Genomic DNA, 57,671 nt, shown 5'->3' with positions numbered 1-57,671 from the left:
ATTTTATTATTTTGAACGCTCGTTAATGTTTCATCCGTCATATTTTCAAAAAATTTATTAATGATTGTTTTATCATCTAATTTTTGTATTTCTATATTTTCATGATGTAACGGGGTATTAAATTCAAACGAACTATTGGTAAGTGACAACGTGTTTGGATAAATTTGTTTCAAATGCATCATAGGATCACTAACATGTGACATGTGTTTTAGCTTAAAATGTAAATAATTGTTTTTATCTTTTATGTCTAATTTTTCTTGGATAGCATCTTCATAGTCTCCTTCAATGACTTCTAATTGCCTTAAAGGTGTTAATGGTTTAAATTTATTTTTTAATTTATGATCTATCACTTCAATTACCCTATAACCTTTAGGTTGTGTAGCTTCTGAAAAAGAATATTGTAATAAAGAACCACTATAATGAATAACATTCGAATTTATACTAAATGGATGATGTAAATGGCCTAACAATACTGCATCAAATTGCTGGAATGAATTTTCTGCAACTGATTCAACAGTGCCAATTGTCAATGCTCTTTCAGATTCGCTGCGAATACCTCCTTGGACTGTGAGATGACCTACCAACATATTCACTTTATTTTCATTTATATTCTGCGTTATAAATTCTATTGATTTATTCACGGCTTGTTGATGCGTTTCAATCGTTTTATCATTAAAAAAATAACTTGTTTCATTCACAGTAGAAAATGGTAATGTATAAAAATCAATATTTCCAATCGAAATAGGATAACACATATCTTCTAATGAGGTTCTAATATAAAGTTGAGATTTTTCAAACCACTTCGAGCCATAATTTAACCGTTCTTTACTGTCGTGATTTCCACTTATAATCACTAAAGGAATGTTCATTTCTAAATTTAACGTATTAATTGTATTTTCTAATAACTGAATTGCTGCTTTGTTCGGATAACTTGTATCGTATAAATCACCTGCTATTACGATTACGTCTGGTTTTTCGTCGTTCATTTTATCTATAAATTGGTTTAATATATGTGATTGGTCTTCCAGTAAAGATTTTCCATTCAAAATCCTACCTAAATGCCAATCAGCTGTATGTATAATTTTCATTCTATCACTCCTAATAGAACATCCGTTCGATTTTATGATATAATACTCCAACTTAATACTCAAGTAATTTCTCAAAATATAAAACAGGCTACTTAAATTCCATGATTTTTAAGGAAATTTAGTAGCCTTTTGTATCAAGCATATTCAATTACACTAGTATTATTACATATTTCGCTTATTTAATTAATGTTTTCTTAACTTTTTTATATTGATATAACATAGCCAACCTCCAAGGTACAATCATACAAAATGCTAGTAAGAAAAACATGCCAGCAATTTCACCTGGATCTATTTTATTACTAATAAATATTTTTATAATCGTTCTAATCAACAATAGCGAAATTAAGATAATAGGAAAAGCTTTAGAACGCTTCATATATATTTCACTACCGTATGTCTCAAAACGAGACGTCCAAATCAATATCGTTGAGAAAAGCACGCCTAATATAATGCATTCTATTATTTCCATACCTGTTAACCTGAAATAAGGAACAACATACATTAATGCACCTGTTGCCATAAAAAACGGCGGTAAAATAATTTTCTTTTCATTTACTGGATATTGTTGCGCCTTCATTCTTACAACGATTACCCCAATACCCATTAAAAAAGCTACAACTATAGAAAAAACTAAATATAACATGCTTACACCTTCTTTATGTTACTGGCTAAATCTCCACCTAAAATAGTATATCATTTTACTATTTAACATTCAGTAATTTTAATATGTTTCATTTGATCTGTATAACATGTTATTTAGCCTTATTTGTAGATTTCAAAATTCAATTATGTATATATCAAATGATTAATGCCAACGTCGGGAGGTATTGATAGAAAATTACTCAAAATAAAATAAGCCTTGTTTCAGACTTATCTTATTCATTGCTATTTAAATAGCACGTGTTGTATCACAAGCTGACAATGCATTTTCTAAAGTATATCTAAGATAATTCATATCATGCATTTGCATCGCATTGTGATATTCTTTGAAAGCTTCATCAGTAGAAAAGTTAATATGCATATTTGCTAGTCGATCTAAAACTTCTTTGTCTTCCATGTCATAAGCACTCTTCACTTATTAATACCTCCCTTATATATACAAATTATAACAAATATGATTTTACAATCAAATATTTACTGAATATTTAAAAAATAAATTACATTCACTATCACTTTAATTATTTTAATGCCCATTTAAAAAACTTAATCCATCTATAAAATTTCGAATCATTATAGTATGGTTTGCAAATAGCAAAATTAAGCACCATCACATTTATATGACCGAACCTAGATTATATTCTCATTTTTTAAATATAATAGGTATTTGTTCAAACCAAAAAAGCTGACGATTTACTAGTAGGTAGTAATCATCAGCCTTCACAAGACGTTATTTCTTCTTCTTGAATGCGTCGTCTTGATTTTTATTCATCATTGTCATCATTTGATTTATTTTCTTTTGAGATGGTTTTTGACCCATCTGCATCATCATCATTCGTAGCATTTCTTCATTAATTGGCGGGTTCTTTTTCAAATAATCCATCATATATTTTCTCGCAAGGAAAAATCCACCGACTAGTCCTAGAATAAGTGCTAACACGATTAATAAAATTGCTAACCAAGTTGCCATTGTTTCACCCACTTTCCTATCCTAATGCATTTTACTAAAATAAGCACTCCTTTTCAAGAGTGACTCAATTCATTTATATTTCCAACCTTATGTATTATATCAATTATAATTTCAGTTTGTAAATATAATCCAATTTTTATTTATAAATAAAAATTGGTATGAGAACAATTGCTCTCATACCAAAATATTAGCTATCTTTTATACAAATGATTAGAACGATTGAATTTGATTTAGGACGTTTTCTTTAGTGAAACCATATTTTTCAACTACTAAATCACCAGGCGCACTTGCACCAAATCCATCAATACCAATAACTTTACCTTCAGTACCTATATATTTATGCCAACCTAATGATGATGCCATTTCTATAGCTACACGTTTTGTAATTGAAGATGGTAATATTGATGCTTTATATTCATCTGATTGTTGATCAAATGCATGCCAGTTAGGCATTGATACAACACGTACACCTTTACCTTGTCCTTCTAAATCTTTAGCAGCTTCAATAGCTAAATTAACTTCTGAACCTGTAGCTAATAGTAAGAACTCTGGATCTTTATCTGATTCAAACACCACATAAGCACCTTTACGTACACCTTCTTCAACAGTTTCTTTAGGTAAATCCATTGTTGTTAGGTTTTGACGCGTTAGCACTAAAGATGTAGGCGTACTTTCTGATTCCATCGCTACTTCCCAAGCTACACGTGTTTCATTACCGTCTGCTGGACGAATAACATTCATGTTTGGAATTGCACGTAAACCAGCTAATTGTTCGATAGGTTCATGTGTAGGACCATCTTCACCAACAGCAATTGAATCATGTGTAAAAATAAACGTTGAATTTAATCCCATGATTGCTGATAAACGAAGTGCTGGTTTTAAATAGTCACTAAAGACGAAGAAAGTCGCTCCATATGGGTGTAAACCACCATGAGCTGCCATACCATTCACTGCAGCACCCATTGCAAATTCACGTACACCAAACCAGATATTTTTACCTTCAGGTGTATCTTTATCAAAATCAACCGCATCTTTAACGTTTGATTTATTTGAACCTGCTAAGTCAGCTGAGCCACCAAAGAATGAAGGCACTGTTTTACTAAGTGCTTGAATGACTTCACCAGAATCTGCACGTGAAGCACCACTATGTCCTGCTTCAAATTCTGGCAATTCATCAGAGTAGTTCGTTGGTAATTCACCACTGATTGCTAACTTAAATGATTCTGCTAATTCTGGATATTTTTCATTGTATGTTTCAACAAGTTTATTCCAGCTTTCTTCTTTTTCATTAGCACGTTTCAACATTGTTTGTTGGAAAATTTCATATACTTCATCAGGTACGTTAAAGCGTTTTTCAGGATCCAAACCATAGTTTTCTAATGCTAATTTTCTTTCTTCTTCACCTAATGGAGCTCCGTGTACACCATGAGAAGCTTGTTTGTTTGGTGCGCCGTAACCTATGATTGTTTTTACTTCGATAATTGTTGGTACATCAGAAGCTTTAGCTTCTTTAATAGCATTATCGATAGCATCTATATCATTACCATCTTTAACTAAAATATGTTCCCAACCATATGATTCAAAGCGTGTTTTAACATCTTCAGAAAATGCTTTGTTTAAATCACCGTCTAAAGAAATATCATTTGAATCATATAACACGATAAGCTTATCTAATTGGTTATGACCAGCTAATGATGCAGCTTCATGCGAAATACCTTCCATTAAATCCCCATCAGAAGCTATCACATAAGTATGGTGGTCTACTACGTTAGCGTCTTCTTTATTAAACTTACCAGCAAGATGTTTTTCAGCCATTGCCATACCTACAGACATAGCAAAACCTTGTCCTAATGGTCCAGTTGTTACTTCAACACCATCTGTATGTCTAAACTCTGGATGACCTGGAGTTTTTGAACCCCATTGTCTAAATTGTTTTAATTCATCCAATTCTAAACTACCTGAAACATGTAATAAACTATAAAGCAACGCAGAACCATGCCCTGCAGATAATACAAAACGATCTCTATCAAAGAAATCTTTTGATTGGGGGTTGAAATTTAAGTGGCGTGTCCATAAAGTATATGCCATTGGAGCAGCTCCCATTGGTAATCCAGGGTGACCTGAGTTTGCTTGCTCAACAGCATCGATACTTAAAGCTCTTATCGTATCTATTGCTAATTGATCTTTTTCTTTATTCATCTAAATGACTTCCTTTCTTATAGCAAGTTTCAGTACTATTATACCTTATTTAGTATTTATTTAACAAAAAATTGATTTAGTTATTATCTTTTTTATCTTTAGAATCTAATATTTTTTTCACCTTTTCAGGTGTTACATCATTGCCCTCGGGATCAATAACTCTTGTACTTTCAATTTGTTTTTTAAAGCTTTTTCGGAAAGAATCTAAATATGCCTTCCTTAATTTCGATTGCTCTTTTGATTCAGATTCAGTTAACCCTTGTTCCTTTTTCTTTTTTGCTAACTCATTTATACGCTTAATATCTACGGCATCATTTTTCGCCATAATAAACCTCCGTAATTCATAATATAGAAAATATAACAAAAAAATAAGCGAAACTAAATAGTTACGCTTATTTTATCATTTTCCTAAGCAAATTCACTTTCACAATAAAAGTGGCTTAATATTTTATTGGGCTTTAGCTAAAAATTGATTAAGTGTCCGTTCGCTTTTTTCATCTGAGTTCATTTGATACTGTTCGTCTTTTGTAGAAACATTTGTCATTTGATGATCTGTCATTTCGTACGTCTGTTCTGATTCCGTATTATAATAAGCAGTCAATATGAATACAGTACATAAAACCATTGTAGCTAACAATACTGCAATATAAGGTTTGATTTGATATATATATAGTTTAAGCATATAAGTCACTCCTAAGAACGTTTGTTTGTAGCTATACTTTATCAGAACATCTGTTCTCTGTCAATATAAAAACGAACAAACGTTTGTAAACGTTAATAATACATGCTATAATAAAAATAAATTAATGTAGGGAGTGCCTATTATGAGAGAATTAACTAAGCGACAAAATGAAATTTTTGAATATATTAAGCAGACTGTTCATTCAAAGGGTTATCCGCCAAGTGTTCGAGAGATTGGTGAAGCTGTTGGTTTAGCATCAAGTTCAACTGTGCACGGACATCTTTCTAGATTAGAAGAAAAGGGTTATATAAAAAGAGATCCAACTAAACCACGTGCAATCGAAATCGTTACCGAACAATTAGGTGAAACTGTAAACATGGAATCCACAATCCACGTGCCAGTCATCGGTAAAGTAACAGCAGGTATACCTATCACTGCTGTCGAAAATGTTGAAGAGTATTTTCCGTTACCTGAGCACTTTACATCTACACATAACAGTGATATTTTCATCTTAAATGTTGTTGGTGATAGCATGATTGAAGCTGGAATATTGGATGGAGATAAAGTTATCGTAAGAAGCCAAACGATTGCTGAAAATGGTGATATTATTGTAGCCATGACAGAAGAGAATGAAGCTACAGTCAAACGTTTTTACAAAGAAAAAACACGTTACCGTTTACAGCCGGAAAACAGTACAATGTCGCCAATCTATTTAGATCAAGTTGCTGTGTTGGGTAAAGTTGTCGGCCTATTTAGAGAAATTTAATTTTATAGATAAAGACACTCTCAATAAATAAGAGGCTACGCTCTAAGCGTAGCCTCTTATTTATTGTCATTTTTTTCTAAAACATCTTTTACTTTTTCTAGTATATCTTCTGTTTGATCTTTTTTATTTGTTGTCATAATACCTCATCCTCACAGAATACAGATACCCTTTTCAACAATGTATAAACACTATCCCGTATAATTTTCAGTCCAATAAGGTTGTTTGTGTTCATTAAAATCAACTCCGACACCTAACGTACTAAATTCATCTTTAAGGATATTTTTTCTATGGCCTAAAGAGTTCATCAATCCTTGATGAGCATATATACTACTTGGTTGACCATAAGCTAAATTCTCGCCAGCTGCATTAAAATCATGGCCATCTTGTTCTAATCTATCAAATGGTGAATCACCAGATTGATTATTATGGTCAAAATAATTATTCTCAGCCATATCAGTGCTGTGTTTACGTGCTGTATCAGAGATAGCCGTCGAATAATCTAACGTATTTAACCCATGTTGTACTCTTTCAGCATTGACCAAATCAAGGTTTTGCAGTTCAAAACCTTTTGCTAAATTACGCGATGGTGTTGCATATTGATTTTGAAGTCTATTCTCCATTTTTTCACTTACTAATAGTAGCGCAGTAAGATTATTGTCATTATGTTTGTCATAAAAAGCAGTTGTGTAAATGTTGTCTTTTTTAAAATTGTCAAATTCATTATCGCGAACGTCTATACTTAAATGACCTTTGCGTTTTGCAGTTATCGGATCACCTAATCGTTCTCTAACTATATTTTTAGGAGTATTGTATTTGATTTTAGATTTTGAAGAAATAACATTTTGATTACTGTATAGTCCGTTCACTTTACCTTTAATATAACTTACCATAATAAAACGCTTATAATTCTCCGAATAGTAAGTATACCATTGCGTACCATATTCATTTGAAGTAACACGTTTTGCCTTACCCAGTTTTGTTTCAACTTCATCCTTTGACATATTCATTTGAATGTTATTCAAAGCAAATTCTTGCTCATCAGGTACTTTTAAAGCATTTTCAGTTTGTGACTGTTCAGAAGAAGACCAACTATCTACTTTTGCTTTAAATTGTTGCTGTAAATTTTCTAAAGGTGTAAATGCTTTGATTGGAGTAATTAAAACAATACAAAGAAATACAATTACATATAATAAAAATCGTTTAATTTTTTACACCCACTAGTTTATTAGTCTCTATCTCCATTAAAGATTGAGTTTCTTACTATAACATAATCCACTTTAGTTAATGAATTTAAATCATTGCCACCTGCATATGAAATAGAACTTTGTAAATCTTGTTGCATTTCAATTAATGTGTCTTTCAATAAACCTTTATGCTCAACAAACATTTTTTTACCTTCAACATTTTTGTGTTCACCTTTTTGGAATTCTGACGCACTACCAAAATATTCTTTATACATTTTTCCATCTAATTCAACGGTTTCACCAGGTGATTCTTCATGTGCAGCAAACAGTGATCCTACCATAACCATTGATGCACCAAAACGAATTGATTTAGCAATATCACCGTGAGTTCTGATTCCTCCATCAGCTATTATTGGTTTTCGTGCAGCTTTACTACAATGGTTCAACGCGGCTAATTGCCAACCACCTGTGCCAAAACCTGTTTTAATTTTTGTAATACAAACACGACCTGGTCCAATACCAACCTTAGTTGCGTCTGCACCAGCATTTTCCAGTTCACGTACGCCTTCCGGAGTACCAACGTTACCAGCGATAACAAATGCTTCAGGTATGTGCTTTTTAATATGTTTAATCATATTAATGACAGCATCTGAATGACCATGAGCGATATCAATTGTTATATATTCAGGAATCACATTATCATGTGCTAATTTTTCAACAAAATCAAATTCACGCTCTTTGATACCAACTGAGATTGAAGCAAATAATCCTTTATCATGCATTTTCTTAACAAATGGTATACGCGCTTCTTCATCAAATCTATGCATAATATAGAAGTAATCATTTTCAGCGAACCATTCTGCTAACGTCTCATTCATTACTGTTTGCATGTTCGCAGGTACCACTGGCAATTTAAATGATTTTGGTCCAAATTTCACAGTAGTATCACATTCTGAACGACTATTTACAATACATTTATTTGGAATAAGCTGTATATCTTCGTAATCAAATATCTTCATAATTAAATAAACCCCTAACATTTATTAATAAAATAGTATTTAAAGGTAAGATTTTCAAATGAAATTCATAACTATAACTAAAAATACTTATACATACGATAGTTATTTCCGAACAATGACATTTAATTTATCTTTACCAATAGTTAATATACATGCTTTTACCTTAAATGTAAATGAACTAAAGTCTGAAATTACCAACTTGATTTTTTTACGCCTGGTATTTGACCTTTATGCGCATGTTCTCTAAATGCAATACGTGACATTTCAAACTTTCTGAGCACCCCTCTTGGACGGCCAGTTACTTTGCATCTGCGTGTCAGTCTTGTCGGTGAAGCATCTCTAGGTAATTTGCGTAATGCTTCATAATCTCCTTGCTCTTTCAATGCTTTTCTCAATTCGTAATATTGTGCTACTAAGCGTTCTCTCTTTTGTTCCTTAGCAATTTTGGATTTTTTAGCCATAATATTCTCTCCTTTTAAATCGTAATAATTACGTTTTGTATAATAACACATTCTATTCATTTATCAAACTAAAATAATTAAATGATTAAAATCCAAATAATAATTATCAATTTAAAATATAATTAACTATACACTTTTCAAAATTAAATCTTATTGAAATTAATAATAGAATATGGTAATATTTTAAAACGTAATGATTCCTGTTAAGAAAGAGGTGTTAACTTTGCGCGTAAATATAACATTAGCTTGTACTGAATGTGGTGATCGTAATTATATTAGCACTAAAAACAAGCGTAATAATCCAGAACGAATTGAACTTAAAAAGTTCTGTCCACGATTAAATAAATACACATTACATCGTGAAACAAAATAATTCTGTGCTTTTATTATCTTTTTAATACGACACTTCAAGCTAATTGTCTGGGATAAAACATCTCGGACTTAGCGTAAACGTCAATTCTATTTCATTACAATAGAATTGACGTTTTTATTATATAGTCATTTTATTAGTTTCAATATTCATTGAAATAATGGTGATTTAAAACTTTAAATACACAAAATTACTATCGCTTATTACAAATTATAATTTATTCACCAATTTTAATAGTTATTTAACAATAAAGTGTTTAATTAACACTTTTAAATAAGTTAAGCGTCTATTAATCATGGTCCCCAAGCCTTATAATGAAATCGTATATTAAAAAATATGGAGGCGTTTTATATGGAAAATCGTCATATTACTGATAATCAAAAAAAGCACATAATCAATTCAATAACGGAGAAAACAAAAGATAAAAGCGTATGTAACTGTGAACATCCAAATATTGAAATATTAGATGGACATTATTTTCTACCATTGTTAACAGCTTCTTTAGGAAATGATCCAACACCTATGATAACTTTATTGTGTAATAATTGTGGGAAAATGCATTTCTATTCACAAAACTTCTTAGGTATAAAAACACGGTAAAGATTTTTAATGACTGTGCCATAAAATTAGGTATCATTCAGTCAAACATTATGTTGTTAGCGTTAATTAAACAATTCTTTAATAGTTTACAATTCTCCAACTTTGTAAGCTATTTTTATAAATGGAACAACTTAAAAACTAAACCATACTTAATACTTCAGCACGAAATATAAAAACGGATGATTTTTTACTTTATATTGTAAAAAATCATCCGTTTAATATCATATTCGCATTACAGATAACTCAAATATTTAGAATAAATGAGCTGCTTTCATATCATTCTATACGCGAATGAAACATGGTTATGCGTGTATAACAAAATACACTTATTAATCTGCAATTTCTAGGTCTACATCATTAATGTCAATGCCTAGTGCTTTCGCAACACCTTTACCATACTCGCTATCCGCTTTATAGCAGTGACGAATATGACGATGTTGTACCTCTAAAGTAGTACCTTGCATTTCATTGGCTGTATTTTCAAAAATACGTTCTTGTTGTTCTTTTGATTGTAATCTGAATAAACGACCTGGTTGTTCGAAGTAGTTATCATCGTCTTCTCTGAAATCATATTCATAAGCTTCTCCTTCAACTTTAAGCCCAGGTTTTTTAAATTCAGGTTGATCTTCAAATGAGCCATCACTATTTGGATAGTAGTGTGTACCGCCACCTTGGTTATTATCAAGAATTCTCATTTGACCATCACGACTGAATGGGCAAATATTTTCAATGCCTACACCTTTAGGTTGGTTAACTGGGATTTGCCAATGGTTCACACCTAATCTATAACGTTGCGCATCACCGTATGAGAATAATCTACCTTGTAACATTCTGTCTGGAGAGAAATCTATACCAGGTACAATATTTGTTGGTGCAAAAGCAGCCTGTTCAACATCTTGGAAATAGTTATCTGGATTACGGTTAAGTTCCCATTCCCCAACTTCAATAAGTGGATAATCGCCTTTATACCAAACTTTAGTTAAATCAAATGGATTATCTTTATGATTTCTAGCTTGTTCTTCTGTCATTACTTGTATATATAATTTCCATTTTGGATAATCTTTATTCTCAATTGCTTCAAATAAATCACGTTGTGATGATTCTCTATCATGAGCAATGATATTAGCAGCTTCATCAGGTTGTAAGTTTTCAATACCTTGTTGTGTTCTGTGATGGAATTTTACCCATACACGTTCACCTTTGTCGTTATACATTGAGTACGTGTGTGAACCAAAGCCGTGCATATGTCTAAAGCCTTTAGGAATACCACGGTCTGACATTAAGATTGTGACTTGGTGCAATGCTTCAGGCAAAGATGTCCAGAAATCCCAGTTGTTTTGTGCGCTTCTCATATTTGTTCTTGGGTCACGTTTTACAGCGTGGTTTAGACTTGCAAATAATTTTGGATCTCTAAAGAAGAATACTGGTGTGTTGTTTCCTACTAAATCCCAGTTTCCTTCATCTGTATAAAATTTCAACGCAAATCCACGGATATCACGTTCAGCATCAGCCGCACCTCTTTCACCTGCTACAGTTGAAAAACGTGCAAACATTTCCGTCTGTTTACCAACTTCAGAAAAAATGCTTGCTGATGTATATTGTGTAATATCATTTGTAACTGTAAATGTACCAAATGCACCTGAACCTTTTGCATGCATACGTCTTTCAGGTATAACTTCTCTATCAAAATGAGCCATTTGCTCTAAAAAGTACCAATCTTGCATTAATAATGGACCTCTAGGGCCTGCTGTCATACTATTTTCTCTATCTGAAACTGGTGCGCCAAATAAGCTCGTCAATTTTTTCTTGTTACTCATAATATTTCCCCCGCTTTTTCTTATTAATAATAATTATTACCTAGTACTTATTTTAATCTATAATATTTGTAAAAGCAACTCACAATACATGTATAAAATAACAATTTTCAAAATATTTGAACATTTTATGGCTTTAAAGTCATAAAAAGCATTGCTCTTAAATCATAAAACCATTAAAATGAAGAATATATTTAAAATTCAATAGACTATAGGAGACTGTATTATGGCACAAAACAATATGAATCGTGGTCTAAATTCAAGACACATTTCTATGATAGCAATTGGCGGTGCAATTGGCACAGGCTTGTTTGTAGCTACTGGAAGTGTAATATCACAAGCTGGACCAGGTGGTGCAATATTAGCTTACTTGATTATTGGTGTAATGTTATATTTCTTAATGTCTTCAATTGGTGAACTTGCTACCTTTTACCCTGTATCTGGTTCTTTTAGTTCTTATTCAACCCGTTTTGTTGATAGTTCCCTAGGCTTCACCATGGGGTGGCTATATTGGGCAATTTGGCTATTAGTTACAAGTGTTGATATTATTATTTCTTCAAGTGTAATTTATTATTGGGATTTCTTCCAATTTTTCAGCCCAGTTACTTGGAGTATTATCTTCCTTGCTATACTTTTCTTACTTAATATTTTTTCTGTAAAAGCTTTTGGTGAAACAGAGTTCTGGTTATCTCTTATCAAAGTTGCAACAATAATTATTTTCATCGTTATTGGTGTATTAACGATTATTGGTATCTTAGGTGGAAAGACATATGGTTTAGGTAACTACGTAACAGGAGAAGCTCCTTTTGTAGGAGGTATCTCTGGCTTCCTTGGTGTTTTACTTGTCGCTGGATTCTCTGTCGGCGGTACTGAAGTCGTAGCCGTAACAGCTGGAGAATCTTCAAATCCAAGTCAATCCATGCCAAAAGCAATTAAACAAGTATTTTGGAGAATATTATTGTTCTATGTTTTATCAATCGCCGTTATTTCAGCAATCATTCCTTACACAGATCCATTGTTATTAAACAAAAGTGAATCTGTCTCACAGAGTCCTTTTACAATCGTTTTTGATCGTGTAGGTATTGCATTTGCTGCATCTGTTATTAATGCTGTTATTTTAACTTCATTATTATCTGCTGCAAATTCAGGTATTTATACTACAAGTAGAATGTTGTTCTCAATGGCTGAAGATAAACAAGCACCTAGATTTTTGAGTAAATTAAATAAAACTACAAAGTTACCTTTGGTATCATTGTTCGTAACTTTTATGATCGTTTTATTAATAATTATAATCGCTCAGTTTAAATCAGATATCGTCTTTTCATTATTAAATATTATTGGTTCTTTAGTCATCGTTGTTTGGGCTTCTAGTATCGTAGCACAAATCCGACTGCGGTCTGCGATAAAAAAACAAAACAAGAACCCTGATGAAGTGCTACCTTATAAAGCTCCCTTTTATCCCTTAGGGCCAATCATAGTTATCATTGCGTTATTATTCTTATTCATCGGAAATTCAATTGGTGCAATTTTAGCAGGCGACATTAGTGTCTTAATTAGAAACCTATCGCCAATGATCATTTTAGCCATCATATATTTTGTCCATAAATTATTGCGACAAACTAAAATTGTTAAACTCGAAGACATTGATTTAAAAGAACATGATTATAATTAATGAACTGCACTGTAAAAGTATTTTAAGATACTTTTTGCAGTGCTTTTTTAATATTAAAAACCCTACAGTTATTTATTACCTACCTATTCTAAAATAAACCTTTATCATGAGATTTTATAATAATTAAAAACATATCATATTTTCAGATAGTCAAAATTAGGGTATAATGAAGTTAATAATTTAATGACTTAGAGGTGGAAATTATGATTGGACAAACAAACCTATTTGACGATATTTTAGAAACTGATGAACGTTTCGTTATTGTTGTACAATCACTTGAAGAAAGACATGATCAACTAATCAAACGCACATTAAGAGAGTACCCAAGTTTAGATCACTCACAAATGGAAAGTCTTTTTAGCCATCTTAAAGAACTATTTTCAGAAGAAGCATTTGAAGATAATCAATCAGCGTTTTCAATTACGGTTTATACCAATTTAAATTATGCAGCAGATAATGTCTATGCGCATGTTAAAAGACATCGAGGTAAAAATGAATGGACACATACTGCAAAATAAGTACTTACTTAAGATGAGTCTGAGATATAAAATTCTTGGACAAATGTGACGTATTTTAGCGAAACGCTTGAGGGAACAGGACAAGCTGAAGACTACAGGTTAGAGCTATCATTCAAAAGGCGAGTCAATAATAGGAAGTATTAAATAAATGAAGCACTCAGATGATATAATTTAATTCATCTGAGTGCTATTTTTAGATTTGTGCCCCACTCTCATCTATATTCAGAATGAGGTTTTTGAATAAGACTATCAATCAAAGACACAATACAACATTTTAATTGAGTAAAGATTTCAGAGTATGTGGGATACCATCATTATCATTTGTTAAAGTAACTTCATCAGCAACAGCTTTGACATCATCATTTGCATTACCCATAGCAACAGCTTTACCAACTACTTTTAACATCGATATATCATTCGAACTATCACCAAAACCAATAACTTGAGATAAGTTTATATCTAATTTTTGACACAACTCAGTAATCGCATTGCCTTTTGATACACCTTGAGCCATAAATTCTAAGAAAAAAGGTTTACTTGTAGTAACATCGATGTTTTCATTAAAATGACCATCTAAATTATTTCTAATACTTGTAATATTTGGAACATAATCAATGCCCATAACTTTAGGTACATCTTGTTGAATATATGCTTTTAAATCATCTACCTGTTTCATTGGCAGGCCTGTGAGTTCTGATTCAATGTTCATATATTCATGTTCACCCTCATAGACGATATAACCATCTTGATAAGTTAAAACAAACAAGCTATGTGCTCTACAAAAATCAACAATACTATCAAAATCAGATTTTGATACAGTGCGACTCACTTCCACTTTTTCATCAGAAACGTTAACCGTTTTTCCACCATTATAACTTATGACATAACTTTTATATTGGTCTAATTTCAAATGTTTTGCTGTAGGCATCATACCATCTGTTGGTCGACCTGAAGCAAGTACAACTTTATAACCTTGCGCTTGGATATTCATTAAATACTTGGCTGTTTCAGCGCTAACTTCGTTATCCGAAGTCATTAATGTATCATCCATATCCATCACTATTAATTTATATCCCATCTTATAATCTCCTTTCAACATCTACAAAACTATATTATAACAAATCAATCAAACTAATATACTACTTCAGATTCAACACCTGTGATATTGACTGTAACGAGTTCTGATCGACAATTCGTAAATTCACGTTTCAATTCTCTTACTAGTTCGCCGCTTCGTTCAGGTGCAATCAGGGTTAATACAGTTGGTCCTGCACCACTAATAACAGTGGCATAAGACTTATATTGTTTTGCAATCTGTTTAATCGTTTGGAATTCTGGGATTAAATGTTGGCGATATGGTTCATGAAAACCGTCTTGTTCCATCATTTTGCCTGCCAATTCATAATTCTGTTGTATTAAAGCACTAATCATCGTATTACTGATTGCACTATTTCTAACAGCGTTTTTATGCGAGAATGTTTCCGGCAAGACATTCCTTGAAAGCGTTGTACTCAATTCATTTGATGGTATTGTAATGATAATATCAGCTTTTGGCGGGTCAATATATGATACATCCGTCACTTTTGTTTCAGGATCATAATATCCTAAGACAAGCCCACCATAAATCGTGGGTGCCACATTATCAGGATGTCCTTCAAATTCAGTTGCCAACTGCAATAATTCATATTTAGAAAGCTCTATATCACCAAAATAATTCGCTATGTATAATCCACCTACGAGTGCAGAAGCAGAGGAACCTAAGCCTCTTGCTAACGGGATTTCACTTCTCATTTCAATAGATAGGGACGGTAAAGTCACATCATATTTATTGGCTACTTGCTGTGCAATTTGATAAATATAGTGTGTTTCATCTGTTGGTAATGATTCAACATTAGGGCCTATATGTTTAAATGACCATCTATTGATATTATTGATACGCACATCAAGATACAAAAATTTATTTAATGCCATTCCAATAGAATCAAACCCGACACCTAAATTAGCAGTAGATGCCGGTATTTTTAACTGTAAGTGTACACTCATACTAAAGTGCTCCTTTAATATATTCTAAAATGCTTTCTCTATCATTTGGTAGTGGCTTAATTGGGTTATCTAATAATGAAATAGCTGTGTCTGGATCTTTTAAGCCATTACCAGTCAATACTGACACTACGCGTTTTCCCTTAGGTAACTTACCAGCACGATGCAACTTAATCAAACCAGCAATGGAGGCATTACTTGCAGGTTCACTAAATATACCTTCTTTTTGAGCCATCAATTGGTATGCTTCTAAAATTTCTTCGTCTGATACACTATCAATGAGGCCTTGTGATTCTTTTAGGGCATGATTAGCTTTATCCCAACTTGCTGGGTTACCAATTCTAATTGCAGTAGCTACCGTATCTGGATTCTTCACTACTTTATTTTGAACGATTGGTGATGCACCTTCAGCTTGGAACCCGTATAAATGAGGAAGTTGTGTATCATTTACGTCATGATACTCTTTAAATCCTTTCCAATATGCTGAAATATTACCAGCATTTCCAACCGGAATCGATAATATATCTGGTGCTTGACCATTCAGCTGTTGAATTACTTCAAAAGCGCTTGTTTTTTGACCTTCAATACGATAAGGATTAACAGAGTTCACAAGCGCGATTTCACCATTTTTAGCCACTTCTTGTACAATTTCAAGCGCTTCATCAAAATTGCCTTCTATAGAAACAATTTCTGCACCGTACATAACTGCTTGTGACAATTTACCTAAAGCTATTTTCCCTTCTGGAATAACGACAATCGCTTTTAAGCCTGCTCTCGCAGCATACGCTGCTGCAGAGGCTGACGTATTGCCAGTTGAAGCACAAATCACAATTTTCTTGCCTTCTTCTTTAGCTTTTGCCATTGCCATTACCATGCCTCTATCTTTGAATGAACCTGTTGGATTTGCACCTTCATACTTAACATGTAATTCAATACCAAGCATTTCAGACATATTCTCGCAATATATCAAAGGCGTATGACCTTCATTTAAACTTACTTTTGGTGTATTAGCTGTCACTGGTAAATATGCTTTAAATTCTTCTACAAGTCCTTGCCAATTTTTCATAAACATTAAACTCCTTCAACTGGATATATTTTCTGTACTACATAGCCTGATTGTTGAATCGTTGCTATCGGTGATTCATCAATACCTATAATAACCACACCTGCAGTATGTGCATCACGTTCAGCCACTACTAATGATTTATGAACAGGTAATTCGCCTTTTAACAAGGTTTCAACTTGTTTTACATCTTCCCCATCTGTTTGGACTACAACATAATAACTTTCCTTACCTTTAATAACAATCGTATCTTCTTCTTCATTCATCATTTCTTTGGTTTCTTCAGTTTTTAATTCAAAATGCGGGGGTAACGTATGTAAATTAGTATCAAAATTAAATGTTACATTTAATAAATCACTGACAACAGCACTTCCTGTTGCTAAACTACCCGCACCTTTACCATAAAACATTGTTTCTCCAACAGCATCACCAATAACATAAATCGCGTTAAATTCATCTTCAACAGACGCTAACTGATGGCTTTTATCAATCAAAGTTGGTGCAACAGATGCATTGACCTGAGCATTTTCATATGTACCTTTACCTATCAATTTTATCTTATAGCCAAATTTATCAGCTACTTTAATATCTGGTAGCGTAACATCGCTAATGCCATATCTATCAACTTCATCTAAATTAATTACTTGGTTAAACGATAAATACGAGGTAATGACGACTTTTCGTGCTGCATCAACACCTTCAACATCATCAGTTGGATCCGCTTCTGCAAACCCTAAACGTTGTGCTTCTGCCAAAGCTTCTTCAAATGATGTCTCTTCTTGAGTCATCTTACTTAAAATAAAGTTAGATGTACCATTTAAAATCCCCATAAACTTACTTATATTATTAGCATTTAAACCATTGTTTATCGCATTTACAATAGGAATACCGCCTGCAACACTAGCTTCATATTTTAAAGCAACGTCATTTTCTTGCGCTAAATGTTCTAACTCTCGTAAGTTTTCAGCCAACAAATCTTTATTTGCTGTAATCACATGTTTTTGCTCACTCAATGCGCGTTTTAACCATTCTACTGTAGGTTCAACGCCTCCGAGCACTTCGACGATGATATCTATTGAGTCATCATTAAATATATCTTCTATATCTTCTGTTAAGTTATATTTTGATGTGTTAATAGGCCGTTTTCTAGACTTGTCACGTACTAATATATGTCTAATATTAATATCTTTATTCATCGTTTCTCTAATTTGTTCTCTATTTTCTTCTATTATTTTTACTACACCAGAACCTACTGTTCCTAAACCAAGTAGTGCTACATTTAATTCTTTCATGTTTTCATTCCTCCGTTTGTTTATCTAAAAAATACAATTGTACAGTTGAAAAATACTTGAATATGGTATAGTATAAATTCATTCATTATTTTTGTAAAGTCTACGTATATTTAAAACGTATATATATATTATCACTCCTGTGATAAAAACTAAACTAAATTTTCTGATTTTTTAGAAAGGTTGTATAACATTATGAAAGTAACTAAATTCGGAGGAAGCTCTGTTTCCAATGCAGAGCAAATTAAAAAAGTATTAGATATTGTTAATTCAGATGAAGCTCGTAAAATTGTAGTTGTTTCAGCTCCAGGAAAGCGCGATAAAGATGATGTAAAAACCACTGATTTATTAATTCGACTTTACGAAAAAGTAATAGAACGATTGGACTACACTTCTAAAAAAGAGGAAATTATTCAACGCTACAAGGATATTATTAATGAACTCAACATGAGCGACACACTTTTAAAAACAATTGATGAGACTTTAGAAAATTACATAGCAACATTGAGGAAAAAACCATCAAGACTACTTGATGCTCTACTTTCATGTGGCGAGGATTTTAATGCTCAAATTATTGCAGAATATAATAACAGCCAAGGCATTCCAACGCGCTACATTTCACCTGGAGAAGCTGGTATTACCGTTACAGATTTACCTCAAAATGCACAAATCTTAAATCAATCATATGAAGCACTGTATAAATTACGGTCATTTGAAGAAAAGTTAATCATTCCAGGATTTTTTGGTATTTCAAGACAAAATTACGTGGTCACATTTCCTCGTGGTGGTTCAGATATAACCGGAGCCATAGTAGCAAGAGGTGTCAGAGCAGATTTATATGAAAACTTTACAGATGTTTCAGGCATTTTTAGAGCCAATCCTTCTATTGTTAAAAACCCTGAAGTCATAAATGAAATTACCTATCGTGAAATGCGTGAGTTGTCTTATGCTGGTTTTGGTGTATTCCATGATGAAGCGTTGCAACCATTACACAAAGATAGAATTCCTGTCGTTATAAAAAATACAAATAGACCTAATGATATAGGCACTTATATTAGACATGATAGAGAAATTGATTCAAATAGTGTTGTAAGTGGTATTAGCTGTGACAAAGATTTCACAGTATTAAATATTAAAAAATACCTTATGAATAGACAAGTTGGTTTTACACGTAAAATATTAGCTGTACTAGAAGACTATAATATTTCATTTGATCATATGCCATCAGGTATAGATAACATTAGTATCATCATGCGCTCTAAAGAGATACAAAACAAAGAGGAACAAGTACTTAATGATATACGTAAAAATTGTGATGTAGATGAGTTAAGCATTGAACATGATTTGGCAATTTTAATGGTAGTTGGTGAAGGCATGCATAGAATCGTTGGCACAGCTAGCACAATTACGCATGCACTTGCAGAATCAAACATCAACTTAAAAATGATGAACCAAGGCGCCTCAGAAATTTCTATGATGTTTGGTATCGATGTGACAGATGCAGAGAAAGCGGTCAATGCAACTTATGAATATTGTTACACTAAAAATTGTTTGAATACTTAAATAATAATTCAAAACTTTATGTCTATAAAAAAATCCTTCAAATCGTATAGACTCATTTGAAAGTTAATGAATACTATTGAATGATTTGAAGGGTTTTTAAATTGCTTTTTTTTCAGATATAAGTGCTTGGTTAATACGTTCATCTCCGACTACTAAGCGTAAAATAACAAATTGATAATAACTTAATGAATCAATTACGCTTCTATAATTCGGTAATTGATGATAATCAATCGGATCTAATAATTCATACATTAACACAATTTCAGGTTTAATATAATCTACATCCCATTTGATAGAATGAAAATAAATATGCTTTTCAGGTAATCGAATATTGTGATTCCATCTAAACATCCATTCATCATTTTCTACGTCATAAACGATGATTGTCATGATTAACTCATCATTTATATAAATATTTGCGTGAGTAACATCTGCAAATTTTAACTTTGAAAAATCAGTAGTAGTATTTGTACCGTCATGTAACACAATCGTATTATCTTTAGGTATAAACTTTAAAACTTCACCTAGATATTTTCTTTCGACACTAATATCAACCTTATCGTCTAAATTAAACTCATCATGAAGAAAGAGTTGTTTTGCGACTTCACCATTATATTTAAACAGTTCAGGTACATTTTCAGTTAAATTTTTTACAACTTCTTTAATATTTTTATTATTACTAACTGCCAAATCTGTACCTCCTATCAAAAGTAAGCGTTTCCATTAATAATTATTATATTATTTGTTGTCGTATTTTTCAATGTGAAAAGCACAAAAATGTGAACTTAAACACATTTTTATTTAAAACTTGCCAATATAGCTATAGTCTTGTCGATTTTGTTGGTTCAAAATGCTCGGTCTGTTAACAATAAATAATGCTTCTGAACTATGGTATAAAGCCAACTGAATTTCAGCAATTTCTGGCAATGTTTGGTACAGCGCCTTATCTACCATGTAAGGTGCAGTTGCAAAATAATAACGAATGCGATATCTCGCAAATGTTTGGATCACTTCCGAACCAGTAATAATATGTAGTGCATTGTCTACTTTTCCATTCGGCATTATGATATTAAAATCAGTGTATCTTGCGACATATTTAATGATATCTGTTGAAAAAGTAATCACTGAAATTTTAAGATTAGCATCATATAATTCGTCAAGAATTTGATAATTAACTGGATGATTATCGAATGCAATAACATCTTCATTATTTATATTTTCTATTATGTAGTTGATATATTTTTTCATAGTCGTCAATTCAATGTCCTCCAAACAGACTTTTCAATACTTAGTTTCATTGATAATATATGTATTACCCGATTTAGCACTTATTTAATAGGCATATATGTTTTTTAATTCATTAATTTCTATAATAAATCAAATCGCTCTATTATATATTAAGTAGGAATTGCTTATAATTAAAAAATATGATTATACTAATATTGAACTTATTAGTTAGTTGTATTTGTACTAATATAAATAAAAGAGTAAAATATAGTTTATTAAAAATATTTAGATTAGGATGATACCAATGTTTTTCCCGATTATTTTAGCAATAATTATTGTAATACTATTATTAGTTATTATTATTGAAAGAAGAGTGATGAATCATAAGCTTGAGACTGAATCATACGCAAAAGATCAGTTAATAAATAAAATTAGTATCATCACGCGTGAAAACACATATTTAAAAAATCAAATGCTTGAAAAAGATGTTAATAATGATACACATCATCATGGATTAAGAAAAGCAAAACAGGATTTAAACGACATATTAAATCAATATCGAAGTGAAGGTTCAATTTCATTTTTTGATATTATCACAACTGGAAATTTAGCAGTGAAACATCCTTTGTTTGAATATGCTAGAGCTTTCGATTACATCGTCATTACTGAAAAAGGATTATTTAATATCAATGTGAAAAACTGGAAGCAAAAAACATTTTATCATTTCACGGTTGACCCAACAAATGACACACAAAATAATGGAAGCGATACAGTAAATCAAACGGTTGGACGTTATATTGCAAACCAATTCCACAGTCAATTTCAATCAACACGACCAACAACATACACATTTGTAGAAAGAATTAGAAATAATTCTATTATTTATGACTTTTATAACTATGATCCATATGAACAGTCTTCAAAAAATGCCAAAGCATTGGAAGATAGAATTGCAGACCAATTAAACCACAGAATTCAAAATATTGGTTTAGTTTATTTTACAGATGGCAGCGTCAATTTAATTGATGGACCTACAGAAAGACAAGATTTTGTAGAAACAGTTTCATCCAAATCTTCACTAAAAGAAGTCATTGGTGAGACGATTGTAAATGCTCAAGAATCATTAACTGAGGCACAATACAATGAATTGCTTGCACATTTTCACTAATTAAAAGGTATTTAAAAAGCTGCAATAGAGATTTTGTTACGTGACGACATATCTGAAAGTGATTTAAATGAAAGAATACAAACTTACATTAAGTAAAGTTGAACACAGACAAACAAGCACGGTTAAAATCATAAAGATTTAAATATAAAAGAGAGCTAATCCATTAGGGTAGCTCTCTTTTTTGAGTATGGTTATTTATGTACCAGCCTCATTTGCGTTTAAGCCATTTGAAATTTTTAACTCCAAATATTTTCTTTATTGCTTTTAGCCATCTGTTCTGCTTTTTCGAATAAGTCTCTATATTTTCCATTTGGTGAAAAATACTTTTCTCTTGCCAATCCTTTTTTCACTAACAATTCATTGAACATGGTTTCTTTATCTAACCATACATATGCTAATGTGCGCCCATAGCGATCTTCTTTTTCTTTATCATATTCTAAAAAGACATCTTTATCGGTTAAATGTTCTTTTGAAAAATCAGATGCTTCCTTACCATATGGTTGTACAGGTGTATTTGGTTTAACAGTCTCTGGCGTGTCTACACCTATCAACCTTACTTTAATTTGTTCATGCTGACTATTGTTTGCTACTAGTGTGTCTCCATCAACCACACGCGCTACATGTACTTTCTCAGTTTGTTTTGGTCCAGTATGATTGTTATTGGAATCATTGGATGAAAAAGGACCAGTACCATTAATAAACTGAAATGCCAGTACACCTAGTACAACTATACTTATAATTAATGTCGTAATTTTCTTTGTTGATTTCATTGTTGCACCCACTTTTTTGAATATACCAAATTATCATATAGAAAATTAAAGTTTACGTCAAGATGCTCATTCCAAAGAAAAATTACGCTTTTACAACAAATGAAACTATAATAGTTCTTTATTTTAACTCACTTAACAAATCGTGCTATAATACTAAGATGATAGGAGTGAACAACTTGAGTATATTTAAGGAGAACATGATTACAGTTATTGCGATTGTTATAGCAATCATAGTGGGATTAATATTACAGTACCAATATCAATTCCCACCTCTTGTATCTGCAGTTGTCGCAATATTTTTAGGCCTTTTTATTGGATTTATTGTCTTTCTCATTCAAGTGATTGTAACTAAAAACAAGAAAAAATAGTACCTTCTGCCGAGTGTTTAAATCGGCAGTTTTTTATTTAAGTTAACATAATATTGTTATTGTTATTTTTATATATAGTAAAAAATAAGTTTTGCTTTAGAAGTTATATTTATAAAATCGCTCGGTTTAATGTCTTTTCTAATAACGTCCATGCTTCGTAATCTTTTTCATTTGAAAGGATTGGTCTAAACCCATAATTTAGATACATATTAACTGCTTGATAACTAGTGGTTTGAGAAGTTAAAAACGCTTGGTTATGATATTGAGATAGGCGATTCATTGCTTCAGATAATAAAGGTTTAGACAATTGCTTACCTTGATACTCTGGGAGTATCGCCACCCAATGAATGCGTCCGCAAATTTTACTATCTCTTGTTAAATTTCCATACCATGCTGTTGTAGTACCTATGACTTCACCTTTAGGATTTTCAAGAAACAAACATCTTTGTTCCATTTCATGCATATTTTGTCCGAATTCAGTGTTAAAATGTGTCAATGCTTGATCTGTAGTATCAAATTCATTTACTTTCATTTCTAAATTTGCCCATTTTACTTCTTCTCCTATTTTAAAATTTCGAATTTTATATCCAACAGGCAATTCATACTGTGGAATACTTTCTAAATTTTCTCTTATCATCTGTACTTTTAAATATTTCATACCTTAATCCCCTCACTCACAAGCCATTTATCATCAGAAAAAGGTTGAGACATGATGTTCGTCTCAACCTCAATTAGTATAATTTTCAATTCACTGAACCTTACTTGCATTATAACTTATAACGCTTGTATTTACTCTACTTCTTTTATAAATGTTAATATAGCATGAAACTCTTCTTCATTTGCTGAGAAAGCACGCTCTTCCACTTCACGAACGGTTGAATTGAGTAATTGATAATCCGCTACTTCTTCATCTTTTAAATATGCATTTATGCTACTTTCTAATTCTTTTAAGGAACTCGCTTTTAATGTACTTAGTTTTACTTCTTGCATGTAACTACAACCCCTTTTAATTATTTTTAATCATTTTAATAAGATTAAAAGTTATTTTTACTTAAAAAAACTATAAATATGATATGTTTTTTCAAAACCCCTAATCTTATTTTCAAAAATTATATCACTTCATACATATTTTACATAGTTTTTTTATTCTTTAATAGTTCAAACAATGCTTATCGTCCTCAATTTCCATCCAAAAAGCTTTAATTAATACAAATAGGTGCTTAAAAAAGCAATCCAAATCACTTATGAGTAAGTGACTCGGATTGCTTGTATACCTAGTGTTTGCCCCTTTTGCTTAGCACCTAGTATTGTTTTAAATATTGCTCTCTTTCCCATTCAGAAACTTGAGTTCTATAATAATCCCATTCAATAGATTTAGAATTTATAAATTGATTATAAATGTGATTACCCAAAGCCTCTTTAATAGAATCATTATCTTTCATTGCTTTAATAGCAGTATATAATGTTGATGGTAAATCTTGAATACCAACGGCTTCACGTTCTTCACGATTCATTTCATATATATTTTGATTTACTGGCTCAGGTACTTCTAATTTATTTTCAATACCATCTAAGCCCGCTTGTAAAATAGCCGCTAATGCTAAGTAAGGATTGGCTGCTGGATCTACTGAACGAACTTCTACACGTGTTGATAAACCACGTGAAGTTGGTACACGAATTAATGGCGAACGGTTTTTACCACTCCAAGCAATATAGCATGGTGCTTCATAACCTGGAACTAAACGTTTATAAGAATTAACCAATGGATTACATACACCAGTTAAACCTCGTGCATTTTTTAGAATACCTGCGATAAAATGATATGCATCTTTAGTCATTTCCATATCGCCTTCAGGATCGTAAAAGGCATTTTCTTTACCCTTGAAGAGTGACATATTGAAGTGCATGCCGCTTCCGTTCACACCAAATAATGGTTTAGGCATAAATGTTGCATGAAGATTGTGTTGACGTGCAATTGTTTTAACAACTAATTTAAATGTTTGGATATTATCACACGCAGTGATAGCATCTGCATATTTAAAATCAATTTCATGTTGTCCTGGTGCCACTTCATGGTGACTTGCTTCAATATCAAAGCCCATGTCCTCTAATTCTAAAACAATATCACGACGACAATTTTCACCTAAATCTGTAGGCGCAAGGTCGAAGTAACCACCATTATCATTTAATTCTAATGTTGGTTCACCTTTTTCATCTAATTTAAACAAGAAGAATTCAGGTTCTGGTCCTAAATTAAGTTCACTAAACCCTAAATCTTGCATGTTTTTTAATACACGTTTCAAGTTTGCACGTGGGTCACCTTCAAACGGTGTGCCGTCTGTTTTATAAACATCGCAGATAAGACGAGCCACTTTGCCTTGACCTGCTGTCCATGGGAAAATAACCCATGTATCTAAATCTGGACATAAATACATATCTGATTCTTCAATACGGACGAAGCCTTCGATTGAAGATCCATCAAACATCATTTCATTGTCTAAAACTTTTTCTAATTGGCTTACTGGTACTTCCACGTTTTTAATAACACCTAAAATATCAGTGAATTGCAAACGTAGGTATCTGACATTTTCTTCCTTAGCGAACTTGTGTATGTCTTCCTTGGTAAATGTACGTTTTGCCATTATAAATGTCCCCCATTAATTTTATTTGATAAATCGAGATAAGTCACCACGATTTATCGGAATCGCTTCTCGTTGTGGTTTCTGTGTAGCATCAACAATCATTTGTTTTCTCGTTTCTTGTTCATCATCAGAAAGGTGATCTTGTTCGTCATTTAAAATCTGTTTAATACCTTTTAAATTAAAGCCTTTTTCTATCAATCTTTTTATCTCTAAAAGGCGTTCCAAATCGTTTAACGAAAAAAGTCGTTTATTTCCTTCTGACCTATGTGGTTTAATCAGTTCATGTGTCTCATAATAGCGAACTTGTCTAGCAGTTAGTTCACTTAATTTCGTAACAACACTCATAGAGAAGACCGGCATGCTTCGTCGTATCGTATCTTTTGACTCCAATCCAATCACCTCTATTTTTGAACTTGTATTTAATTTAGCATAATTCTTAAAGCAATTCAAAAATATGTTAGGTTTTCTAACATATACTTCAAACCATTGATTTAATTAACTTTATAATGCACTTCCTACATTTAATCGCAGAATTTTCCGAAATTTTTTCTATAATTAGAAATAGCCACATATGCATTTTAATTTGCTATTTGACATAGCTATAAATACAATGTGGCCTCTCTTTAAATTTATTAAAATATTTTTTCAACAGCTCTTGTTACAGCTAATTTAACGTGTTCATACGTTAAGCCACCTTGAACATAAGCCTCATACGGTGGTCTTATAGGACCATCTGCTGATAATTCAATTGAAGAACCTTGAACAAACGTACCCGCAGCCATAATGACATCATCTTCATAACCCGGCATATAAGATGGTTCAGGACTAAAATGTGCGTTAATCGGTGAAGCTGCTTGAATACTTTGGCAAAATTGAATCATCTGTTCCTTCGTATCAAAAGTGACCGTTTGAATTAAATCCGTTCTAGGCACATCAAATCTTGGTGAGGTGTGCATATTCATTTGTTCTAGTAACAAACTCGTAAATAATGCACCCTTCAAACTTTGGCTCACAACATGTGGCGCTAAGAAAAATCCTTGATACATTTCTTGTAACGAATATAGTGAGGCACCAGCTTCTTTACCAATTCCTGGCGCAGTTAAACGGTATCCACATCTTTCCACCAATGTTTCATTTCCAACGATATAACCACCGATTTTAGCTAGCCCTCCACCAGGGTTTTTAATTAAGGAACCAGCCATTAAATCAGCGCCGCACTCTATAGGTTCTCGTTCTTCTACAAATTCACCATAGCAATTATCTACAAATATTATGATTTCAGGATATTGCGCTTTTATTTGTTGAATTGCACTTTCTATTTTTGTTAAATCTATGGATGGTCGTTGATCATAACCTTTCGAACGCTGAATAGCGATGACCTTAGTTTGTGGTGATATTTTAGTTAATACCTTATCAATATCGATTTCACCGTGCTTTAAGTCTACTTTATTATATATTACTCCGTGTTCTTTTAAACTTTCTATACCATTACCATTAATACCTATCACTTCTAATAATGTATCGTAAGGATTACCTGTAATATACATTAATTCATCCCCATATTTCAAAGTACTTTGTAAAGCAATTGTAATCGCATGCGTACCAGAAATAATCTGAGGGCGCACTAATGCGTCTTCCGCCTTAAATGCATGTGCATATACAGCTTCTAAATGATCTCGACCTATATCATCATATCCATAACCCGTTGTGCCAAGTAAGTCACTTTCGGATACTTTAACAGCGTGGAACGCGTCCATCACTTTTTCTTGATTGATATAAGCAATCTCTTCTATATTTTTAAAATAAGGTTCTAGTTTCGCTTCTGTATCTGCTATTAATTGTTTCATATTTTTCATCGTAATTCTTCTTCCTATTCTTTTTTAAACCCTTTTACAGTATATGTTGCATCTTTCTCATTAAATATGATTTCTGTGACGAGTGTATGTTGTTTCAAGAAATATAATCTATCAGCATCAGCACTTGAGACATTTTCTTCATAAAAAGTTAAAGCTGATTTAACTTGCTCTATAAGTAATTGTTTCACTTTGTCTTCATCTTCTTCATTTTTACTTGAAACAAAAACTGATGGTAAATGAGTTGTTGGCATAGTTCCTTCGTGTAAATCTTTTTTATTAAAAATAATAGCTTGAGGAATATGCCCCATATCTAAGTCACCTATGATTTGGTTTACTGTATCATACTGAACTCGATATTCAGGATGACTAGCATCCACAACATGTAATAGTAAATCTGCGCCTTTCGCCTCTTCTAAAGTGGATTTAAACGCAGCAATGAGTGTAGTTGGTAGTTTTTGAATAAAACCAACCGTATCAGATATGATTAGGTTAAATCCATCATTGATTTGAATTTGTCTTGTTTTAGGATCTAGCGTAGCAAAAAGCAAGTTTTTCTCATAAGTAGCTTCATTCGCCAATGCATTAAACCAAGATGATTTACCAGCGTTTGTATATCCAATAAGTGCTACTTGAAACACATTATTTTGTTCACGTTTGTTGCGATATCGCTCTCGATGTTCAACCACCGTTTCTAATTGATGTTTGATTTCATTCATACGTGTTCTAATATGACGACGATCCATTTCTAACTTAGTTTCACCTGGACCTCTCGTTCCGATGCCACCACCTAATCTTGATAAACTGCGCCCATGACCTTGAAGTCTAGGTAATAAATAATCTAATTGCGCTAATTCTACCTGAAGCTTACCTTCTTTACTTCTTGCTCGAAGTGCAAATATCTCTAAAATCAGTTGTGTTCTGTCGATAATTTTAACGTTCAGATTACCATTTAATGTTTTTGACTGGGCTGTAGTCAATTCATCATTAGCAACAAGTACATCTATATCATTCATTTCTATATAAGCTTTTATGTCCTCTAATTTACCTTTTCCAACGTAATATTTATTATCAAAATGTTGTCTGTTCTGGGTAAATTCAGCTTGTACATTTAATTGGCATGTTTCAGACAATGAAGCTAATTCTTCCATTGTTGATTCAAAATCAAACACTTCATCGGTTTGAGCTTGTACGCCAACTAAAATCGCTGTCTCTAATTCTTTTTTAGTCGTATGTGTTTGTTGGCTCATAACATGCACCTCTTTCAAAGTTTTCTTTGCTATTTTATCATAGTGTTTATATAAAGACTATCTTCTCAAATTATGTTAAATTAATAATAAGAGGTGACATGATATGACTATATACGATATAGAAGTTCAAAAACCAAATGGCGAAACTTACAAGTTAGAAGAATATAAAAATAAAGTATTACTAATTGTCAATACTGCAAGTGAGTGTGGCTTTACACCACAATTTGAAGGACTACAACACTTATACGACAACTATAAAGATCAAGGATTTGTTGTGCTAGGTTTTCCATGTAACCAATTTGGGGGTCAAGAACCAGGTACGGGTGAAGAAGCTACTCAAAACTGTAAAATTAACTATGGCGTTTCTTTCCCAATGCACGAAAAAATTGATGTCAAAGGCGAAAATCAACACCCTTTATATCAATTTCTGACAGAACAACAAAATGGATTTTTCAATGAAAAAATCAAATGGAACTTCACCAAATTTTTAATCGATAGAGAAGGTAATGTAACTAATCGATATGCGCCACAGAAAAAACCGAGCCAAATTGAAGCTGATATTGAAGCGTTATTATAAATAAATTACTGATTTAAAGAAGAAAGCTACACTNNNAGTGTAGCTTTCTTCTTTAAAAGTATGCAAAAATAAATTGTTTTTTTAATGTTATACTTCTTCTACTGCATCATCAAGTGTGAATGTACTGATAGCATGTTTATAAATAAGATGTTGCTTTCCTTGTGTTAATAAACAAACCAAATTGTCATCATAATCTTCGATAATACCTTTCATTTGAAAACCATTCACTAAAAATACGATAACTTTCGTTTGATCAGCCTTAAATTGTCCTAGGAATTTATCTTGGATGTTTTCTGTTGTATTCATGTTATGTTCTCCTTTTCTTTATTTGGACTGAAACTTCATCTAACATCAATGAAAGTGACATTATCTCTCTATCTAACCATACTACGTCGAGCTTGTTTTTGAACCAAGTCATTTGTCTTTTAGCATAATTTCTAGAATGCTTTTTCAATTTATTTGTTGCTTCGGCTAGACTAGCCTCATTTTTAATTACAGGTAACATCTCTTTATATCCGATAGCTTGCATACTTTGACAAGTCTCAAAACCATCTTCAACGAGTTGTTTCACTTCATTTAGTAATCCGCGTTCCAACATTATATCTACACGTTTATTAATTCTTTGATATAAAGTTTCGCGTGACATTTCTATCCCTATTAATAATGTATCATAATTTTCTGTATATTGTTGATTTTTCTTGCGTGAACTTAAAAGTTTTTTTGTTTTTAAATAATATTCAATCGCTCTACGTACCCTTTTACGATTATTTGGGTGAATAGTATCAGCTGAATCTTTATCTATCGAAGCTAAATAATCATGCAATACTTCATTTGATAATGAATCTAATTCATTTAGCGTATGGTCTACTTTAATTTGTTGTGCTTCAGATATCGTTTCATCTTCGAAAGCATAATTATAAATTAATGATTGGATATACAAACCTGTACCGCCTACGATGATAGGCATATGACCTCTAGCCGTAATTTCATCTATTAAATTTTGCGCTCTATTTTTAAAATCATACGCAGAAAATGTTTCATCAGGTTCAAGAATATCTATCATATGATGTGGAATATCCGCCATCTCTTCTCTATTTATTTTTGCTGTTCCAATATCCATATGTTTATAGACTTGCATAGAATCTCCGCTAATAATTTCACCATTAAATCTTTTAGCCAATTCGATGCTTAATTCTGTTTTACCAACAGCTGTTGGACCAACTAATGCAATTATAAAAGGTTTATCGCTCTGCACTTATATCAACTCTCTTTATGCTTTATCTACTCTGTTATATTTTTTTAAAATTTGTCTTTCTATCCAATCATACATATGTTGCCACGTAGTCGTAGCATCTTTTTCAAATAATACTTCATGTCTTTTATTTTTGTATAAATGTACTGTAATATGATGAATTTTACCCTTTTTATATAGTTTTCCTAAATGTCTAATCCCTTTTCCATAATTGCCTATCGCATCATCTTTTCCAGAAATTAGTAAAATAGGAAGATCTGACTTCATTTTTTTTATGTTTTTTAATTTGCTTGTCTGTAACATATACTTTACTGTTTCAAAAATCAGTTGATTTGAGACTAAAAATCCAGTAAAAGGGTCTTTTTCAAATTTTTCAACTTCTTGGTCATCGCTGGATAACCAATCATTTTTCGATTTGTTGTTTTCTATATTTTTATTGAAAGTTTTATACATTATTTGGTTTAACCATTTCAAACGACGTCTTTTACCAGTTATTAAAGTGATAAGTTTTAAAATTATTTGTACGCATTTCCCTAAAAACTTAGGGTATTGCATTGTTCCTGATAGAATCATGCCTTGTGCAACATCGGGATATTTTTGGGTGAAAATTCTAGCAATAATAGAACCCATTGAATGCCCCAATATAATATATGGCGTATGCACAGTATCTGAATACAACGTCTGTGCAATTTCAAAAGTATCATCTGCCACTTGCTCCATACTATCAATGTGACCACGTTCATATGATGCTATATCTTTACCATGCCCTCTATGGTTGTGTCGTAGTACATCATATCCTTGTTGGTTTAATGAATCAATAAGTGCATCATATCGATCCATATGTTCTGCCATGCCATGAAGTAAGTGTATAACACCAATCGTGTCTTTTTTCGCCTTATTCAATTTCACTTCTAAAGTCGTTCCATCTGCAACAGTGATTTTAAACTCATTTCCACTCATGTTTTACCCCCAAATCACGTTTCATTTCATTCATCATACATTATACAATATACCTTCAAAATACACTGTTTTCAAATACAATGCTATTCGGCTCATCACTTGTTACAGCGCTATTATTGATAAAATTAAATGCAAAACTTCATTAAAAATATAAAAACCCCTCCAAAGTCTACATTTTTTAATGTCTACTTTGAAGGGAAAGAACTAATGTTCAAAATTTAAATCTACTAACTCATTATTGGATAAAGATCAAATGTTAGATTCGGACAATATTTAATTTATTCTTTAACTGCAGGTTGATTATTACCTGTTTGTGCTTCATCAATTGCAGTTTGAAGTTCTTTTGTAAACAAGTCTTTTTGAATATCTGTGTAACCTAGTAATTCAGTCATTACATCAATAACTTGCTCTTTATAATTGAGAACGTCATCTATTTTGAAATAAAGTTTACCAGTACGACGAATAAAGAAATCTGTTGGACGATGAACCATTTCGTTTTGAATAGAATAAATCAATTCTGTATAAATATCTAATGGTAAACCAGATTCTTGATATTGTGCTGTTTGAGCAATTTTGAATAATTCTTCTACATTTGAACCATATTTCGTTGCAAAATGACGTGCTGTCGCATCATCTATTTGATAAGCTTTAGCATCTTCAACTTTTTTATCAATAAATTTATCAAAGTTTGCACTACCACCAACATCTCCACCAGAAATTGGTAAGTGTTTTGTAGCACATTTATCAAATTTCAAACCGTATTCTGATTTTAAGCGTTTAGATAAAAGGTCTACAATTTCTAATGCCATATGACGATAACCAGTTAATTTACCACCAGCAATTGTAAGTAGGCCTGATTTACCTTCCCAAACTTCATCTTTACGAGAAATTTCTGATGGGTCTTTACCTTCTTCTAAAATTAATGGTCTTACGCCAGCCCATGATGACTCAATATCTTCATCAGCTACATTTACATCTGGGAACATATAGTTGATCGCATCAATTAAGTAATCTCTGTCTTCTTGTGTAGCTAATGGTGATGTTTTATCGTTATCGTAAAATGTATCTGTTGTACCTACATATGCTTTACCTTCACGAGGGATCGCAAAAATCATACGTCCATCTTTTTCAGTATCAAAGTATACTGCTTGTCCTAATGGGAATTTTGATTGATCAATAACAATATGAACACCTTTTGTTAAACGTAATTGTTTGTTATTACGTGCATAATCACCACTACGTACTTCATCTACCCATGGGCCACTTGCATTGATTACTTTTTTAGCCTTAATTGGATAAGTCTCACCAGAAATTTGGTCTTCTGCATGAATACCGTTGACCTTTTCATTTGAATCATATGTGAAATGTACTGATTTCGTATGATTGATTACTGTGGCACCTTTTTCAGCTGCACGTTTCATGACTTCAATTGTTAAACGCGCATCATCTGTACGATATTCAACATAAGATCCGCCACCTTTTAATCCTGATTTTTTAACAAGTGGCTCTTTCGCTAACGTTTCTTTAGCATTTAACATTGTTTTACGTTCTGATTTTTTAACGCCTGCTAGTCTATCATACATTGCTAAGCCAATAGATGTAGTAAATTTACCCATAGAGCCACCTTTATGCATTGGCAATAGCATACGTTCAGGTGTCGTTACGTGAGGCCCATTTTCATATACAATTGCACGTTCACGTCCAGTTTCTGCTACAACGCCAACTTGCAATTGTTTCAAGTAACGCAACCCACCATGCACTAATTTTGTTGAACGTGAACTTGTACCTTGTGCAAAGTCTTGCATTTCTACTAACGCGACTTTCATACCTCTTTGTGTTGCATCTAATGCAATACCTGCACCAGTAATACCTCCACCGATAATGACAACATCAAAAGTATCATTTTTTAAATCTTGCTTAATCTGTTCTCTTTTCAAAGTTGATAAACTCATAAAATCTAGCGCCTCCTAGTAGTAATAAAAAAAGAGAGACCTATCCCATACATATATAATTGTACGAACAGTGTCTCTCAATTCTCATCTCGATAATATTAACTTACCCTTATTATAGCATAAGAAACTTAGATAAGTCTAATTCTTTTATTCTTCGTCTAACTTAAAGACTTGAGTGGCCTCTACAGCTTTTTTCCAGCCTTTGTATAATTTATTTCTTTCTTTTTCTTCCATATCTGGATTAAATTCTTTTTCAAGTTTCCAACGGTTAGCAATTTCATCTTTACTATCCCAGAAACCTACAGCTAAACCAGCTAAATAAGCGGCACCTAAAGCTGTTGTTTCGTTAATTTCTGGACGTTCCACACTCACGTTTAATAGGTCTGATTGGAATTGCATAATAAAATTATTTTTAACAGCACCACCGTCGACACGTAGGTTATTTACTGTAATATCAGAATCTTTTTCCATTGCTTCAAGCACATCACGTGTTTGATAACACAATGATTCTAATGTAGCACGAATAAAGTGTTCTTTTTCAGTACCACGCGTTAAACCAAAGATTGCTCCACGTGCATCAGCATCCCAATATGGTGTTCCTAAACCTACGAATGCTGGCACAACATAAACACCTTCCGTAGATTCTACACGTTCCGCGTAATTTTCTGATTGTGGTGCAGAATTAATCATTCTCAATCCATCTCTCAACCATTGAATAGCTGATCCTGAAACAAAGATAGAACCTTCAAGTGCATAATTAACTTTTCCGTCTAGTCCATAGGCAATTGTTGTTAATAATCCACTTTCAGATGCTACAGCTTCTTCACCAGTGTTCATCAGCATAAAGCCACCTGTACCGTAAGTGTTTTTTACATCTCCACGTTCAAAGCATGCTTGACCAAATAATGCTGCCTGTTGGTCACCTGCAATACCAGCAATTGGAATTTCTTGTCCGAAGAAATGATAATCAATGGTATTTGCATAAACTTCACTAGATTCTTTAACCTCAGGTAACATAGTATTTGGAATTTCTAATATATCCAATAATTCTTGGTCCCATTCTAAATCATGGATATTATAAATCAACGTACGGCTTGCATTCGTATAATCTGTAATATGAGCTTTACCACCAGATAATTTCCACACTAGCCAAGAATCAATAGTACCGAATAATAAATCTCCATTATCAGCTTTCTCTCTAGCACCTTCCACATTATCTAGAATCCATTTAACTTTTGTTCCAGCAAAATATGGATCTAGTAAAAGACCTGTTTTTTCTCTAAATTTATCTTCTAAACCTTGTTCTTTTAATTCTTGACAAATGCCTTGAGTTTGACGAGATTGCCAAACAATCGCATGATACACTGGTCTTGATGTTTTCTTATCCCATACTACCGTAGTTTCACGTTGGTTTGTAATACCAATACCAGCTATTTGATCTGCACCGATGTTTTCTTCATTTAAAACTTCCGCCATAACAGCTAAAACGGACGTCCAAATTTCATTGGCATCATGTTCTACCCAGCCTGATTTTGGAAAATATTGTTTGAATTCACGCTGTGCAACTCCTTTAATTTTTCCATCTTGATCAAATAGAATTGCTCTCGAACTCGTAGTGCCTTGGTCGATTGACAAAATATATTTTTCCATAATGATTAGCTCCCTCTTCAAATGTTCGTAATACGAATTACATATGTAATTCACATTGATATATATATTTCTCTGTACCCAATTTTTATTAGTTCACTCAACTAATAATTTTATATTAATACAATGACAATAATATCTAGTTATATTTTAACGTAAATACACTTAAATTAAACGTAATTAATATATAGTTTCTATACCTTTAGCATTTTTCGCTTTATTTAACGTTACGCCTAAAATAAGTGTGATAATTAATAATACGATAGCAACTACCGACATTGTATCAAATGCACCTTTGTAAAATAATCTGTAAATCACTGCACCAATCATACCACCAGTTACAGGCCCTAACACAGGTACAATTGCATATGACCAATTAGAATCACCTTTACCTGCGATTGGTAAAATCGCATGTGCAATACGTGGACCTAAATCACGAGCTGGGTTAATTGCATAACCTGTTGGCCCACCTAGACTTAATCCAATTGCAACGATTAAACTACCGACAATTAATGGATTTAAACCATCAGCAATTTTGTTCATACCAATGAATAAAAGCCCCATTGTTAAAATACCTGTACCAATAATTTCACTCATGAAGTTTGCAAAATAGTTTTTAATGGCAGGTGCTGTAGAAAATACAGCTAATTTTGTGCCTTGGTCTTCTGTGGCTTTCCATTGTACTAAATACATTAACCAAACTAATGCACCACCAACGATACCACCTAGAATTTGACAGATAATATAGCCTGGCACCATAGCCCAACTAATGGCACCATCCATGGCAAATGCTAAAGTAACTGCAGGATTTAAATGTGCACCTGAAATATTACCTACCGCGTACACTCCCATAGTAACTGCTAATCCCCAACCTGTAGCAATAACAATCCAATCTGCGCCATTCCCATTACTTCTTTTTAAGTTGACGTTTGCAACAACGCCTCCCCCAAATAGTATAAGTATTGCTGTTCCCAAAAATTCAGCAAAATATTCACTCATAAAGACTCCTCCTAAAATAAGACAGGGAGACCCCTACAATTATATCCAGTTGTGAACCACCGGTTTAATTACTGTAGAAATCTCCCATCTCTGTTCTAAATATTAACTTGTGTACATCTTACACCGTTGTTGTAAGCGTTGTCAAATACTTTGTAAAAAAGTTGTCACAACTCAAGTTGATATCACACTATTTTCATCAATACTAAATTGACTAGTCAATGGGTCAATTTGTGCCGTTAACCCATAAGGAATCGCATGTTTGGGCTCGTTATGACCAAATGATAAATTATAAAAAACTACCATTTTAGGATTATTGCTTTTTTTAATTATTTTTAATATCTCTCTTTTATAATTTTCATAATATACATTATTAAATGGCTTGCCAAAAATCATACCATTCAGGTGATTTAAAATCCCTTGCTTCAGCAATTCCTCTAAATATTTAGCAAACATATCAGGTGTAGGTGTGTCTTCTGAGGTTTCTAAAAATAATATTGCACCATTAAATGCTTCAATTTCAGGAAATATTGATGTATGCATTAAATCAACAAAAGTTTCTAGATTTCCACCTAAAAGGTGTCCGCTCACTTTTTTATTTCCATTTAATATTTCGTATTCTTTTTGTTCTATTTTAGCTCTACATGTATATTTGTTTTGTTTATTCCATTTTAATCCATATGGTCTCATATAAAATGCTGGTTCTATTTTTCCTATTTTATTTGTATTAAACCAACACTTGTTAATATTCTCTACTGTATATGTATCCATTGCTATATTTTCTGCAAAGTCAGTAAGTAATGCCTGACCATAAAAACTAACTATTCCCATTTTATAAAACATCAAATGTACTGTTGTTGTATCTGAATAACCACTGAATATTTTAGGGTTGTTTGCAATTGCTTGGAAATCTACATAAGGTAAAATACGTATCGCATCTTCTCCGCCAATACAACTAATAATAGCTTTAACTTCTTGATCTTTTACTGCTTCATTTAAATCTTTAGCTCTACATTCTGGATGATTGTGAATAAACGCTACACCTTTTAAGGCATTTGGCATTACTTTGACTTTTAAGCCAAATTCATTTTCCAAACGTTGAATGCCTTGTCGAGTTCGCCATAACATATTACTTTCACCTGCTAAACCAGAAGAAAGAGACACAATTGCTACTGTGTCTCCTACTTTCAATTGCTTTGGTTTTATCATTGTCGTCATCCCCTTATACTCGTTCACAACGATTGATTACAAATAAATGAATCAATAATATGGAAATAGTTAAATTTTTATCATTTTAGTGACAATACATGATTCGATTACCATAGTGATCGGTCACTAGTTGTAATATATTTTGCACCATTTGAAACTGCAACATCTACTTCTTCTTTGCTATTTATGAGCCCACCTGCAATTACTGCAGTATTCGTTTCTTCGTTAATGATACGTATTGCTTTAGTAGCAATACCAGGTAAAACTTCCACAAAATCTGGTTCTACACGCTTAATCAATTCGATACTTCTAGATAGTGCATGACTATCTAATACAAACACTCTGAACACGGTTGTAGTATTTAATGATTTTGCTTTATTAATTACTTTTGTCTTAGTTGAAACGATGCCTTTAGGATGATAATTTTGAATGATATATTCACAAGCAAATTCATCATGGCTCATACCTTTGATTAAATCGATATGCATGTATGTTTCAATCTTATTCTTGTTTAATAGACCCATAATACTTTTAACATGTCCGATATGCGCATCTAACATGACACATGCCTTGTAATCGGTCATCGTTAATTTTTCTAAATCTTTCATTGAGCGAACTGCAGGCAAAATATGCGGTTTCAACATGAATTCCTCCTTAGACAATACGTTTAAATAGGCGTTCTAATTCATAATTTGAGAAATTAATAATAATGGGTCTACCGTGTGGACAGGTAAATGGGTCTTCAGTGTCTCTCAATTGATTAACTAAATCTGCCATCTCGTTATTTTTTAGATAGTGGTTAGCCTTGATTGATTTTTTACAGCTCATCATAATCGCAGCTTCTTCACGAATTTTTCTCACGTCAACTTTTTTATGTTCTAATACATATTCGATCATATCCTTGATGATTTCTTCAGCTTCTTCTTTAGGAAACCATACTGGATAGCTATCTACAATGTAATCATGTCCACCAAATGGTTCTAAATGCACGCCTACTTTATCTAATTCATCTTTATATTGATTAATTATCATTAATTCATCTTTTGAAAAATGGAAAGTTAATGGAATCAATAAATTTTGACTTTCATTTACAACATCACCAATTTTTTCTCTGAAATATTCATACTTTATTCTTTCTTGAGCTGCGTGTTGATCAATCATAAACATACCATTTTCATTTTGAGCGATGATGTAAGTGCCATGCACTTGTCCAACAATTTCCATATAAGGTATTCTACGTGTTGGCGAAGCACTCACGCGCCCTTTAATATCTTCTTCACCATTGTCTTGTAAAATGTTATCCGCGGTTGATACTTCGTTATCAGTAGAATCACTACTTGTCGTTTCTAAATCATAAAGCAAATCATTTTGTATTTTCTTATAATCATCATAATCATTTTGTGACTCCTGAATGCCGCTTCGTTCATTATCCGGTTGATTTATATAGGATGTTGAATTGTCTGCACTTGCGTTATTTGCATTATTCACGTTTGGTTCACTTGATTGCTCAACATTTTGCTCAAGGTTATTTTGTTGTTGCCGTTTTTCGAAGTCCATTTTCTGTTGCTCAAATTGGTCTAATACCTTGTTTTTCTTCGTCATTTTATCCATATCATTTTGAGGAATTAAAATACGATCTTTAAATGCTTCACGAATTTTTGTCACAATTAATTCAAAAAGCTGGTCTTCTTTTGATAACCTTACCTCTAGTTTAGTTGGGTGCACATTAACATCTACCAATATCGGATCCATTTCAATGTTGATATAGCATATTGGATAACGACCGACCATTAATAAAGTATGATAGCCCTCTAAAATTGCTTTATTTAATAAGAAGTTTTTAATATATCTGCCATTAATAAAGATAGAAATATAATGCTTATTACTTCTAGAATGTTCTGGCTTTGCAAAATAAGCATCTAAATGATAATCACTTGTATCACCCGTTACATGAACTAGATCTTTTGCAATTTTCATACCATAAATTTCTGCCATGACTTCATTTGTTCTACCTGATCCATTTGTTTTTAATATTGTTTTACCATCAGAAACTAGTGAAATACGAATATCAGGATGACTCATAGCCATACGGTTCACGATATCTGTAATCTTTCCAAGTTCTGTATAGAGACTTTTAATATATTTTAAACGTGCTGGCGTATTATAAAACAATGACTCTACCAAAATATCTGTGCCTCTTTTTGCTTTAGCTGGTTTTCGATTTAAAACTTCCCCATTTTCCACATAAATTTCTTGGCCTTCTTGATTATCTGTACATGTTTTCAATGTCACCTTAGAAACTGAAGAAATACTAGCTAAAGCCTCACCGCGAAATCCTAATGTGCGAATATGGAACAAATCATCATCTGCATCTAATTTACTTGTTGCATGGCGATGGAATACTAAGTCTAAATCATCGATTTCTATACCAGTACCATTGTCAACCACACGTATAGAAGCGACTCCTGATTGTTCAACCTCTATGTTTATTTCTGTCGCTTGAGCATCAATTGCATTTTCCAATAATTCTTTCACAACCGATCCAGGTCTTTCTACTACTTCACCGGCTGCTATTTTATTTGCTAAAGATGTCTGTAATTCTTTTATTTTACCCATTGAATGACCTCACCTCTATTTTAACTGTTTTTGTAATTCACTAAGTTTTACTAGAGCTTCTATCGGTGTCATATTCGATAAATTTAATTGCTTAATTTCAGTCTCTACTTCACTTTGTTCCGCAGGATAATCAAACAAATCAAAAGCTGCTTGTTCAAATTGGTGGCTACTTTGTGCTTGCTTGTCATCGTTATAGCTGTGCTCGTTTTCAGATACAAATGATTTTTCTATCGGCGGTGCTTCCACGCCCGATTTAACAACGTTCATTTGTTCATTTGTCGCTTGTCCATGATTATTATTTTGTTCAAATGCATCTAGAATCACTTGTGCACGTGATATAACTGCTTCTGGTAAATGTGCTAACTTCGCAACTTGGATACCATAACTATCATCGACAGCCCCGTCTTTAACTTTGTGTAAGAAGATAAGCTCACCTTTGTATTCATTTGCTGCAACATGAACATTTTTCAACGAAGGCAACGACTGATCTAATGTTGTTAACTCGTGATAATGTGTAGAGAATAATGTCTTAGCATGAGAAGTATGTGCCACGAATTCAATCATTGCTTGTGCCAATGCTAATCCATCATAAGTAGAGGTTCCCCTACCTATTTCATCAAAAATAATTAAACTATTTTCTGTAGCGTTAGCGAGTGCTTTTTGTGCTTCCAACATCTCAACCATAAATGTACTTTTACCAGAAACTAAATCATCTGCAGCTCCAATTCTTGTAAATATTTGATCAAAAACTGGTAATACAGCTGTTTCACACGGCACATAAGCACCCATTTGTGCCATAATGCTTATGATTGCAACTTGTCTCATATAAGTAGATTTCCCAGACATATTAGGTCCAGTGATTAAATAGATAAACGTATCTTGATCTAAATTACAATCATTTGGCACATAGTCGTTGTGATCCATAACGCGTTCTACAACAGGATGTCTCGAATTTGTTAATTTAAGTGTTTTGTCTTCGCTAAATGCAGGTCTTGCATAATTATATTTTTGTGCTATCTCGGCAAAACTTTGCAAACAATCCAATTCAGAAATAACTTTTGCTTGTTTTTGTAAGCGTTCTGTATATGTCTTTATTTGTTCACGTAATTCAACGAATAATTGATATTCTAATTCAATCGCTTTATCTTCAGCGCCTAATATAATGTCTTCTTTTTCTTTTAATTCATCCGTAATAAACCGTTCTGCATTTGATAAGGTTTGTTTACGATGATAACCATATGCAGAAGGGTCAAAACCTTGCAAGTTGGCTCTTGTAATTTCAATAAAGTATCCAAACACTTTGTTAAAGCTAATCTTCAGTGATTTAATACCAGTGCGTTGACGCTCCTTAGTCTGAAGTTCAGCCAACCAAGATTTACCATTCTTCGATGCTTCTAAATATTCATCTAGCTCCTGATTAAACCCTTTTTTGAATAATCCACCTTCTTTAACAGATATTGGCGGTTCTTCTTTCAAACTATTTTCTAATAATGCTAACAGTTCATCTAAAGGTTCAAGAGCTTTAAATTGCTCAGTAGTTTCTGTATCTAAACGATCTAATAATTGCTTAATATTGGGTATTTCAGAAATTGAATGTTTGAGTTGAATTAGATCTCTAGCATTTACATTACCATAACTCACTCGACCAACTAAGCGCTCGATATCATATACTTGATTAAGATGTTCTCTCAATGTATCTCTCTCTATAAAAAAGTCTATAAATTGCTCAACTGTATCTAGACGTGATTCAATTTGATTTTTGTGGATTAACGGTCTATCAATCCATTGTTTTAATCTTCTTGCACCCATAGGGGTCTTAGTTTCATCCATCAACCATAGCAATGTCCCTTTTTTACTTTTCAGACGAATACTTTCTGTCAATTCTAAATTTCTTTTTGCATAAAAGTCCATTTTCATAAAATCTACTGCTTCATATTTAACAACAGTTTCTATATGAGATAGATCTCGTTTTTGCGTATGAAAAATATAATCAAGTAATAACTGAGTCGCATTGTATAAAGATTGTTCGTTACTAGTATTTACTGCATAATGTGCATCTGATATTTCATTCAATACTGTAATCGTTTCAGTTGTTAAACTTATTTGACGTTTTAGTTCTTCATCAATATGCTCATTTACCACGATTTCATTTGGATTAATGGTTGTTATTTCATTTATTAATGTAGCTTGATCGTTAAAGGAAGTTACTTTTAGTTCTCCCGTAGACACATCACAATAGCTTAATGCATAACAGTCATTTATTTGTACAAAGCTCAAAATATAATTATTTTGTTTTTCATCTACGCCACCTTGATCCATAACCGTACCTGGCGTAACGATTCTAACAACTTCACGTTTCACCATTCCTTTTGTCTGTCTAGGATCTTCCATTTGCTCACAAATAGCTACTTTATATCCATTATTAATTAATGTTTCAATATAGCCATCTGCTGAGTGGTAAGGTACCCCACACATAGGAATAGGATTTTCTTTTTTAGCATCACGCTTTGTTAATGTAATCTCTAGAACTCTAGAAGCTTCTTTCGCATCTTCAAAAAACATTTCATAAAAGTCGCCTAATCTAAAAAATAATAAACAATCTTGATATTGTGATTTTATTTTTAAATATTGTTGCATCATTGGCGTTTGGTTAGTCATTTAATCTTTCACAATCCTTCTATTAGTTTCTTACTGTTATTTACAATACATTAAATAAACTATTATTTATGTATGTTATATCATTAAATCAGATGGTTGCTCACTTGTTTAACTGATTGCTATTTTTACTTTATAACTAGTTTCTATTCTTATATTATTTCGTACTTTTAAACCATATTTCGATATTTTTATTGTCCATTTAACTCTTAAATTTTAACATAACTTTAGTTTTTACGCTTATGCTTACAAATTAGGATTGATGTAAAATGTTGTCGTTTAACTACTTGATGAATGATATTTATAAAATAAAAAAGATTAAGCTTCATTTGCACATACAATTAGTTAATTACAAATCCACATTATAATTAAATCATTGATATGTTAAAAGCAATGAAACTTAACCTTTTCATATTTATAAGAATCGTTTTAAGATGCCTTTTCTTTTCATAACCATTAAAATAACATAACTAATCATTGCACCAATCACACTTGAAGCAATAAAAGCAATCATTAAAGGCTTGACAGCAAAGTTAGCAAAACCTAATACCCAGGCTAATGGTATACACATAATACTACCAATGATGCCTGTACCTATAACTTCACCGATTGCTGCCATAAAAATATGCTTGCGATAAAAGTAAAAACCACTTGCTAATAATACACCTACCATACTTCCAGGAAATGCAAAGAAACTACCGGTACCAAACACCATTCTTAACAGCGAAGAAATAAACGCTTGTGCCAGACCAAACCAAGGTCCCACAAATACCGCACATATCACATTGATTAAATGTTGTATAGGCGCCGCTTTGATAGGCCCAAGTGGTATAACAACAATGCTACTTAACACTACATTTATTGCAATCAATATCGCAGTCAGTGTTAATTTTCTTGTTTTCATATTGCTCATTTCCTTTCTACATATGGATTATGCATTAATCTTTATCTTGTTAAATTTCATTTAAACGGTTTGACATCGTACTAATCATCATTTGCAATAAGTCATTTGCCTCCGCTTGTGATTCTCTAAATTCTTCAACAATAGGTATAATATTGAGGTTTTGCTCGATATCTTGAATTTTATCTTCAGACTGACGCAGTGCCTGCTGTTTACCATAATTTTGTAAATTAACAGACTGTTTCTGCGTTTTTTTCAAGTCTTTCATACGCGTTTCAATATTTTTATTTTGATGAATTTGCTGTTCAATCGCTTGATATTCTTTAACAGTGTCTAATGATTGAATACGTTGACTGAGTTTATCTGCCTCTGCCAATATTTCATCTTTTTCATACATTATTGTGTCACCACTGCTTTTTTACTAACGCCTAAAAACGTACCATTCAATGAAAACTGTTTAGCTTCATCAACTTTTACATCAACAATCTTTCCAATCATTTCTTTAGGTGCTTTAAAATTAACTAGTTTATTTTTATTCGTATAACCTGCAAGTACTGTATCATCTTTCTTACTAGCACCTTCACAAAGAACTTGTACTGTTTGGCCTTCATATTGTGCCATAGCTTGTTCAGAATAATAGGCTACTTTTTTATTTAACTGTTGTAATCTTGACTTTTTTTCCTCTAATGGTACATTATCTTTCATTTTAGCTGCTGGCGTGCCATCTCTTTGAGAATAAATATACGTATATGCATGTTCAAATGCTACTTCATCATATAAAGTCAATGTTTCTTCAAATTGTTCTGCTGTTTCATTTGGATAGCCTACGATAATATCTGTTGTTAAAGCAACATCAGGTATTTTTGACTTAATACGATTGACTAAATCTAGATAGCTTTCTCTCGTATATTTACGTCCCATAATTTTAAGAACAGCATTATTTCCTGATTGTACGGGCAAATGCACATGTGGAACGATGTTTCCACCGTTAGCAATCACTTCTATCATACGATCGGTGAAATCCCATGGGTGACTCGTAGTGAAACGTACTCTAGGAATATCTATTTTCGAAATATCTTCTAGCAAGTCGCCAAGTCCATATTCTAATCCATCAATATCTTTACCATATGAATTAACATTTTGACCTAATAGTGTAACTTCTTGATATCCTTGACGAGCTAAATCTCTAACTTCGTCTATAATATCTTGTGGTCTTCTACTTCGCTCTTTACCTCGTGTAAATGGCACAATACAGTATGTACAGAATTTGTCACAACCATACATGATATTAACCCATGCTTTTATATTACCTTTTCTGACTTTAGGTAAATTTTCAATTACATCGCCTTCTTTAGACCAAACTTCTACCACCATTGCTTTTGAGAGATAAGCTTCTTCGAGTATTTCAGGCAGTCTGTGTATATTATGCGTACCAAAAATCATATCCACATTTTGATATGATTTTAATATTTTATTCACGACTGATTCTTCTTGAGACATACAACCGCAAACACCAATAACTGTTTCAGGTTTTTCTTTTTTCAAGTGTTTTAAATTGCCAATCTCGCTAAACACTTTATTCTCTGCATTTTCACGAATTGCACAAGTGTTAATTAAAATAACATCCGCTTCATCGATTTCTTCTGTTGGCTGATAACCTAAAGCACTTAAAATACCTGCCATTACTTCTGTATCATGTGCATTCATTTGGCAACCATATGTTTTTATTAAAAATGTTTTACCTTTACCCATACCACGATATTTTTCATCGATTTGAAAATCACGGTTATAATGTACTTCTTCTTTACCACGTTTACGTGCTTCTTTTAAACTTGGTGGTTGGTATACATGCTCAAAATACTTACTATAATCTTTTGTCTTCTTATCGCGCTCGGCCAAAACATCTATAGAAGTTTGCTTTCTTTGTTCTTCATTCACGCTAACAAAACCCTTTCTATATCATAAAAACTATGAACAAACGCATTAAAATAGATCTTATCTCGCTGTTTTACAATCGAGTCGTTCAAAGTTCTATAACTTTATCTATAATCATTATTTCATTATATTAAATTTAGCAATAAAGTGCAAAAGTCATCTACAATAATGAATGTTGATTTCAAAAGTACATTTTACAATAAAAACCATCTTGATTAAATATACTTTGTCCAATAACAAACATTTTTAATAAAATAATGATACAAAAATAAGGCACTTACGTATCATTTAATAACATTTATTAAATAAACGATGTACCTTATAGTTATGACTTTAATTTCAATTTTACACTATCATAATGCAATACCTTACAAGAAAACTACTTAGATTTCATCATATTTTCCAGTTAATGTTTCAATCGTTATACCTTCTGGAACATGATAAAATTTCACTTGACTGATAGTACTTGGTATTTCTAGTTCTACCATTCGCTCATTTAACTTTTGGATTAATATTAAACATTCATTCATCTCACCTTGTACAGTTGTTTCTAAAGGTCCAACGCGATATTCCAAACCAGAATCATCGATCACTTGAATTGCTTCATCTACGTAAGGTATAACATCTTCACCATTAGCAGTTTTAGGAATAATTTGTACACTCATTAAAGTATCATTCATACTTGTTCAACCCCTTAAATTTTACTTACCTTCAGTTTACCAAAACATTAACTTAAGGTATAGAAATCGAAAGCTTTGTTTATTTATTGATAGGTTTCGTTTATAAGTGACATCATCATATTTTTAGCAACGTTACCACCATTTGAAGCCGCATCGATTAATTGGCTAGGAAAATTGTCCTTAGTCTCTCCAGTTACATATAATCCATTAATATTTGTTTCTCCATATGGTGATGATTTGATTTTGCCCTGTTCATCACGTTCTAACAATATATTATTTAGAAAATTGAATTCGGTATCCCACCCCATTTGTGTAAATGCACCTTCTATTTTTATGACATTACCATCTTCTAATTCGACTCCTTTTAATTGTCCCTGCTCTCCTAATAGTTTTTTGATCGTTGTTGAACAGACCTCAATATGATGTTGTTCTAAAAATTTAATTGCCTCTGGCTCTAACGTTTCAATACCATTAGTAAATACAGTGATTTTTTTCGAAAAATTTCTCAATAATTTAACAATGTGTATTACATCTTTATCAGAGTAAAATACGCCTAATTGAGTATGTTTCATTTCAAAGCCATCACACCAAGGACAATAAAATACCGTTTTACCGTAAAAGGATTCAATATTATTTATTTTAGGTAAATGTTCTCTAACACCTGTAGCAACAAGTATTTGCTTGGCTGTATAGGATTTTGATGCTGTTGATACTTTAAATCCGGATTCAATTTGTATAATATCTACGACCCTTGCATTCACTATGGATACATCTTTGTATTTGGAGACATCTTCTATAGCTTGTTGTTTAAATTTTTGTGGCGAAATACCATCTTGCGTTAAATAACCATGTGATAATTGAGTAACTTTATTTCGTGGTTTATCTTCATCAATGACTAATGTATGCATCATTCCTCTACCAAAATTCAATGCAGCGCTCATACCTGCTGGGCCACCGCCTATGACAATTACTTCATATTCCATCATTCCACTCCTTTTAATTACACGTCTATTAAAGACTTTTAATATCTATAATAGTTTTAAAAAAGTGTATAGAAATAGTTTATGCTTTGCTATTTCTATACTATAAAATTATTTAACTACAGGTTTTAGCAGACTCGATAGTTTCTTTTGCTTCAAAGTTGTTACCAAAGTTGTTTCAACATCTTCCATTATAGCTTTGATAGGACAGCCTTCATCATGATTAAAAGTGTCTTCTAATAAACTTTGCTCCCCATCTATCGTAACAATGACTTCATAGATAGATACTGAATCCCATCCATTCTTTAATTGATATCCGCCTTTAGCACCACTACTAGCAGAAATGATATTACGCTTAACTAAACGTGTCATTACTTTTGATAAATAAGTTGTAGAAACACCTAAAACTGATGCTAAGTCTTGTACAGGAATCTTTTTTTGATCACCTTGATTATTAATCATAAATAACAGTGCATGTAAAGCATAATCAGTCGCTTTTGAAAATTTCATAAATTTATCATCTTCCTATTATAGATATAATAAATCTATAATAACTTATTTGCTTTTCTTTTTCAATATTACACTAAATTTTTAGTAGCATTAATAATTGCATCTGCAAAATCATACATAAACTGAGCCCAGTTACTACTGTTCTCTCTACTTTTTTTATTATAACGTTCATTTTCAAACAATTTCTTTCTTATTCCTGAGGTTAACTCGAGTTGGACACCTTTCTCAGTTTTACAGCAATTTACAATATTGTCATCATGCGCACCAGACATATGTGACGGGGCTTGTCTGACAATTATCCCTAATTTTTCAAATTCTGCCGTCATCTCATCCATTAATTGCTCATCCTTACCACCCATATAAACAATTTCATCTTCACCTTTACAACCATGTATCGCGATGGCATATTGATTATTTGCAATCATTTTCATTAATTTAGGTTCATCATAATGTCTGGACGTCACATGTAATTCTGCATTACCTTTTGTTCTAATTGCTTTAAACGTAAAGTAGTCAAAACCACCTTTTTCAGCTGTTAATTCCGCCAATTCGGTAGTAGCAGGTTCTATTGCTCCGCCATGAATTGCAGTTATGATAACATTGCTATTTCGGTCAATTGAATTAATAATCCAATCCGTATTTTCCTCCGTTAGCTGCATTAATTCCGTCATAGATTTAAATCGATCAGCCATTGATTATCCCCCTCTATTTTATATGTACACTTTTTGTATACCACATTTTAGCGTCCATTATTTTAAATCACTGTTAAGTTTTTGATAATTTATTAACTCAATATTTACAGTTAACTATTGCTGATTATTGATTGCTTTAATCATTGCTTTTGAAAACGCTTCTAAATAGGTTGACCAGTTCGAACGATTTTCTCGGTCATTTAAATTAAATTTTTTATTAACAAAACAATGCTTCCTAAAGTTAACAGTCAATTCTAACTGTACCCCCATACCTTTTTGACCACAATTCACAAAGTTATCCTGTTGTTTACCAGAAATATGAGAAGGTGCATCCTTTGTAACGATTCCTGTTTCATTTAACGTTTGTTTTATCTGCGTAATTAGTGCTTTATCTCTACCACCGATATACACTTCATTTTTCTTACCCATGCAACCATGTATAGATATAACTTGAGCATGTTCAGTCACAATCTTTTGTAATTTTGGCTCATCAAAATGAATTGAAGTTACATGAAGTTCATTGTTTTTATTTTTTCTTACACCTTTAAAACTATAAAAACTATAATTACCTGTTTCACTTAAATGTTGTGCAACTTCAGTAGTTCCTCTTTCTATAGCACCGCCATGGACAGCAGTAATAAGTACTGGTGAATCTCTTTCACACGTTTGAATTTCCCAATCTTTATCTTCATTTGTGTAAGTTAATAATTCCGTCATTGTTTCAAAGTAATCAACCATATCTCTCTAACCTTCCATTTTTCGTATATAAATATAAAACTAGCTGATTCACAAATATAAAACAATGATTTTTTCTATGAAAATCATCTTTTGTGATCAGCTAGTTATTTTACGCTATTGATTCTTATTTAAGTAGATAAACGCTTATACAAACTGCTTTGTTAAGTCTTTAAATTGTTGTTCATCAAGGTGAATATCTTTTTTGGCTAATGCTGTACCTTCTATTTCTTCAATTTGAGATTCATAAGAAGGTGTTTCCGTGTCTTGATATACAATGCCTTTAAGTAATGAATTATACTCTAAAACCTTTTGAGTAGCTTTTTGTTTGTCGGTCGCATCAAAATCTTCAATTTCATCAATACTTGTAAGATTTTCTTTAAACCAATCATAAGTGTTGACTTTATTATATGTTACACATGGAGAGAATACGTTAACAAATGAAAAACCGTCATGGTTAATTGCATCTTCCAACATTTTAGTTAATCCTTTAATATCACTAGAAAAACCTTGTGCAACAAATGTAGCACCTGAAGACAACGCAAGTTCTAATGGCGCAACATTTTTTTCAATATTACCTTTAGGCGTAGATTTAGTCACAAACCCTTGTGCTGATGAAGGTGATGTTTGTCCTTTAGTTAAACCATAGATTTGGTTATCCATCACTATATATGTCATGTTCATATTTCTACGCAACGCATGGATCGTATGTCCCATACCAATCGCATACCCATCACCATCACCACCAGAGGCAATTACGGTCAAGTCTTTATTAGCCATTTTCACGCCTTGTGCTAATGGTAATGAACGACCATGGATCCCATGTACACCGTATGAATTAACATAACCTGATAAGCGGCCTGAACACCCGATACCTGTTATAATTGCAACTTCTTCAGGTTCTAGCCCAACATTTGCAGCTGCTTTTTGAATAGCTGCTTGAACAGAGAAATCTCCACAACCTGGGCACCAATTGGGCTTCACATTATTTCTAAAATCTTTAAATGTTGCCACTTATACCAACTCCTTTAAATTTTTGGCAATTTCTAATCCTTTGGCTTCTATTTCATTTGGTAAGAATGGCGTACCATCATATTTCGTTTGATTAATTAATTTATCTCCAACGTTCACATTCATTTTTAATATATTAGAAAGTTGTCCTTGATAGTTATGTTCCACAACGACAACTTTTGAAGCTTTATCAACCGCTTCTTGTATCGTTTTGCTTGGGAAAGGATGTAGTTGTCTGATTTGTAAATGATTAACCTTCAATCCTTGTTGCTCTAACCTTTCTTTACCTTCTTGAATCGCACCTTTAGTAGAGATGAAACCTAAATAAAGTATGTCTGCTTCATCATGGACTGCATTATTTTCTACAGGTTGATTGATCAATAGATGTTCTGTTTTTCGCATCCGTTTATCCATTTGCTGTTGTCTGTTATCAGCTGCTTCACTTGTCTTACCTTCTTCATTATGTTCCACACCTGTGACATGGTGGATGCCCCCTTTAACTCCAGGGATTGGTCTTGGAGAGACCCCACTTTCAGTCAACGCATATCGTTTGAAGTATGTTTTATCATCTTCATCTCTTTCTATATCTGATTGAATCGTTTCTCCTCGGTTTATTTCAATTTTATTATAATCTAATGATTCTACAGTTTGTTTACCTAATGACAATTGTAAATCACTTAAAATAATGACCGGGCATTGATACATTTCAGCAAGATTGAAAGCTTCTATCGTAAGGTAAAATGCATCTTCAGCATCTGTTGGTGCTACAACTATTTTAGGTATATCGCCATGCGTTCCGTAGATCATTTGCATAAGGTCTGATTGTTCTTGCTTGGTAGGCAATCCAGTGGACGGACCGCCGCGTTGTGTATTGATTACAACAAATGGCGTTTCCGTCATACCAGAAAGGCCAATTGCTTCCATCATGAGTGAAAGACCAGGACCAGCGCTCGCTGTAAATGCACGTACACCAGCATAGTTAGAGCCTATTGCCATATTTGCCGCAGCGATTTCATCTTCAGTTTGTACAACAGTACCCCCAACTTTGGGTAAATTTTCAATCATATATTCCATGATTTCAGATGCTGGTGTAATAGGGTAAGCTGCCATAAATCGAGAACCAGCTGACAACGCACCTAGACCTATCGCATCATTACCAATCATATATAGATGTGGTGTGCCTTCTGTTTTTTCTAAAACAAAATCACCATCAATATGACTTAATTGTTCGTTCATTAAACGGTAACCTTCATTCAATGCTTCAATATTCATTTCTACAACTTTATCACCTTTTTTAGTAAACATATTGGTGATAAGTGTCTCAAAATCTGAAATGTCTAAGTTCATTACTGCACATGTCGCTCCAACCGCGACCATATTTTTCATTAAAGTAGTGCCTAATTCTTTCGCAGTTGCAGTAAAAGGTAGCGCAACCAATTGTGCGTCACAATGTTCAGGTTTTTCTGGTTTAGCTTTACTATCAGCAATAATCACACTGTCTTTACGCATCTCATGGTGGTTCACTTCAATTGTTTCTTGATCAAATGCGATTAATATATCTAAATCATCACTAATTGCATGTACTGGTGATGTTGATACTCTAATTTTATTATTTGTATGACCGCCTTTGATTCTACTTGAAAAATGACGATACCCATATAAGTAGTATCCTTTACGGTTCATAGCAGTGGCAAAGATTTCACCTGTTGATTCGATACCTTCCCCTTGTTGTCCGCCCACTTTCCATGATACTTGAGATTTCATATCATCTAGCCTCCTAGTGGTTATAATAATTCATATTTCATCATACCAAAACAAACCACGCTTTTACTATGAAAAGAGCGGTTTATTTTAAAATTCATACTAATGGACGATTATTTAAAAGGATGGTCATCATTGATAAGAATACGTTCGATACGTTTTGTTTTACCATCTTTATTTAAATCTATAATCACACCTGATAATACACTACGACCTTCGTCAGGAACAACATGTCTTTGTGGTAAGCTTGTGATAAAACGCGTAATCACCTCTTCACGATTAATACCAAGAATACCATCATAGTATCCTGTCATACCTACATCTGTTATATATCCTGTGCCTCCAGGTAATATTCTTTCATCTGAAGTTTGGATATGTGTATGTGTGCCGACAACAGCACTAACTCTATTATCTAAATACCATCCCATTGCATTTTTTTCTGAAGTCGTCTCAGCATGAAAGTCAACAAAGATATAATCTGTTTCTTTTTTTGCTTCAGTTACTAACGCATCAGCTTTTTTAAACGGATCATCAATATCTTGCATAAATGCTCGTCCCTGTAAATTAATGATAGCCAATTTGATTTCGTTAATTTGAATGTAGCGCATACCAACACCAGGTGCTTCATCTGGAAAATTGGCCGGGCGAACCATACGATTGGCATTTTCTATAAAATCATAAATTTGTCGTTGACCATATGTATGATTACCCATTGTCATAAAATCAACACCTTCTCTTAATAAAGATTTGTATATTTTTTCAGTCAAACCTTTACCATGTGCTGCGTTTTCTGCATTTACGATTGTAACCGTAGGTTTATAAGTTTGTTTTAGCTTAGGCAAATAGTTTGAAATAGCTTCTCTACCTATTTTACCAACAATATCCCCAATAAATAAAATTCTCATTTACGTGTCATCCTCTCTTACTGTTAGTTTAATTGAAATTAGCGATGATGAAAAGGCTCTTTAATAAATATTCATAAACATTACTTTGTTTTAAATTTATGATTGGTGGTAATATTTATATTATAGTTATGTATCATTTCAAAAAAATAGGAGTTGTATGTAAGATATGTCAATTAATATTGATCCACAGCATTTTGCTGATTTAGTTGTTTCTGCAAACCCTTCAAATAGTGACAATCCGGAGGAGATTGCTAAAGATAGCTTGGAGTTATATATCAATGCTTATAGACTTGCTGAAAGATATGCCAATATCTCCACGAATTGTTATGACACTGCCGAAGTAATTAAAGAATTAAGTAAAGTAGATTTAGAATTAAAATAACTTAACGTAATTCACAGTAATAAAAGAGACTGAAGTATAGTGTTTAGTTTCAAAACAAAGGAGTCTGGGGAACATTATTGTTCATCCTAGACTCCTTTGTTTTTTTCCAGATTTCTAACCTAGTCTTTTGAATTAAAGCATGTACGAGTGTGATTGTGCTGTAATATGGTTTACATAATCCGATCTTGCAATAGCTCTCACAAATAAATCATTCTATCCAATCCAAGTGTCAGCTGTTACGAGTGAAATATGTTAAATCGAAAAAGGGTGAAGTTAACCACAATGTATTTTTACTTTAACTATACTTCTTAATAATATCGGTTTTACAAACTAAAAATAACTGCTAGTAAAATTTTACATCTCTACTAGCAGTTATTCCGTAACTTAATTAAGTTCTTATTTATTATTTTGCGTATTCAATTGCTCTAGTCTCACGAACAACTGTCACTTTTATATGGCCAGGATATTGAAGTTCATCTTCAATCTGACTCTTAATATCTCTTGCTAAGCGGTGTGACTTTAAGTCGTCGATAGTTTCTGGTGATACGATAACTCGAATTTCTCTACCAGCTTGGATTGCAAATGCTTTTTCAACACCATCATAACTTTCTGAGAGTGTTTCTAGTCTTTCTAACCTTCTAATATAATTTTCTAGGGTCTCTTTACGAGCACCTGGTCTTGCAGCTGATAGTGCATCTGCTGCTGCAACTAATATAGAAATAATAGAAGTTGGTTCTACATCACCGTGATGTGAATGTATAGCATTTAATACTGTTTCACTTTCAGCGTATTTTTTAGCTAATTCTACACCAATTTCAACGTGACTGCCTTCAACTTCATGGTCGATAGCTTTACCAACATCATGAAGTAGTCCAGCACGTTTGGCTAATGTAACATCTTCTCCTAATTCAGCCGCTAACATGCCGCTTAAATGGGCAACCTCTATAGAATGTTTTAACACATTTTGACCATAGCTAGTACGATATTGTAAACGACCTAGAATTTTAACTAAATCTGGATGCATATTATGCACATTAATTTCAAATGTTGCTTGTTCACCAGCATCTCTTATAATATCGTCAACTTCTTTTCGAGCTTTTTCAACCATATCTTCAATTCTTCCAGGATGGATACGTCCATCTGAAACAAGATTTACTAATGCAGTTCTTGCAATTTCGCGTCTAATTGGGTCAAAACCTGATAGAATAACTGCTTCTGGTGTATCATCTATAATTAAATCAATACCAGTTAACGTTTCTAACGTTCTTATATTTCTACCTTCTCTACCAATAATTCGACCTTTCATTTCGTCATTTGGTAAATTAACAACTGATACTGTAGATTCTGAAGTATGCTCTGCAGCTAACCGTTGTACAGTAGTTGCTAATAATTCTTTTGCATTTTTATCGACTGCTTCTTTTGCTTCTTTCTCTTTTTCCTTAACAAGTATTGCAATATCATGTGACAATTCTTCCTCGACTCTTTGAAGTTGTTCGTTAGCAGCTTCTTCTTGAGTGAGACCAGAGATGCGTTCTAATTCTTGTTCATGCTTATTTATTAATGACTGAACACTACTCTCTTTTGCATCTACTTGTTGTTGTCGTTCTTCAAGTTTAGACTCTTTTTGCTCTAAAATCTCATCCTTTTTATCTAAAAGATCAGATTTTCGCTCTAAGTTTTCTTCTTTTTGAAGAAGTCGTGCTTCTTGCCTTTGAAGATCACCGCGTCTTTCACGAAGTTCATTTTCACTTTGCTCTTTTAAGATTTGATTCTCTTCTTTAGCTTCAAGGAGCTTTTCCTTCTTAATATTCTCTGCTTCTTTATTACCATGTTCGATAATATCTTCTGCAGTTTGTCTTGCTTGTAATTGCTTTTGATGCAATATATTTCGGGCAATAATATACCCTACAACAACTCCGAGAATAATACCTAGCAAAATGAGTAGGAGGTTTAATAAATTCACACAAACACCCCCTTTTTCTAGGATTTTGCTCTGTATATCAAATTCAATATGATTATATGAAGTTATATAAGAATCATACAATGTAATTGTACGGTTTCAAACTAAGAAGTGTCAAGGTGTGCAACTACATTAATTAAATATTTGAATAGCTTCTTTTACATTAAAATAGTTACAGTTACTGCTATTGCTTATTTCTTGTTGTTTTTTCATCATAAAAAATTTTTATTTAATAATTTTGAACCTATATGCAATCACAAAAAAATAAGTATGTATTTATAAATACATACTTATTTTATAAGGAAAACTATTATATTTTAATTTAAATTATAAGTTACTCATCTTTTTCATCAAAAAGTGTAGCTGGTGCATCTTCTTCCTCTTTTTCATCTACGTCACCATCAAAAATACCAAGTTTTTCTCGCAATTTCTGATCGATTTCTTGTTTAACTTTTGGATTTTCTTTTAAATATAATTTAACGTTTTCTTTACCTTGTCCCATACGCTCACCATTATATGAATACCAAGCACCCGATTTATTAACGATTTCATTTTCTACACCAAGGTCTATGAGCTCTCCTTCTTTAGAGATACCTTTTCCGTACATCATATCAACTTCAGCCACTCTAAATGGAGGTGCTACTTTGTTTTTTACCACTTTGATTTTTGTTCTGTTACCAACAATTTCTTGACCTTGTTTCAACTGTTCAGCACGACGAACTTCTAAACGTACAGAACTATAGAATTTTAATGCACGTCCACCTGGTGTCGTTTCAGGATTACCAAACATAACGCCAACTTTTTCACGAATTTGGTTTATAAATACAGCAGTTGTATTTGATTTAGAAATAGCACCAGACAATTTACGTAATGCTTGTGACATTAAACGTGCTTGTAAACCGACATGTGTATCGCCCATTTCGCCTTCAATTTCAGCCTTCGGTGTTAACGCAGCTACTGAGTCGACAACGACGATATCAACCGCACCACTTCTAACAAATGCTTCAGCGATTTCTAAACCTTGCTCACCATGATCTGGTTGAGATAAGTATAAGTTTTGAATATCAACACCTAATGCTTCTGCATAAACAGGGTCTAAAGCATGTTCAGCATCAATAAATGCAGCGATACCACCATTTTTTTGTACCTCGGCTATGGCATGTAATGCAACTGTTGTTTTACCAGAACTTTCTGGCCCATATATTTCTATGATTCTACCTTTAGGGTAACCACCAACTCCTAATGCGTTATCTAGTGTTACCGAACCACTTGATACACTAGAAACTTTACGTGCTTCATTATCACCAAGTTTCATTACTGCACCTTTACCAAATGATTTTTCCATATTTTTAATTACTGTATCTAAAGCTTTTTGACGATCATTATCCAAAACACTGGACCTCCTAAATGAGATTTATCTCTGAAAAATATCTTAACCATACTATACATTGATTTAAAGTATTCTGCAAGCATTTTGCGAATATTTGTTCGCTATCAATAGAACGATTCTTCACAAAAAGGGAACGTACGTACTAATCATTGTTTGTTTTGAATTATTAATTTTTTTCTCTAAAGTAGTTTAATAATCTAATCAATGAATAGTTTTGTGATCTTTTTTTTATTAAATTTCTATTCTTCGTCATTTTAAATGATTTAATGGTTAGGTATTCGTTTTCTAAAATACCTAAGTATACCGTACCATTTTCATGTAATAATGAAATACCAATTTCAGCATTATACAAATCTTTGACGATACGGCATGAAATTAGTAATTGATGCTCCATCTCCTCTTTAGAATTTATAAACTGTTGGTGATGGGGTAACATACCAAATAGCTTATTTGAATAATCATGATCTTTCATTCTAGAATATAATTCGCCATCTGTTACACCATCATAGATTGCAAATGATTGTTTCATATGTGCTAAAAAGGATGATTCGATGGAATTATCATCTGACCCGTAGTAATATTTACCTATACGTGACAGGATTTCTTTTTTTACTGGTGCTATTAGTGCTTCACACTCTTGTTTAGAGTTACCATTCGCCGTCAGTCTTATATTAACTTCATGCGTACCAGCTAATGGTGCAATAGTAGGATTTGTTTGATTATCTATCAAAT

Annotated in this window: 58 protein-coding genes (2 of these 58 cut by a window edge); 10 read left to right on the top strand and 48 right to left on the bottom strand. The window is 32.6% G+C overall.

Annotated elements, in window-relative coordinates; genetic code table 11:
- The 7 genes from sbcD to sosA form a co-directional block, all read right to left on the bottom strand.
- Positions 1–1,088 carry the 5' portion of an exonuclease subunit SbcD gene (gene sbcD / locus KA883_RS09525; RefSeq protein ID WP_046208560.1) on the bottom strand. Its footprint begins 46 nt before the window's first position, so the window shows 1,088 of its 1,134 coding nt (coding positions 1–1,088); it begins with the start codon at positions 1,086–1,088; its stop codon lies beyond the left edge, outside the window.
- A 175-nt stretch (positions 1,089–1,263) separates the two neighbouring features.
- A complete protein-coding gene (locus tag KA883_RS09520; RefSeq protein WP_046208561.1) occupies positions 1,264–1,731 on the bottom strand; it encodes a CcdC family protein in 468 nt (155 codons plus the stop codon).
- Between the two features lie 246 nt (positions 1,732–1,977).
- Positions 1,978–2,163, bottom strand: a complete 186-nt coding sequence (locus tag KA883_RS09515; protein ID WP_046208562.1) for a hypothetical protein — start codon at positions 2,161–2,163, stop codon at positions 1,978–1,980.
- A gap of 312 nt (positions 2,164–2,475) precedes the next feature.
- Positions 2,476–2,715: a YneF family protein gene (locus tag KA883_RS09510; protein WP_019467986.1), complete on the bottom strand. Its 240-nt coding sequence runs from the start codon at positions 2,713–2,715 to the stop codon at positions 2,476–2,478.
- A gap of 210 nt (positions 2,716–2,925) precedes the next feature.
- A complete protein-coding gene (gene tkt, locus KA883_RS09505; protein ID WP_210139961.1) occupies positions 2,926–4,914 on the bottom strand; it encodes a transketolase in 1,989 nt (662 codons plus the stop codon).
- Between the two features lie 76 nt (positions 4,915–4,990).
- Entirely contained in the window at positions 4,991–5,239 is a 249-nt protein-coding gene (locus KA883_RS09500; protein ID WP_046208564.1) for a DUF896 domain-containing protein, read from the bottom strand.
- 123 nt (positions 5,240–5,362) lie between these two features.
- Positions 5,363–5,596 (bottom strand): DNA damage-induced cell division inhibitor SosA, encoded by a 234-nt coding sequence (sosA, locus tag KA883_RS09495; RefSeq protein ID WP_046208565.1) that lies wholly within the window; start codon positions 5,594–5,596, stop codon positions 5,363–5,365.
- Between the two features lie 142 nt (positions 5,597–5,738).
- Here sosA and lexA point away from each other — a divergent pair, with 142 nt between their 5' ends.
- Positions 5,739–6,362: a transcriptional repressor LexA gene (gene lexA, locus KA883_RS09490; RefSeq protein WP_046208566.1), complete on the top strand. Its 624-nt coding sequence runs from the start codon at positions 5,739–5,741 to the stop codon at positions 6,360–6,362.
- Between the two features lie 188 nt (positions 6,363–6,550).
- Here the strand turns inward: lexA and KA883_RS09485 are convergent, their stop codons facing one another.
- The 3 genes from KA883_RS09485 to rpsN all read right to left on the bottom strand — a co-directional run bounded on the left by KA883_RS09485 (position 6,551) and on the right by rpsN (position 9,026).
- Positions 6,551–7,567 carry a CAP domain-containing protein gene (locus KA883_RS09485; protein ID WP_046208567.1) on the bottom strand — a complete coding sequence of 339 codons (1,017 nt, stop codon included), beginning with the start codon at positions 7,565–7,567 and terminating at the stop codon, positions 6,551–6,553.
- 20 nt (positions 7,568–7,587) lie between these two features.
- Positions 7,588–8,565 (bottom strand): GMP reductase, encoded by a 978-nt coding sequence (guaC, locus tag KA883_RS09480; RefSeq protein ID WP_046208568.1) that lies wholly within the window; start codon positions 8,563–8,565, stop codon positions 7,588–7,590.
- 191 nt (positions 8,566–8,756) lie between these two features.
- Positions 8,757–9,026 carry a 30S ribosomal protein S14 gene (gene rpsN / locus KA883_RS09475; protein WP_046208569.1) on the bottom strand — a complete coding sequence of 90 codons (270 nt, stop codon included), beginning with the start codon at positions 9,024–9,026 and terminating at the stop codon, positions 8,757–8,759.
- A gap of 223 nt (positions 9,027–9,249) precedes the next feature.
- Between rpsN and rpmG the strand changes: the two genes are divergently transcribed.
- Both rpmG and KA883_RS09465 read left to right on the top strand, forming a co-directional pair.
- Entirely contained in the window at positions 9,250–9,399 is a 150-nt protein-coding gene (gene rpmG / locus KA883_RS09470) for a 50S ribosomal protein L33 (RefSeq protein ID WP_017724369.1), read from the top strand.
- Positions 9,400–9,747: 348 nt separating this feature from the next.
- The gene (locus KA883_RS09465; RefSeq protein WP_046208570.1) at positions 9,748–9,996 is read left to right on the top strand and encodes a hypothetical protein; all 249 of its coding nucleotides are present in this window, start codon (positions 9,748–9,750) and stop codon (positions 9,994–9,996) included.
- A gap of 329 nt (positions 9,997–10,325) precedes the next feature.
- On the opposite strand, the gene KA883_RS09460 is transcribed toward KA883_RS09465, so the two are convergent.
- Positions 10,326–11,813: a catalase gene (locus KA883_RS09460; protein ID WP_046208571.1), complete on the bottom strand. Its 1,488-nt coding sequence runs from the start codon at positions 11,811–11,813 to the stop codon at positions 10,326–10,328.
- A gap of 223 nt (positions 11,814–12,036) precedes the next feature.
- Between KA883_RS09460 and KA883_RS09455 the strand changes: the two genes are divergently transcribed.
- Entirely contained in the window at positions 12,037–13,482 is a 1,446-nt protein-coding gene (locus KA883_RS09455; RefSeq protein WP_046208572.1) for an amino acid permease, read from the top strand.
- Between the two features lie 203 nt (positions 13,483–13,685).
- Positions 13,686–14,000, top strand: a complete 315-nt coding sequence (locus KA883_RS09450) for a hypothetical protein (protein WP_046208573.1) — start codon at positions 13,686–13,688, stop codon at positions 13,998–14,000.
- Between the two features lie 274 nt (positions 14,001–14,274).
- Here KA883_RS09450 and KA883_RS09445 read toward each other — a convergent pair whose 3' ends face one another.
- Genes KA883_RS09445 through KA883_RS09430 form a run of 4 tightly spaced genes read right to left on the bottom strand, consistent with a single transcriptional unit; the run spans position 14,275 to position 18,395 of the window.
- On the bottom strand, positions 14,275–15,078 hold the full coding sequence (locus KA883_RS09445; protein ID WP_064209007.1) for a Cof-type HAD-IIB family hydrolase: 804 nt from the start codon (positions 15,076–15,078) through the stop codon (positions 14,275–14,277).
- 53 nt (positions 15,079–15,131) lie between these two features.
- On the bottom strand, positions 15,132–16,043 hold the full coding sequence (gene thrB, locus KA883_RS09440) for a homoserine kinase (RefSeq protein ID WP_046208575.1): 912 nt from the start codon (positions 16,041–16,043) through the stop codon (positions 15,132–15,134).
- Position 16,044: 1 nt separating this feature from the next.
- Positions 16,045–17,106, bottom strand: a complete 1,062-nt coding sequence (gene thrC, locus KA883_RS09435) for a threonine synthase (protein ID WP_046208576.1) — start codon at positions 17,104–17,106, stop codon at positions 16,045–16,047.
- Between the two features lie 5 nt (positions 17,107–17,111).
- Positions 17,112–18,395, bottom strand: a complete 1,284-nt coding sequence (locus KA883_RS09430) for a homoserine dehydrogenase (RefSeq protein ID WP_046208577.1) — start codon at positions 18,393–18,395, stop codon at positions 17,112–17,114.
- A 192-nt stretch (positions 18,396–18,587) separates the two neighbouring features.
- On the opposite strand from KA883_RS09430, the gene KA883_RS09425 reads away from it, so the two are divergent.
- Positions 18,588–19,955: an aspartate kinase gene (locus tag KA883_RS09425; RefSeq protein WP_046208578.1), complete on the top strand. Its 1,368-nt coding sequence runs from the start codon at positions 18,588–18,590 to the stop codon at positions 19,953–19,955.
- A gap of 96 nt (positions 19,956–20,051) precedes the next feature.
- Here KA883_RS09425 and KA883_RS09420 read toward each other — a convergent pair whose 3' ends face one another.
- Positions 20,052–20,645 carry a hypothetical protein gene (locus tag KA883_RS09420; RefSeq protein ID WP_046208579.1) on the bottom strand — a complete coding sequence of 198 codons (594 nt, stop codon included), beginning with the start codon at positions 20,643–20,645 and terminating at the stop codon, positions 20,052–20,054.
- A 111-nt stretch (positions 20,646–20,756) separates the two neighbouring features.
- Positions 20,757–21,203 carry a DeoR/GlpR family DNA-binding transcription regulator gene (locus KA883_RS09415; protein WP_226857773.1) on the bottom strand — a complete coding sequence of 149 codons (447 nt, stop codon included), beginning with the start codon at positions 21,201–21,203 and terminating at the stop codon, positions 20,757–20,759.
- A 283-nt stretch (positions 21,204–21,486) separates the two neighbouring features.
- On the opposite strand from KA883_RS09415, the gene KA883_RS09410 reads away from it, so the two are divergent.
- Positions 21,487–22,350 carry an NERD domain-containing protein gene (locus KA883_RS09410; RefSeq protein ID WP_046208581.1) on the top strand — a complete coding sequence of 288 codons (864 nt, stop codon included), beginning with the start codon at positions 21,487–21,489 and terminating at the stop codon, positions 22,348–22,350.
- A gap of 236 nt (positions 22,351–22,586) precedes the next feature.
- On the opposite strand, the gene nucI is transcribed toward KA883_RS09410, so the two are convergent.
- Positions 22,587–23,120, bottom strand: coding sequence for a thermonuclease NucI (nucI, locus tag KA883_RS09405; protein ID WP_046208582.1), 534 nt, complete (start codon positions 23,118–23,120; stop codon positions 22,587–22,589).
- Positions 23,121–23,296: 176 nt separating this feature from the next.
- Between nucI and KA883_RS09400 the strand changes: the two genes are divergently transcribed.
- The gene (locus KA883_RS09400; RefSeq protein WP_046208583.1) at positions 23,297–23,488 is read left to right on the top strand and encodes a hypothetical protein; all 192 of its coding nucleotides are present in this window, start codon (positions 23,297–23,299) and stop codon (positions 23,486–23,488) included.
- Positions 23,489–23,597: 109 nt separating this feature from the next.
- Here the strand turns inward: KA883_RS09400 and KA883_RS09395 are convergent, their stop codons facing one another.
- The 6 genes from KA883_RS09395 to hflX form a co-directional block, all read right to left on the bottom strand.
- Complete coding sequence (locus tag KA883_RS09395) at positions 23,598–24,146, bottom strand: GNAT family N-acetyltransferase (RefSeq protein ID WP_046208584.1); 549 nt, start codon at positions 24,144–24,146, stop codon at positions 23,598–23,600.
- Positions 24,147–24,277: 131 nt separating this feature from the next.
- Positions 24,278–24,478 (bottom strand): hypothetical protein, encoded by a 201-nt coding sequence (locus tag KA883_RS09390; RefSeq protein ID WP_046208585.1) that lies wholly within the window; start codon positions 24,476–24,478, stop codon positions 24,278–24,280.
- Positions 24,479–24,789: 311 nt separating this feature from the next.
- Complete coding sequence (glnA, locus tag KA883_RS09385) at positions 24,790–26,130, bottom strand: type I glutamate--ammonia ligase (protein WP_046208586.1); 1,341 nt, start codon at positions 26,128–26,130, stop codon at positions 24,790–24,792.
- A 21-nt stretch (positions 26,131–26,151) separates the two neighbouring features.
- Positions 26,152–26,520, bottom strand: coding sequence for a MerR family transcriptional regulator (locus KA883_RS09380; RefSeq protein WP_073342234.1), 369 nt, complete (start codon positions 26,518–26,520; stop codon positions 26,152–26,154).
- 242 nt (positions 26,521–26,762) lie between these two features.
- Positions 26,763–27,986, bottom strand: coding sequence for a methionine gamma-lyase family protein (locus KA883_RS09375; protein WP_046208587.1), 1,224 nt, complete (start codon positions 27,984–27,986; stop codon positions 26,763–26,765).
- 14 nt (positions 27,987–28,000) lie between these two features.
- Positions 28,001–29,233: a GTPase HflX gene (hflX, locus tag KA883_RS09370; protein ID WP_046208588.1), complete on the bottom strand. Its 1,233-nt coding sequence runs from the start codon at positions 29,231–29,233 to the stop codon at positions 28,001–28,003.
- 103 nt (positions 29,234–29,336) lie between these two features.
- Here hflX and KA883_RS09365 point away from each other — a divergent pair, with 103 nt between their 5' ends.
- Positions 29,337–29,810: a glutathione peroxidase gene (locus KA883_RS09365; protein ID WP_046208589.1), complete on the top strand. Its 474-nt coding sequence runs from the start codon at positions 29,337–29,339 to the stop codon at positions 29,808–29,810.
- 87 nt (positions 29,811–29,897) lie between these two features.
- Here the strand turns inward: KA883_RS09365 and hfq are convergent, their stop codons facing one another.
- The 21 genes from hfq to KA883_RS09260 all read right to left on the bottom strand — a co-directional run bounded on the left by hfq (position 29,898) and on the right by KA883_RS09260 (position 53,207).
- Positions 29,898–30,116 (bottom strand): RNA chaperone Hfq, encoded by a 219-nt coding sequence (gene hfq / locus KA883_RS09360; RefSeq protein ID WP_046208590.1) that lies wholly within the window; start codon positions 30,114–30,116, stop codon positions 29,898–29,900.
- A 1-nt stretch (position 30,117) separates the two neighbouring features.
- Positions 30,118–31,065 carry a tRNA (adenosine(37)-N6)-dimethylallyltransferase MiaA gene (miaA, locus tag KA883_RS09355; protein WP_046208591.1) on the bottom strand — a complete coding sequence of 316 codons (948 nt, stop codon included), beginning with the start codon at positions 31,063–31,065 and terminating at the stop codon, positions 30,118–30,120.
- Positions 31,066–31,080: 15 nt separating this feature from the next.
- On the bottom strand, positions 31,081–32,022 hold the full coding sequence (locus KA883_RS09350; RefSeq protein WP_046208592.1) for an alpha/beta hydrolase: 942 nt from the start codon (positions 32,020–32,022) through the stop codon (positions 31,081–31,083).
- 278 nt (positions 32,023–32,300) lie between these two features.
- Positions 32,301–33,974 carry a glycerol-3-phosphate dehydrogenase/oxidase gene (locus KA883_RS09345; RefSeq protein WP_046208593.1) on the bottom strand — a complete coding sequence of 558 codons (1,674 nt, stop codon included), beginning with the start codon at positions 33,972–33,974 and terminating at the stop codon, positions 32,301–32,303.
- Between the two features lie 147 nt (positions 33,975–34,121).
- A complete protein-coding gene (glpK, locus tag KA883_RS09340; protein WP_046208594.1) occupies positions 34,122–35,624 on the bottom strand; it encodes a glycerol kinase GlpK in 1,503 nt (500 codons plus the stop codon).
- 177 nt (positions 35,625–35,801) lie between these two features.
- A complete protein-coding gene (locus KA883_RS09335; protein ID WP_046208595.1) occupies positions 35,802–36,620 on the bottom strand; it encodes an MIP/aquaporin family protein in 819 nt (272 codons plus the stop codon).
- A 171-nt stretch (positions 36,621–36,791) separates the two neighbouring features.
- The gene (locus KA883_RS09330; protein WP_046208596.1) at positions 36,792–37,826 is read right to left on the bottom strand and encodes a S66 family peptidase; all 1,035 of its coding nucleotides are present in this window, start codon (positions 37,824–37,826) and stop codon (positions 36,792–36,794) included.
- Between the two features lie 107 nt (positions 37,827–37,933).
- Positions 37,934–38,467: a glycerol-3-phosphate responsive antiterminator gene (locus KA883_RS09325; RefSeq protein WP_046208731.1), complete on the bottom strand. Its 534-nt coding sequence runs from the start codon at positions 38,465–38,467 to the stop codon at positions 37,934–37,936.
- Positions 38,468–38,480: 13 nt separating this feature from the next.
- On the bottom strand, positions 38,481–40,442 hold the full coding sequence (gene mutL / locus KA883_RS09320) for a DNA mismatch repair endonuclease MutL (protein WP_046208597.1): 1,962 nt from the start codon (positions 40,440–40,442) through the stop codon (positions 38,481–38,483).
- A gap of 15 nt (positions 40,443–40,457) precedes the next feature.
- Positions 40,458–43,079, bottom strand: coding sequence for a DNA mismatch repair protein MutS (gene mutS, locus KA883_RS09315; protein ID WP_481906485.1), 2,622 nt, complete (start codon positions 43,077–43,079; stop codon positions 40,458–40,460).
- A gap of 433 nt (positions 43,080–43,512) precedes the next feature.
- Positions 43,513–44,001, bottom strand: coding sequence for an energy coupling factor transporter S component ThiW (thiW, locus tag KA883_RS09310; RefSeq protein ID WP_046208599.1), 489 nt, complete (start codon positions 43,999–44,001; stop codon positions 43,513–43,515).
- Between the two features lie 49 nt (positions 44,002–44,050).
- Positions 44,051–44,395 (bottom strand): YlbF/YmcA family competence regulator, encoded by a 345-nt coding sequence (locus KA883_RS09305; RefSeq protein ID WP_210139960.1) that lies wholly within the window; start codon positions 44,393–44,395, stop codon positions 44,051–44,053.
- Positions 44,395–45,936, bottom strand: a complete 1,542-nt coding sequence (gene miaB / locus KA883_RS09300; protein ID WP_046208601.1) for a tRNA (N6-isopentenyl adenosine(37)-C2)-methylthiotransferase MiaB — start codon at positions 45,934–45,936, stop codon at positions 44,395–44,397. The genes KA883_RS09305 and miaB overlap by 1 nt, the downstream gene beginning before the upstream one ends.
- Before the next feature lie 380 nt (positions 45,937–46,316).
- The gene (locus KA883_RS09295) at positions 46,317–46,613 is read right to left on the bottom strand and encodes a thiamine-binding protein (protein ID WP_046208602.1); all 297 of its coding nucleotides are present in this window, start codon (positions 46,611–46,613) and stop codon (positions 46,317–46,319) included.
- Positions 46,614–46,696: 83 nt separating this feature from the next.
- Entirely contained in the window at positions 46,697–47,596 is a 900-nt protein-coding gene (locus tag KA883_RS09290) for an NAD(P)/FAD-dependent oxidoreductase (RefSeq protein WP_046208603.1), read from the bottom strand.
- Positions 47,597–47,704: 108 nt separating this feature from the next.
- Positions 47,705–48,103, bottom strand: a complete 399-nt coding sequence (locus tag KA883_RS09285; protein ID WP_046208604.1) for an RrF2 family transcriptional regulator — start codon at positions 48,101–48,103, stop codon at positions 47,705–47,707.
- A gap of 68 nt (positions 48,104–48,171) precedes the next feature.
- A complete protein-coding gene (locus KA883_RS09280) occupies positions 48,172–48,795 on the bottom strand; it encodes a poly-gamma-glutamate hydrolase family protein (RefSeq protein ID WP_046208605.1) in 624 nt (207 codons plus the stop codon).
- Positions 48,796–48,909: 114 nt separating this feature from the next.
- Positions 48,910–49,533 carry a poly-gamma-glutamate hydrolase family protein gene (locus KA883_RS09275; protein WP_046208606.1) on the bottom strand — a complete coding sequence of 208 codons (624 nt, stop codon included), beginning with the start codon at positions 49,531–49,533 and terminating at the stop codon, positions 48,910–48,912.
- Positions 49,534–49,677: 144 nt separating this feature from the next.
- Positions 49,678–50,544, bottom strand: coding sequence for a 2-oxoacid:ferredoxin oxidoreductase subunit beta (locus KA883_RS09270; protein ID WP_046208607.1), 867 nt, complete (start codon positions 50,542–50,544; stop codon positions 49,678–49,680).
- Complete coding sequence (locus KA883_RS09265) at positions 50,545–52,305, bottom strand: 2-oxoacid:acceptor oxidoreductase subunit alpha (RefSeq protein WP_046208608.1); 1,761 nt, start codon at positions 52,303–52,305, stop codon at positions 50,545–50,547.
- A gap of 110 nt (positions 52,306–52,415) precedes the next feature.
- Complete coding sequence (locus tag KA883_RS09260) at positions 52,416–53,207, bottom strand: TIGR00282 family metallophosphoesterase (protein WP_046208609.1); 792 nt, start codon at positions 53,205–53,207, stop codon at positions 52,416–52,418.
- 166 nt (positions 53,208–53,373) lie between these two features.
- Here KA883_RS09260 and KA883_RS09255 point away from each other — a divergent pair, with 166 nt between their 5' ends.
- Positions 53,374–53,589, top strand: coding sequence for a hypothetical protein (locus KA883_RS09255; protein WP_046208610.1), 216 nt, complete (start codon positions 53,374–53,376; stop codon positions 53,587–53,589).
- Between the two features lie 403 nt (positions 53,590–53,992).
- On the opposite strand, the gene rny is transcribed toward KA883_RS09255, so the two are convergent.
- The 3 genes from rny to KA883_RS09240 all read right to left on the bottom strand — a co-directional run.
- Entirely contained in the window at positions 53,993–55,552 is a 1,560-nt protein-coding gene (rny, locus tag KA883_RS09250; RefSeq protein WP_019468711.1) for a ribonuclease Y, read from the bottom strand.
- Positions 55,553–55,883: 331 nt separating this feature from the next.
- Positions 55,884–56,939, bottom strand: a complete 1,056-nt coding sequence (recA, locus tag KA883_RS09245) for a recombinase RecA (RefSeq protein WP_046208611.1) — start codon at positions 56,937–56,939, stop codon at positions 55,884–55,886.
- Positions 56,940–57,105: 166 nt separating this feature from the next.
- Positions 57,106–57,671, bottom strand: the end of a protein-coding gene (locus tag KA883_RS09240; RefSeq protein ID WP_046208612.1) for a CinA family nicotinamide mononucleotide deamidase-related protein. The gene runs 586 nt beyond the window's last position; 566 of the gene's 1,152 nt are visible here — the last part of the coding sequence; its start codon lies off the right edge, out of view; the stop codon is at positions 57,106–57,108.

Source organism: Staphylococcus sp. GDY8P54P (genome assembly GCF_017892645.1).
In the GTDB taxonomy this organism is placed as follows: domain Bacteria; phylum Bacillota; class Bacilli; order Staphylococcales; family Staphylococcaceae; genus Staphylococcus; species Staphylococcus ureilyticus.
The sequence above is the reverse complement of the archived record's forward strand: the minus strand, read 5'-3'. Positions and strand labels throughout refer to the sequence as shown.

Coding starts and splice junctions, on each gene's coding strand:
- hflX (WP_046208588.1), bottom strand. CDS start 29,233: ATGAGCCAACAAACACATACGACTAAAAAAGAATTAGAGACAGCGATT.
- KA883_RS09330 (WP_046208596.1), bottom strand. CDS start 37,826: ATGATAAAACCAAAGCAATTGAAAGTAGGAGACACAGTAGCAATTGTG.
- KA883_RS09335 (WP_046208595.1), bottom strand. CDS start 36,620: ATGAGTGAATATTTTGCTGAATTTTTGGGAACAGCAATACTTATACTA.
- KA883_RS09445 (WP_064209007.1), bottom strand. CDS start 15,078: ATGGGATATAAATTAATAGTGATGGATATGGATGATACATTAATGACT.
- KA883_RS09395 (WP_046208584.1), bottom strand. CDS start 24,146: ATGAAATATTTAAAAGTACAGATGATAAGAGAAAATTTAGAAAGTATT.
- KA883_RS09465 (WP_046208570.1), top strand. CDS start 9,748: ATGGAAAATCGTCATATTACTGATAATCAAAAAAAGCACATAATCAAT.
- KA883_RS09345 (WP_046208593.1), bottom strand. CDS start 33,974: ATGAGTTTATCAACTTTGAAAAGAGAACAGATTAAGCAAGATTTAAAA.
- KA883_RS09390 (WP_046208585.1), bottom strand. CDS start 24,478: ATGCAAGAAGTAAAACTAAGTACATTAAAAGCGAGTTCCTTAAAAGAA.
- KA883_RS09520 (WP_046208561.1), bottom strand. CDS start 1,731: ATGTTATATTTAGTTTTTTCTATAGTTGTAGCTTTTTTAATGGGTATT.
- KA883_RS09305 (WP_210139960.1), bottom strand. CDS start 44,395: ATGTATGAAAAAGATGAAATATTGGCAGAGGCAGATAAACTCAGTCAA.
- nucI (WP_046208582.1), bottom strand. CDS start 23,120: ATGAAATCAACAAAGAAAATTACGACATTAATTATAAGTATAGTTGTA.
- mutS (WP_481906485.1), bottom strand. CDS start 43,079: ATGCAACAATATTTAAAAATAAAATCACAATATCAAGATTGTTTATTA.
- KA883_RS09365 (WP_046208589.1), top strand. CDS start 29,337: ATGACTATATACGATATAGAAGTTCAAAAACCAAATGGCGAAACTTAC.
- KA883_RS09425 (WP_046208578.1), top strand. CDS start 18,588: ATGAAAGTAACTAAATTCGGAGGAAGCTCTGTTTCCAATGCAGAGCAA.
- KA883_RS09275 (WP_046208606.1), bottom strand. CDS start 49,533: ATGGTTGATTACTTTGAAACAATGACGGAATTATTAACTTACACAAAT.
- guaC (WP_046208568.1), bottom strand. CDS start 8,565: ATGAAGATATTTGATTACGAAGATATACAGCTTATTCCAAATAAATGT.
- KA883_RS09460 (WP_046208571.1), bottom strand. CDS start 11,813: ATGAGTAACAAGAAAAAATTGACGAGCTTATTTGGCGCACCAGTTTCA.
- KA883_RS09410 (WP_046208581.1), top strand. CDS start 21,487: ATGTTTTTCCCGATTATTTTAGCAATAATTATTGTAATACTATTATTA.
- KA883_RS09255 (WP_046208610.1), top strand. CDS start 53,374: ATGTCAATTAATATTGATCCACAGCATTTTGCTGATTTAGTTGTTTCT.
- KA883_RS09510 (WP_019467986.1), bottom strand. CDS start 2,715: ATGGCAACTTGGTTAGCAATTTTATTAATCGTGTTAGCACTTATTCTA.
- KA883_RS09415 (WP_226857773.1), bottom strand. CDS start 21,203: ATGAAAAAATATATCAACTACATAATAGAAAATATAAATAATGAAGAT.
- mutL (WP_046208597.1), bottom strand. CDS start 40,442: ATGGGTAAAATAAAAGAATTACAGACATCTTTAGCAAATAAAATAGCA.
- KA883_RS09430 (WP_046208577.1), bottom strand. CDS start 18,395: ATGAAAGAATTAAATGTAGCACTACTTGGTTTAGGAACAGTAGGTTCT.
- KA883_RS09285 (WP_046208604.1), bottom strand. CDS start 48,103: ATGAAATTTTCAAAAGCGACTGATTATGCTTTACATGCACTGTTATTT.
- thiW (WP_046208599.1), bottom strand. CDS start 44,001: ATGAAAACAAGAAAATTAACACTGACTGCGATATTGATTGCAATAAAT.
- glpK (WP_046208594.1), bottom strand. CDS start 35,624: ATGGAAAAATATATTTTGTCAATCGACCAAGGCACTACGAGTTCGAGA.
- sosA (WP_046208565.1), bottom strand. CDS start 5,596: ATGCTTAAACTATATATATATCAAATCAAACCTTATATTGCAGTATTG.
- KA883_RS09350 (WP_046208592.1), bottom strand. CDS start 32,022: ATGAGTGGAAATGAGTTTAAAATCACTGTTGCAGATGGAACGACTTTA.
- rpsN (WP_046208569.1), bottom strand. CDS start 9,026: ATGGCTAAAAAATCCAAAATTGCTAAGGAACAAAAGAGAGAACGCTTA.
- KA883_RS09265 (WP_046208608.1), bottom strand. CDS start 52,305: ATGAAATCTCAAGTATCATGGAAAGTGGGCGGACAACAAGGGGAAGGT.
- thrC (WP_046208576.1), bottom strand. CDS start 17,106: ATGAAAAATTGGCAAGGACTTGTAGAAGAATTTAAAGCATATTTACCA.
- thrB (WP_046208575.1), bottom strand. CDS start 16,043: ATGAGTGTACACTTACAGTTAAAAATACCGGCATCTACTGCTAATTTA.
- KA883_RS09290 (WP_046208603.1), bottom strand. CDS start 47,596: ATGGAATATGAAGTAATTGTCATAGGCGGTGGCCCAGCAGGTATGAGC.
- KA883_RS09455 (WP_046208572.1), top strand. CDS start 12,037: ATGGCACAAAACAATATGAATCGTGGTCTAAATTCAAGACACATTTCT.
- lexA (WP_046208566.1), top strand. CDS start 5,739: ATGAGAGAATTAACTAAGCGACAAAATGAAATTTTTGAATATATTAAG.
- KA883_RS09260 (WP_046208609.1), bottom strand. CDS start 53,207: ATGAGAATTTTATTTATTGGGGATATTGTTGGTAAAATAGGTAGAGAA.
- hfq (WP_046208590.1), bottom strand. CDS start 30,116: ATGAATACAACAGAAAACATCCAAGATAAATTCCTAGGACAATTTAAG.
- tkt (WP_210139961.1), bottom strand. CDS start 4,914: ATGAATAAAGAAAAAGATCAATTAGCAATAGATACGATAAGAGCTTTA.
- KA883_RS09375 (WP_046208587.1), bottom strand. CDS start 27,986: ATGAAAAATATGAAACAATTAATAGCAGATACAGAAGCGAAACTAGAA.
- glnA (WP_046208586.1), bottom strand. CDS start 26,130: ATGGCAAAACGTACATTTACCAAGGAAGACATACACAAGTTCGCTAAG.
- KA883_RS09295 (WP_046208602.1), bottom strand. CDS start 46,613: ATGAATGATACTTTAATGAGTGTACAAATTATTCCTAAAACTGCTAAT.
- KA883_RS09450 (WP_046208573.1), top strand. CDS start 13,686: ATGATTGGACAAACAAACCTATTTGACGATATTTTAGAAACTGATGAA.
- KA883_RS09280 (WP_046208605.1), bottom strand. CDS start 48,795: ATGGCTGATCGATTTAAATCTATGACGGAATTAATGCAGCTAACGGAG.
- KA883_RS09500 (WP_046208564.1), bottom strand. CDS start 5,239: ATGGCGAAAAATGATGCCGTAGATATTAAGCGTATAAATGAGTTAGCA.